Source organism: Pseudomonas sp. R5-89-07 (assembly GCF_003851685.1).
Classification (GTDB): domain Bacteria; phylum Pseudomonadota; class Gammaproteobacteria; order Pseudomonadales; family Pseudomonadaceae; genus Aquipseudomonas.
This window is the reverse complement of record NZ_CP027727.1, coordinates 1,542,586-1,600,256: the sequence shown is the minus strand read 5'-3', so window position 1 is coordinate 1,600,256 and position 57,671 is coordinate 1,542,586. Positions and strand designations below refer to the sequence as shown.

Below are 57,671 nucleotides of genomic sequence, written 5' to 3'. Positions count from 1 at the left end.
TGTTGTCTGGTACGGATTTACAAACCGGCGATGTATTCAGGCGGTGAATGCAGGTCACTGTTGCGCCCGGCCTTGGCCACCTGGCCGGGCAATGCATGGCCCAGCAGCGCGGGCAGGCGGCGGGACATGTGCAACAAGTGCGGCAGGTCGATACCGGTGTGAATGCCGACCTCTTCGCACAGGTTGACCAGGTCTTCCGTGCAGATATTGCCCGACGCACCCGGCGCGAACGGGCAGCCGCCCAGGCCACCGAGCGCCGCATCGAAACGCCGGGCGCCGGCTTCGTAGGCGGCCAGCACATTGCACAAGCCCAGGCCGCGGGTGTTATGGAAATGCAGGGTCAGATCGCCGGCCGGTATACGCGCCAGCACACGCTTGACCAAGCGTTCGACCTGCCGCGGGTTGGCCATGCCCGTGGTGTCCGCCAGGGTGATGCCCTGGATGCCCAGCTCACGATAAGCATCGACAATCTGCAGCACCCGGTCTTCATCGATCTTGCCTTCGAACGGGCAGCCAAAGGTGGTGGCGATGCTGGCGTTGAGGCGCACCGGGTGGTCGGCGGCAAACCGTGCGATATCGCCGAAGGCGGCCAGGGACGCCTCGCAGCGCATGCGCATGTTCGCCAGGTTGTGGGTCTGGCTGGCGGACATCACCAGGTTCAACTCATCGGCGCGGGACGCGATGGCCCGTTGGGCGCCCTTGAGATTGGGGATCAGCGCCACATAGATCACCCCAGGCGTGCGCTCGATGCCTTGAAAGACCTGCTCGCCGTCACGCAGGGCCGGTATGGCTTTGGGCGAGACGAACGACCCGGCTTCGATGCGTGAAAAACCGGCGCGGGAAAGCTGGTTGATCAGCGCGATCTTGTCAGCGGTGTCGACCCAGGTCGGCTCGATCTGCAGGCCGTCGCGCGGGGAGACTTCCTGCACGATCAACGGGTCGGAATAATCGGTGATCATTGCACAACTCCCGAGGTTTTCAGACGTTGGATATCGGCGCCGGTCAGGCCCAGGCCGACGAGAATATCATCGGTATGCTGGCCCAGCGCCGGGCCTTGCCAGTTCACCGCGCCGGGTGTTTCCGAGAGCTTGGGCACGATGCCGGGCATCTTCACCGACACACCGCCGGGTAGCTCGGCATCGAGCAGCATATCGCGTGCCTGGTAGTGCGGGTCGCTGACAATGTCCGCCACCGAATAGATACGCCCGGCCGGCACTTCGGCGGCCTCCAGGGCGCTGAGCACTTGCTCGATGGGCAGGCTGCTGGTCCAGTGGGTAATCGCTGCGTCCAGCAAACCACTCTTTGCCGCACGCCCATCGTTGTGGGCGAACTCAGGCGCCTCGGCCAGGTCGGCACGGCCGATGGTGGTCATCAGGCGTTTGTAGATCGGGTCGCTGTTGCCGGCGATCACCACATAGGCGCCGTCGGCGGTCAGGTAGGTATTGGACGGCGCGATACCGGGCAAGGCCCCGCCGCTGCGCTCACGTACATGGCCGAGCATGTCGTATTCGGGCACCAGGCTTTCCATCAGGTTGAACACGCTTTCAGCCAGGGACACGTCGACGATCTGCCCGTCACCCTGGCCAGTCTTGACCCGCAGCAGCGACATCAGCGCCCCGATCACCCCGTGCAGCGACGCGAGCGAATCCCCCAGGCTCACGCCGACCCGCGCCGGTGGCGAATCCGGGTTACCGGTGGTGTAGCGAATGCCGCCCATCGCCTCGCCAATCGCACCGAAACCCGGGCGGTCGCGATAGGGGCCGGTCTGGCCATAGCCGGAAATGCGCACCAGGGTCAGCTTGGGGTTGAGGGCGTGCAGCACGTCCCATCCCAGGCCAAGTTTTTCCAGGCCACCGGGGCGCAGGTTTTCGATCAGCACGTCGGCGTCGCCGAGCAATTGCTTGATCAGGCTCAAGCCTTCCGGCGACTTGAGGTCCAGGGCCAGGGACTTCTTGTTGCGCGACTGCAGGTACCACCACAGCGACGTGCCTTCGTGCAGCTTTCGCCATTTGCGAAGCGGATCGCCCTGCCCCATGGCTTCGATCTTGATCACCTCGGCACCAAACTCGGCCATCACTCGCGCCGCGAATGGCGCGGCAATCAGGGTGCCAATCTCGATCACCTTGATACCGCTCAGGGGAGCCGTCATCGGGTGTACCTCTTGTTCTTGGAATGTGCACCAAGGCTAGAGGACTCAAGCAGGAAAAATCCAACCGTCTGTTGGCAAGATGCGTTCGTTAAACGCGAACGCTCAAATGATCAAACAGTAACCGGCTGACTGGCGACAACTGCGCCTCATCGCGCACCACCAGGATCAGGCTGCGGTTCGACCAGGCATCCGTCAGCGGCACCGCATGCAAACCCAGCGCATGGCCGAACAGTTCATAGGCTTTCTGCGGCAGGATGCCGATACCCATGTTCGCCTGGACCATCCGGCACATCGCGTCGAACCCCGGCACATGGATACGCAGGCGCAGCATCTGGCCGGCCTCCCGTGCGGCGGCGTGGGTGCGCATATTGATCGAGCTGGCGGCGTGCAGGCCTACATAATCGCTGCCCAGGGTCTCACTGAAAGCCACGGCCTCACGTGACGCCAGCGGGTGATCCGCGGGCATCAGCACCACCAGTTTGTCATGGCGATAGGTCACGCTGGGCAAGCCTTTGGTGTCGGTATCACTGGAGCAGATGCCCAGGTCCGCCACGCCGTCCAGCACGCCTTGCACCACACCGTTGCTGGGGCGCTCCTCAAGGTCGGTTTTGACTTGCGGGTGCAACGCGCAAAAGTCGCGCAAGTCTTCGGGAAGGAACTGAATGATTGCCGAGAGGTTGGCCAGCATCCGCACATAGCCGCGCACGCCATGACTGTGTTCACCCAGTTCAAGGCCCATTTTCTCGACATTGAACAGCATCTGCCGCGCATGGTGCAGCAGGGTTTCGCCAGCCGCCGTCAGGTCCATGCCCTTGGCGCGGCGCACGAACAGGCTGACTCCGAGCACCTGTTCCAGCTCCATCAAGCGCTTGCTGGCCGCCGACACCGCAATCGCTTCACGCGCTGCTGCACGGGTCAGGGTGCCCTCTTCGAACACCGCGACGAACAGTTGCAGGGTGATCAGGTCAAGGCGGCGCACCAGACTCTTGTGCAGCATCAGCGACGCTCAGCCGCCAAGCGATTGATCTCGGCCTGCTCCACCACGGGCCGCGGCGCGCCATGGCTCACCGCCTGCAACATCGCACGGCCGACAGTCTCGGTGCTGACGACCCAGCTCGGTTTTATCCGACGCACAAACGAGAGCAACGGCCCGAGCACGCTGTAGAACGCTTGATACAGCGGCGTCTTCGAACGTACCCCGTGCAACGGCTGGATGACGCCCGGCCGGAACACATACACCGCCTTGAACGGCAAGCGCAGCAAGGCATTCTCGGTCTTGCCCTTGACCCGCGCCCACATCGACTTGCCCGTTTCCGAACTGTCCGTGCCCGCGCCGGACACATAAATGAACGTCATCTGCGGATTGAGCCGCGCCAGGGTGCTGGCGGCGACCAGCGTCAGGTCGTAGGTGAGATGGGTGTACCGGGTTTCATCCATTCCCGCCGACGAAACGCCCAGGCAGAAGAAGCACGCATCAAAGCCTTGCAGCAGGTTTTCCAGCGGTTGGAAATCCAGCATGTCGCCGTGCAGCACCTGGTGCAGCTTGCCGTGCTCCTGGGTCAACGCCGTGCGACCGACCGCGACCACTTCCTGCACATCGGGCGCCAACAGGCACTCGCGCAGCACGCCCTGACCGACCATGCCGGTGGCACCGAATAATAGAACTCTCATGGGGGACCTCAGCGGCAAGCCGCACGCATCATGCTCAGTTGAACGCAATCAGCGTGTAGCTTAACGCTTGCGGCTCAAAGCTGCCCCTGTCAAAACGCGCTGCGAAAAATCTCCTCGATCTGACGCTGATCCGCCCGCCGTGGGTTGGTCAGGCCACACGCGTCCTTCAGCGCATTGCTCGCCAGCAGGGGAATGTCCTGCAACTTGGCGCCGAGTTCGCGCAGGCCGGCGGGGATTTCCACGTCCTGGGACAGTGCACGAATCGCGACGATCGCGGCCTGCGCGCCTTCTTCCGGGGTAATCCCCTTGATATCGGCACCCAACGCGCGCGCCACGTCACTCAAGCGCTTAGCGCTGACACTGGCATTGAAACTCTGCACGTGGGGCAGCAACACCGCGTTGCACACGCCATGGGGCAGGTCGTACAAGCCACCCAGTTGATGCGCCATGGCATGCACGAAGCCCAGCGACGCGTTGTTGAACGCCATGCCGGCGAGAAATTGCGCATAGGCCATGTTTTCCCGCGCGGCGAGGTCGCTGCCGTCGCGTACGGCCAGGCGCAGATTGGCGCTGATCAGTTCGATGGCCTTGATGGCGCACGCGTCGGTGATCGGTGTGGCGGCGGTGGACACGTAGGCTTCGATGGCGTGCGTCAAGGCATCCATGCCGGTGGCGGCGGTAAGGCCCTTGGGCATTGCGACCATCAGGGCCGGGTCGTTGACCGACAGCAGCGGCGTGACGTTGCGGTCGACGATGGCCATTTTCACGTGGCGGGTTTCGTCGGTGATGATGCAGAAACGGGTCATCTCGCTGGCCGTGCCGGCGGTGGTGTTAATGGCCACCAGCGGCAGTTGCGGCTTGCTCGATTGGTCGACGCCCTCATAGTCGCCGATCCGCCCGCCATTGGTGGCGCACAGGGCAATCCCCTTGGCGCAGTCATGGGGCGAGCCGCCGCCCAGGGACAGCACAAAATCGCAGGCGCTGTGCTGCAGCAGCGCCAGGCCCTTCTCGACGTTGTCCACCGTGGGGTTGGGCCTGGCGCCATCGTAGACCACCGAATCGATGTCCTGCATCGCCAGCTTCTCGGCGATCAGGCTGGCCACGCCGGCTTTGCACAGGCCCTGGTCCGTCACGATCAACGCCTTGCGAAAGCCGTAGTTGCGGATGGCGATCATGGCTTCGTCCAGGCAATCGATGCCCATGATGTTGACGGCGGGAATAAAGAAAGTGCTGCTCATGGTCGATCCTCAGGGGCGTTATGGCCACAGAATCCACCGCTACCACTTGCCGCATCTTGATCAGGATCAACACCGGCTCGTGATAAAGTCACCGTCCAGCCGATTTCGAGTAGACCCGCCGCAATGAAGGATTTCCAGGATAGTGACGCCCACCTTGAAGACTGGAGCGCACTGCGCAGCGCCATCGACTTCAACGGGATTCTGATCGGCAATGGCGCAAGCCGCGCGATCTGGGAAGACTTTGCCTACGACTCGCTGTTCGAAAACGCCCGCACGGTGGAAGAAAAGCCACTGAGCCCATCCGAACTCAGCGTGTTCGATGCCCTGCAAACCCGCAGTTTCGAGCAGGCCCTGGGCGCACTGAAAACTACCAGCCGCGTCAACAAGGCCCTGGCCGTCAGCTCGGCGGCGCCGCGCAATCGCTACTACGCGATCAAGGAAGCGCTGATCAACACGATCCACGCCGTGCATATCCCCTGGCGCCTGGTGCAGCCCTCGACCCTGGCGACTATCAACACTGAACTGGCCCGCTACGCCACGGTGTTCACCAGCAACTACGACCTGCTCAACTACTGGGCGACCCTGCATGCGCCCGGTATCGACGACCTGTTCCGCAGCCCCGACGCCAGCTTCGACCTGCGCGATACCCGCAGCGACGCCACACGTATCCTGTACCTGCACGGCGGCCTGCACCTGGTGCGCAACCTCGACGGCAGCGCGCGCAAACTGCCGTCCACCGACAGCACCTTGCTCAGCAGCTTTGCGATCAACAACACGATCAAGACCCTGGACGATGTGCCGCTGTTCGTCAGTGAAGGCAAGGTGCAGGAGAAGCTCAAGAGCATCCGCAGTTCGGATTACCTGTCGTTCTGTTATGAACAGTTGCTCACCCACCAGGGCGCCCTGTGCATCTTCGGTCATGACCTGGGGCCGCAGGACAAGCACCTCGTGGACGCAATACGCCAGGCCAGCATTACCACCCTGGCGATTTCCGTGTCGGGGCGCAGTGACGGGTTTATTCGTCAGCAAAAGCGCCGGTATAGCGAGTTGTTCGACGGTAGCGGGATGGACCTGAAGTTCTTTGCAGCACGCACGCATGCACTCGGCGACCCGGCGCTGTCGGTACCGGTCGAGCGCTGATTGAAGCTGTGGGGGGGGGCTTCAGTTAAGCGAAAGTAGCCCACTGTAGGAGCGAGCTTGCTCGCGAAAAACGTCCAGGCAACGCGTTCATTCTGGATAAACGCGGTGGCCCTGAGTTCTTCGCGAGCAAGCTCGCTCCTACAAAAAGCCTTGACTGACTTGCTGCCTGCGTCATTCTTCTGCGCTGTGCACCACCACCAGCAACTGCGCCTGCGCATCCCCCACCGAGCGAATCCGGTGGGGCTTCTGCGCGTTGAAATGCAGCGCATCGCCACGCTCCAGGATCACTCGCTCGGTCATGAAGTCCACCTCCACCCGGCCTTCATGCACGAACAAGAACTCCTCGCCCAGATGCTCCTTGAAGGTCTTGTCCGTGAACTCTGCCGGCGGGTAGATGATGAACGGCAACAGGCTACGCTCGCTGACTTGATGGGCCAGCACCGCGTAACCCGGCGAGGTGTCGGGGCGTTCGTGGCGGCGTACCAGGCTGTAGCTGTCGAGGCTGACGCGGTCTTCGCTGAACAGTTCTTCAACGTTCACGTTCAGCGCCTTGGCCAGTTTCAGCGCAGCCGCGATCGACGGGGTATTGAGCCCACGTTCGACTTTCGACAGGTAGCTCTTGGTCATCCCGGATTTTTCCGCCAGGGCTTCCAGCGTCACGCCAAGTTTTTTTCTCAATAATTTCAAGCGGATAGACATGCGCTGCGATTAATCCCTGCAGAAAACGGAAAGCCATGCTTGCCAATGACACAAAGTGTCATATAGCATCTATTGTGTCATTTGCTCTCACCCAAAGGACACTCATATGGCCAAGACATTAGCACTTCCCAAAGACCAACTGGTCAAGCAAGCACTGATCCAGCTGCAAAACAGCCTGGCAGATAATACGTGGACCGACCGGCAAAAGCTGGCACTCACTTGCCGCATTCTCTTCGAACACGGGCACGACTCCGGCCTGGCCGGGCAGATCACCGCGCGCGGGCCGACGCCGGGCACCTACTACACCCAGCAACTGGGCCTGGGCTTCGATGAGATCACCGCCAGCAACCTGTTACTGGTCAACGAAGACCTTGAGGTACTCGAAGGCCATGGCATTCCCAACCCGGCCAATCGTTTCCACACCTGGGTGTACCGTGGGCGGCCGGATGTAAACTGCATCATCCATACGCACCCAACCCACATCGCCGCATTGTCGATGCTGGAAGTGCCGCTGCTGGTATCGCACATGGACCTCTGCCCACTGTACGAAGACTGCGCGTTCCTGCAAACCTGGCCGGGTGTGCCGGTGGGTAACGAAGAAGGCGAAATCATCACCAGCGCCCTGGGCGACAAACGCGCGATCCTGCTCTCGCACCACGGCCAATTGTCCACCGGGGCGAGCATCGAGGAAGCCTGCGTGATCGCGCAGTTGATCGAGCGCGCCGCCAAGCTGCAACTGCTGGCAATGGCGGCCGGCACGATCAAACCGATCCTGCCGGAGTTGGGGCGCGAAGCCCACGCCTGGATTTCCAAGCCCAAGCGCCACGGCGCCGCCTTCAATTACTACGCCCGGCAGAACCTGCGCCAACACGCCGATTGCCTGAACTGATCGCCTTTTTTCGAGCGGAGAACCCTTATGTCCAAGCCCACCCTTCACGGCATTATCGGCTACACCATCACCCCGTTCAGCGCCGACGGCCAGCGCGTTGACCTCGACGCCCTCGGGCGTTCCATCGACCGTCTGATCGACAGCGGCGTTCACGCCATCGCGCCCTTGGGCAGCACCGGCGAAGGGGCTTACCTGAGCGATGCCGAATGGGACGAGGTCAGCGCCTACAGCCTGCACAAGGTTGCCAGACGCGTACCGACCATCGTCAGCGTGTCCGACCTGACCACCGCCAAGGCCGTGCGCCGCGCCCGCTACGCCGAACACCATGGTGCCGATGTGGTGATGGTGCTGCCCGCCTCGTACTGGAAGCTCAGCGAGGCGGAAATCCTCGCTCACTACGCGGCGATTGGCGACAGCATCGGCGTGCCGATCATGCTCTACAACAACCCGGCCACCAGCGGTACCGACATGTCGGTCGAGCTGATCCTGCGCATTCTCAAAGAAGTCGAGAACGTGACCCTGGTCAAAGAAAGCACCGGGGACATCCAGCGCATGCATCAGTTGAAGCGTGAGAGCGATGTGCCGTTCTACAACGGCTGTAACCCGCTGGCCCTGGAGGCATTCGCGGCCGGTGCCAAAGGCTGGTGCACCGCAGCACCGAACTTGATCCCTCAACTCAACCTGGACCTGTATCAGGCCGTGCAGGCCAATGACTTGAACCAGGCGCGAGCGCTGTTTTATCGACAGTTGCCCTTGCTGCAATTCATCCTCAAGGGTGGGTTGCCGGCGACGATCAAGGCAGGTCTGCGCTTGACCGGGTTGGACGTGGGTCATCCACGCTTGCCGGTATTCCCGCTGGGCGAAGCCGAGACCGAGCAACTGAAGGCATTGCTGCGATAACACTGAGATCAAAAATGTAGGAGGGGGCTTGCCCCCGATTGCAGTTAGACAGCCGAAGAATCCATTGACTGATTCACCGCTATCGGGAGCAAGTCACCTCCCACATAACTAGAGACAAATGACAATAATTCTCGATATCATTCACGACCTTTTCCAAGCCGTGCTTCGTCAAGAAGGATATCCATGTCTCGTCCCAAGCCCGACCCGTTGTCGGCCGACGCCTGTCGCGGGTTTTATGCAAATATCCTGTATTTCCTGCGCAAACGCACGGGCAACGCCAGTGACGCGGCGGACATGACCCAGGATGTGTTTACCCAATGGCTGGACTACCGCGACCGGGCCAAGGTCGAGCAGCCTCGGGCGTTTCTGTTTCAGATGGCGCGCAACCTGTTGCGCGATCACTGGCGTAAGCAGAAGGTCCGCCAGAGCGCCCACCTCGATTCGGCCGAGGCGCACACCGAACCTGTCACCGACGAGCAAAACGAGCCGATGGCCGCCGCGCTGCGCAGCCAGCGCCTGGAACAGTTGAAAGAAGTCCTCGCCGAACTCTCGCCCCGCCGACGAGAAGCCCTTATGCTGCATCGCTTCGAAGGCTTGAGCCAGGCACAGATCGCCGCGCGCATGGGTATTTCGACGAGCATGGTGGAAAAGCACATCGCTTTCGCCCTGTTGCATTGCAAGCGACGTCTTCAACCTGAGCCCGGCACGGAGCAGCCACAATGAACCGCCTGAGCGACATCGATGCGCTGGATAGCGAAGCGAGCGACTCCATCGACGCCCAAGCCGCTAGCTGGTTTGCACGCAACCGCAACGACACGGGCCGTGCCGACCGCAAAGCCTTTGCCGCCTGGCAAGCCCACCCGGCCCACGCGCGCGCCTATGCCGAGTTCGAGCAATTGTGGGCTGATCTTGCCCAGTTGCAGCAACTGAACAAACCCGTGCCGCTGCCTCGGCGCACATCCGTGTGGCGCCCTGCCCTGGCGGTAGCGGCCGCTTTGCTCTGCGCGCTGCTTGCCCCCCATCTCGGTGCGCCCCGCGAGCTGTATCACAGCCAGGTTGCCGCCCATGCCAAGGGCATGCGTACCCTCAACCTGCCCGATGGCAGCACCTTGTATGTGAACGCCAATACCCGCATCCGCGTGGACTTCACCGCGCACCAGCGCATCCTTCACCTGGACAAGGGCCAGCTGTACATCGAGGTGGCCGCCGACAAGGAACGCCCGCTGTACGTGCAAGCCGGGCAGGCGAATGTGCGGGTGGTGGGCACCGGCTTCGATGTGCGCCGCAGCGAACAGCAGCTGGTGGTCAGCGTGGCCCATGGCCAAGTGGCGTTCGAGCCGGATGCAACCCATCCGGTGACGCTGCTCGACGCCAGGCAGCGCGCGATTTATCAGTACGCCAAAGGCACGTTGCAGCAACAAACCCTCAGCGCCGAAGAAGTCGCCGACTGGCGTGGCGGGCACTTGGCGTTTCGCAATCGCGAGCTGGCCAGCCTGATCGACGAGCTGAGCCTGTACCGCCCCCAGGCGCCGTTGCAGGTGAGCAAGGCCGTGGCGCAACTCAAGGTATCGGGCAACCTGGACGTGAATGACCCGGACGCCCTGCTCAACGCCCTGCCCGCGCTATTGCCGGTGAAAACCGTGACCTCGGCCGACGGCATCGTGCGAATAGAATCGAGCAAGTAATCTGCACATGAGAATATTTTGCATTTGCATATGTGGATTTCTCTGCCTGCGCCGTCTTCCTCCCGTCTGTGTTTGATACGCACACCTTTTTGGCTGTTTAGCCGCACCGGGGGATCTCATGTTTCGCGCGCCTTGCCCTGCTTCGCACCTGTTTGTTCGACCGACCCTGCTTGCAACCTGCCTGGCGTTCAGCGTCAGCGCCCAGGCCGAGTCGTTCAAGCTGCAATTGCCCGCCCAGTCATTGGCCACCTCCCTGAGCCAAGTGGCGCAGCAGGCGAAAATCCAGCTGCTGTTCGATGAAACGCTGCTCAAGAACGTGCAGGCGCCGGCGCTCAAGGGCGACTACAGCGCAGAAGTGGCGATTCGTACCTTGCTCAAGGACGGTGAGTTCACCCTGATCAAGGTCGGCAGCACTTATGTGGTGCGCGCGGACGCCGGCAAGACCACGCAAAGCAGCGCGATCCAGCTCGACACCTTGAGCGTGATCGGCACCGGCAACGAAGTGGACTCCAGTACCGTCAACCGCTCCACCCTGACCCAGGCCGACATCGACCGCTACCAGTCCAACAACATACCCAGCCTGCTGCAGACCCTGCCCGGCGTCAGCCAGGGCGGCTCGCTGAAACCCGGCGGCCAGACCATCAACATCCGTGGTTTCGGCGACGCCGAAGACGTGCCGATGACGGTCGATGGCGCCACCAAGAGCGGCTTTGAGCGCTACCAGCAGGGCACGGTGTTTATCGAGCCGGAGCTGATCAAGAGCATCGAGGTGGAGAAAGGACCCAACTCACCCTTCACCGGCAATGGCGGCTTTGGCGGAACGGTGAACATGACCACCAAGGATGCCCCGGACTTGCTCAAGGACGGTCGCAACAGCGGCGCCATGCTCAAGTACGGCTATTCGAGCAACGACCACGAACAGGTCTACAGCAGTGCCGTGTATGGCCGCACCGACGACGGTCGTTTCGACGCCCTGGCCTACCTGACCCAACGCGACGGCGGCGACATGAAGGTGGCCGGCAAATTACCCAACGAGAACAACCAGTACCCGATCAATCCCCAGCGCCTGCCCAACAGCGCCCAGGATGTGGACGGCAAGCTGTTCAAGATCAATGCGCACTTCACCGATGAGCACAATGTCGGCCTGTCCTATTCGCGTTCCCACAGCAACCGCTGGACGCCCTTTTCCGCCGCCAGCTACCCGACACCGCCGACGCAGGCCAACATCGACCGCTACGGTTACGAAGGTGCGCTCAAGCGCTTCCTGGCACACCGCGATACCGTCGACACCACCTGGTCGGGCAAGTATCAATACCAGCCGCTGGACAACCCGCTGGTGGACCTGACCGTCAAGTACTCCCAGTCCAACACCGAACAGACCGACGAGCGTGATGCCACCGCGTTTTTCCAGCTGGCCACCGGCGGTCGCAAGATGGACACCGCTTACACCGACAAGCACCTGGATATACGCAACGTCAGCCTGTTCGACACCGGGCCCTTGCAGCATGCGCTGACCGTCGGTGGGCAGGTCCGCAAGCACGTGCGCGAAACCGAGATGTTTATGCCCGGCAGCACCTACAATACGCCGCGCTATAACTACGGCCACTTTCAGCCAGGCTTCATGCCCCACGGCAAGGTCGACACCAACAGTTTCTTTATCCAGGACGCGGTGACCCTGGGCGACCTGACCCTCACCCCGTCGCTGCGCTACGACCATGTGCGTAACCGGGGCGAAGGCAATGATGCGCCGTACTACAACAACCCCGACCCTGCCGTTGGCCACGACTACAGCGACCGCACCTACACCGGCTGGTCGCCGCGCCTGGCGCTGTTCTGGACCGTGACGCCCAACGTCGGCCTGTTCGCCAACTGGAGCCAGACCTGGCGTGCGCCGGTGATCGACGAGCAATACGAAGTGCAAGGCCTCGGCAGCCGCACCGCCACCAGTGTCGACCTCGACCCGGAGCGCATCACCTCGATTACCCTGGGCAACATCACTCGCTTCGACAACCTCATCGCCCAGGATGACAACCTGCAACTGCGCACCACCTTGTTCCATAACAAGGTCGAAGACGAAATCTTCAAGGCCACCGGCGTGGGCTGCCAGAACCAGGCCATCAACGGCGGCACCATCGCCTCCGCCTGCCCGCCGGGAGCGCTGCCCAACTACCGCAATATCGGCGGCCTGACCATCAAGGGCATCGAGATCGAGTCGATCTACAACTCCACCTACCTGTTCGGTTCGGTGTCGTTCGCCTATGCCAAAGGCCAGCACGAAGGCGCCTACACCAACCCCTGGGGCCCGGACGTGCCGGCGCGGGATATTCCGCCGACCAAATGGGTGCTGGTGCTGGGTACTCACATCCCGGCCTGGGACGCCCAGGTGGGTTGGATGGGCCAATTCATCGGCGCCACCGACCGCCTGCCCAGCGACAAATATTCCGGCGGGCCGGGGTCGGGGGTTGGCGACCTGTTCTACGACCAGTACGGCAACAAGCGCTACAACACCCAGGGACTGTTCGCCAAATGGGCACCGCAGCAGGCGTACCTGAAAGGCACCGAGGTAAACTTCACCGTGGACAACCTGTTCAACAACAACTTCCGCCCGGCGTTGAGTGGCGACCGTGCCTACACCAAGGGGCGCGATGCGAAGATCAGCGTGACGCGGTTCTTCTGATTGCTACACCCGTCTCTCAGCGAAGTGGAGTCTAAATGTGGGAGGGGGCTTGCCCCCGATTGCAGTGTGTCAGCCAACAGACTCATTGGCTGATCCACCGCCATCGGGGGCAAGCCCCCTCCCACATTGGTCTCGTGCCTAGTTCAAGAAACCATCGGCGCGCAGCAGGGTTTCCAGGCAATGTTCGGTGATGTGGTAGAACGCCTTGAGTTCCTGGATCTTTGCCAGCAACTGCGTATTTTCCAAAGGCTCTGCGCGTTTGACCGCCAGGATCATCTTGTTCTTGTTGGTGTGCTCCAACGAGATGAACTCGAACACCTTGGTCTCATAGCCACAGGCTTCAAGAAACAGGGCACGCAGGCTGTCGGTGACCATTTCTGCCTGTTGGCCCAGGTGCAGGCCGTATTGCAGCATCGGCTTGAGCAACAGCGGGCTCTGGATCTGCAGGCGAATCTGTTTGTGGCAGCACGGCGAGCACATGATGATCGACGCGCCGGAACGGATGCCGGTGTGAATCGCATAATCGGTGGCGATGTCGCAGGCATGCAGGGCGATCATCACGTCCAGCTCGCTCGGCGCGACGCTGCGCACGTCGCCGCACTTGAACACCAGCCCAGGATGCTCCAGGCGCGCAGCGGCGGCGTTGCACAGGGTCACCATGTCATCGCGCAGCTCGACACCGGTCACTTCGCCCTCGGCCTTGAGCGTGTTGCGCAGGTAGTCGTGGATCGCAAACGTGAGATAGCCCTTGCCCGAGCCGAAATCGGCGACGCGCACCGGTTGGTCGAGCTTCAAAGGCGAGGACGTCAGCGCATGGCTGAACACTTCGATGAACTTGTTGATCTGTTTCCACTTGCGCGACATCGACGGAATCAGCGCCTGCTTGGCATCGGTCACACCCAGGTCGGCAAGGAACGGCCGGCTCAGGTCGAGGAAGCGATTTTTCTCGCGGTTATGTTCGGCTGACGGCGCCTCGCGCAACTGCTGCGGTTTGCTTTTGAACAGCGAACTTTTGTTTTTTTTGCTGTATTCCAGCTGGGCTTCGTCCGTCAGCGACAATAAGTGCGCGTTCTTGAACGAGGCCGGCAGCAGTTCGGCAACCGCCGCCACACCGTCCGCCTGGGGGAAATTCTTGGTGATGTCGCGGGTCTTGTAGCGGTAGACGAAGGACAGGCACGGCTGCTCCTTGACCGTCACCGGCTTGATGATCAGCCGCTGCAGTTCGGCCTCCGCGCCCACGTACTTGGCCAGCACCAGCTTGATAAAGGCGTTCTGCGCCAGGCTGGCGCTCAGCAGTTCGAGGAACTGGGCGTGATGATCCGGCGCAGGGCGGGCCGGTTGAGCGGTGACGGACATGAGCTAAAACGCCTCGGGTAAAGAATGCCGGGCATTTTAGGAGGGATGACCCGCCAGGGCACGGAGTTATTTGACCAATGGTCACTACAGTTCCAAATGTGGGAGGGGGCTTGCCCCCCCTCCCACATTTTTGTTCAGTGTTGGCTGTTCTATTCCAGTACGACCAGGCGGTTGGGCAGCTCGTTGCGAGCCTGCGTCACCGGCACATGCACCTTGAGCAATTCACCACACGCCTCGATGCAGGCAATGAAGCCGGCCAATGTCTGCCCCTGCTTCACCTGCTGGGTGAACGCCTTGACGATCCCATCCCAACTGCTGTCATCCAGGCGCTTGGAAATGCCCTCATCCACCAGGATTTCCACATAACGCTCCGCCTCGCTGACGAAAATCAGCACCCCGGTGCTGCCCAGCGTGTGGTGCAGGTTCTGCTCCAGGAACTGGCGACGTGCCAGGTTCGAGGCGCGCCAGTGGCGGACCGAACGCGGGATCAAGCGCGTGGTGACCTTGGGCAAACGGAACACCAGGCACAACACAATGAAGGTCGCCCACTGCGCCAGCAACAAGGTATACATGGTCAGGTAGCCCGACAGGTAATGCACCACACCGGGCACCACCAACGCGATCAGGCTGGCCCACAGCAACGGAATGTAGGCGTAGTCATCGGCACGCGCAGCCAGCACCGTGACCAGTTCGGCGTCGGTCTGTTGCTCGACCCGGGCAATCGCTTCGGCCACTTGGCGCTGCTCGTGTTCAGTCAGTAATGCCATGGTTGTAGATGCTCTTTTCTCGTTATTGTCATTACCAGCCGCCCGAAGCCCCGCCACCGCCGAAACCACCACCACCGCCGCGGAAACCTCCGCCACCGCCGCCCCCACCACCGCCCCGTCCGCTGCTGCTGAGGATTGCCAGCAGGATAGCGCCCACCGGCAGGCCCATGCGATTGCACAGCCACAACACACCGATCAACAGGATGAACAAACCGATGGAAAACCCGGGATTGTCCTTGGCGAAATTCGCATCCGCCACATGGGCCGGCACGGCCAAAGGTTCACCGCCCACCACCTGGATCATCGCCGCGACACCGTCACTGATGCCCTGGCTGAAATTGCCGGCCTTGAACTTGGGCGCGATCACCTGGTTGATGATCACCCAGGACTGCGCATCCGTCAGCACGCCTTCCAGGCCGTAACCGACTTCGATGCGCAACTTGCGCTCGTCACGGGCCACGATCAACAGCGCGCCGTTGTCCTTGCCCTTCTGGCCGATCCCCCACTGACGGCCCAATTGATAACCGTAGTCTTCAATCGGCACGCCCTGCAGGTCGGGCACGGTGACCACCACGATCTGGTCGCCGGAGGTCTGCTCCAGCGCCTGCAATTGCTGAGTCAGTTGCTCGCGCACCGCCGGGTCGATCATCTGGGCGTTGTCCACCACCCGCCCGGTCAGGGCCGGGAAGGTCAGGGCCGCCTGGGCAGAGCCCAGGCAGGCCAGCAGCCACAGCGCCAGGCCTATCCGTAATAAACGCATCGACACCTCAAGGCAGCGTTATTTGAACTTCACCTGCGGCGCCTTATCGGCGTCGGCGCTGGTGGCTTCAAACGTGGCGCGGATCGGCAGGTCGCTGTACATCACGCTGTGCCACAGGCGGCCCGGGAAGGTGCGGATTTCGGTGTTGTAGGCCTGCACGGTCTGGATGAAATCGCGACGGGCCACGGCGATACGGTTTTCGGTACCTTCCAGTTGCGACTGCAACGCCAGGAAGTTCTGGTTGGCCTTCAGGTCCGGATAGCGCTCGGACACCACCATCAAACGGCTGAGTGCACCGCTCAAGCCATCCTGGGCCTGCTGGAACTGCTTGAGCTTCTCGGGATTATCCAGGGTGCTGGCATCCACCTGGATCGAGGTGGCCTTGGCCCGCGCTTCAATCACGGCGGTCAGCGTGTCCTGTTCGTGGGCGGCATAGGCCTTCACGGTTTCCACCAGATTGGGGATCAGGTCGGCGCGGCGCTGGTACTGGTTCTGCACCTGGCCCCAGGCGGCCTTGGCCTGTTCGTCCAGGGTCGGGATGTTGTTGATGCCACAACCGCTCAGCACGCTGCTGATCAATAGCAATGCCGCGGCCTTGAAGCCCCAACGGTAAGTCTGTGCTGCTTGCATGGTGTTTCTCCTGCCCAATCTGGATGGAATTTGACGACTAACCCTATAAACCACGCGCTTGGGGCATAATCCGCCACCACTGGAATGCTTCGAGCCAATCAGCTACAAAGATGCCCAGCGCGAAAAAGAGTTCAGAGTGTGCTGCATTTATCTGAACAACACCCGAACAACAATAGTCGCTCCCCACATTTTGGCCGATCAGCCTGACCGCTGTGCAGTGAGCCGAAAAAGGATATTCATGAAGAAGCTGTGTTTGCTCGGCCTTGTTGCCACTCTGGCCAGCCACCCCGTATGGGCAGAAACAAAGCCTGCTGCGCTTAAAGACAAGGACGCCTTCGTCAGCGACCTGCTCAAGCAGATGACCCTCGATGAAAAGATCGGCCAGTTACGCCTGATCAGCATCGGCCCGGAAATGCCCCGCGAGCTGATCCGCAAGGAAATCGCCGCCGGCCGCATCGGTGGTACGTTCAACTCCATCACCCGCCCGGAAAACCGTCCGATGCAGGACGCGGCCATGCGCAGTCGGTTGAAGATCCCGATGTTCTTCGCCTACGACGTCATCCACGGCCATCGCACGATTTTCCCGATCAGCCTGGCCCTGGCTTCCAGCTGGGACATGGACGCCATCGGCCGCTCCGGGCGCATCGCCGCCCAGGAAGCCGCCGCCGACAGCCTCGACATCACCTTCGCGCCGATGGTCGACATCTCCCGTGACCCGCGCTGGGGCCGCACCTCCGAAGGCTTCGGCGAAGACACCTACCTGGTGTCGCGCATTGCCGAAGTGATGGTCAAGGCCTTCCAGGGCGCCAGCGCCGCGAACGCCGACAGCATCATGGCCAGCGTCAAGCACTTCGCCCTGTACGGCGCGGTGGAAGGTGGCCGCGACTACAACGTGGTCGACATGAGCCCGGTCAAGATGTACCAGGACTACTTGCCGCCCTACCACGCGGCGATCAAGGCCGGTTCCGGCGGTGTGATGGTAGCGCTCAACTCGATCAACGGCGTGCCCGCCACCGCCAACACCTGGCTGATGAACGACCTGCTGCGCAAGGACTGGGGCTTCAAGGGCTTGGCCGTGAGCGATCACGGCGCGATCTTCGAGCTGATCAAGCACGGCGTGGCCAAGGACGGGCGTGAAGCCGCCAAGCTGGCGATCAAGGCCGGCATCGACATGAGCATGAACGACACCCTGTACGGCAAGGAATTGCCAGGGCTGCTCAAGTCCGGCGAGATCGAACAGAGCGACATCGACAACGCCGTGCGCGAAGTGCTCGGCGCCAAGTACGACATGGGTCTGTTCAAGGACCCGTACCTGCGTATCGGCAAGGCCGAGGATGACCCGGCCGACACCTATGCCGACAGCCGCCTGCACCGCGCCGATGCCCGTGACATCGCGCGCCGCAGCCTGGTGCTGCTGAAGAACCAGAACCAGACGCTGCCGCTGAAAAAATCCGCGACCATTGCGCTGGTCGGCCCGCTGGCCAAGGCCCCGATCGACATGATGGGCAGTTGGGCCGCCGCCGGTAAGCCGGAGCAGTCGGTCACGTTGCTTGACGGCATGAACGCCGTGATCGGCGACAAGGGCAAGATCATCTACGCCCGCGGCGCCAATATCACCAATGACAAGGCGGTGGTCGACTACCTCAACTTCCTCAACTTCGACGCTCCGGAAGTAGTGGATGACAAGCGTGCGCCCCAGGTGCTGATCGACGAGGCGGTCAAGGCGGCCAAAAATGCCGATATCGTGGTGGCCGCCGTGGGCGAGTCCCGTGGCATGTCCCACGAGTCCTCCAGCCGCACCGACCTGAATATCCCGCAAAGCCAGCGCGACCTGATCAAGGCCCTCAAGGCCACCGGCAAACCGCTGGTACTGGTGCTGATGAATGGCCGGCCGCTGTCGATACTCGAGGAAAACCAACAGGCCGACGCCATCCTGGAAACCTGGTTCGCCGGCACCGAAGGCGGCAATGCGATTGCCGACGTACTGTTCGGCGACTACAACCCGTCGGGCAAGCTGCCGATCACCTTCCCGCGTTCGGTGGGGCAGATTCCCACCTATTACAACCACCTGAGCATCGGCCGGCCGTTCACGCCGGGCAAACCGGGCAACTACACCTCGCAGTACTTCGATGACACCACAGGTCCCCTGTTCCCGTTTGGCTATGGCCTGAGCTACACCACGTTCGGCTTGTCGGACATGGCGCTGTCGTCCACCACCCTGAACAAGACCGGCAAGCTCGACGCCAGCGTCACGGTGAAGAACACCGGCAAGGTCGACGGCGAAACCGTGGTGCAGCTGTACATCCAGGACGTGGCCGGCTCGATGATCCGCCCGGTGAAAGAGCTGAAGAACTTCCAGAAGGTCATGCTCAAGGCTGGAGAGGAGCGCACGTTGCACTTCACCATTACCGAGGAAGACCTGAAGTTCTATAACGCCCAGCTGAAATTCGCCGCAGAGCCGGGTGACTTCAATGTGCAGATCGGACTGGACTCGCAGGATGTGCAGCAGCAGAGCTTTGAATTGCTCTAAAGCTTGAACTCGGTCAAAAATGTGGGAGGGGGCTTGCCCCTCCCACATTTACCTCATTGTTCTTGTTAACCGCGCCGATCCAGCAGATTGACGACCAACCGATCAATCCACCCCCACACCCGCTGCTTCACCCGCCGCCACAATGGCCGCGCCTTCCAGGCTTGCAAACTGACCGCCTGGCTCTGCGCAAAATCACGCTCGAAACTGCCCGCCACCGCCCGCGTCAATTCAGGGTCCAACGCCTCCAGGTTGGCTTCCAGATTGAAGCGCAGATTCCAGTGGTCGAAGTTGCACGAACCAATGCTGACCCAGTCATCCACCAGCACCATCTTCAAATGCAGGAAGCACGGCTGGTACTCAAAGATCTGCACACCCGAACGCAGCAAACGCGGGTAATAACGGTGCCCGGCGTAGCGTACCGACGGGTGATCGGTGCGCGGGCCGGTGAGCAGCAAACGCACATCCACCCCGCGCCCCGCCGCACGGCGCAAGGCGCGGCGCACACTCCAGGTGGGCAGGAAGTACGGCGTGGCCAGCCAGATACGCGTCTTGCTGCTGTTCAGGGCACGGATCAGCGATTGCAAAATATCGCGGTGCTGACGGGCGTCGGCATAGGCGACGCGGCCAAGGCCAGGCCCGCTTGCAGGCACCTTGGGCAAGCGCGGCAGGCCGAAATGCGTGGCCGGTTTCCATTCCCGACGGGCCGCGTTGGCGTGCCATTGGCGGTCGAACAGTGCCTGCCAGTCGAGCACCAAAGGCCCGCTGATCCGCACCATCACTTCATGCCACTCGGCACTGTCCTGGCCTGGGGTCCAGAATTCATCGGTGACGCCGGTGCCGCCGACCACCGCGACTGCCTGGTCGATCAGCAGCAACTTGCGGTGGTCGCGGTACAGGTTGCGCATCCAGCGTCGCCAGCTCAGGCGATTATAGAAACGCAGCTCCACCCCCGCGTCGGTCAGGCGTTTGCGCAGCCCGAGGGTAAACGCCAGGCTGCCGTAATCGTCGAACAGGCAGCGCACCTGCACGCCGCGCTGCGCCGCGAGCACCAGCGCCTGCACCATCGCTTCGGCACAGGCGCCGGCTTCCACCAGGTACAACTCCAGGTCGACCTGCCGCTCGGCGCGGGCGATACCCACCAGCATCTGCGGGAAAAAATTCGGGCCGTCGATCAACAGCTCGAAACGGTTGGCGCTGCGCCACGGGAACACTGCGCCGCCCATATCAGCGCGCCGTGAAGATCAGTACCGCACCCACCGGCACCGACAAACTGATCGACTCAAGCCCTGCCGCTTTGCGCAGCGCCGCCACACCGGGCGACAGGTCGAAGTCCTGGGCGTGCACCACTACCGGCTCCAGGGTCACCACTTGAAAGCGTCGGTCGTCCAGGCGCGTGGCCAATAGCTCAGCGTTGTAGGTCTGGGTCTTACCGTGCAAGGTGATGCTCAGCGGCAGGCGCAATTCAATTTGCGCGCCGGGGGCCAGGTCATTGATCGGCTGCAGGTTGATCTGGGTGCTGATCAACGCTTCGGGAAACTGCTTGATCTTGAACAGTTCCTTGCGCATGCGCTCGTCACGCAGCGGGACGCCACTGTTGATCGACTCCAGCTCCACTTGCACCTGGGCCGCGCCGTTACTGTCGACCTTGCCGTGCAGCACGAGAAAGCGCTGCACTTCGGCGATTTCGGTGTTTTTGGTGGTAACGAACGACAGGCGTGAGGATTCGTTATCCAGGTACCAGTCGGCCTGGGCAGGCACGGCGGCACAGGTCAGCAAGGCGAAGACAAGGGGTTTGACGTTGAACATAAGGGCTCAGGGGCGAAAAATCTGCACGAACAGTAAGCGCAATGTCCCAACCGGCGCAAATCCAATGTGGGAGGGGGCTTGCCCCCGATAGCGGTGGGTCAGCAACTCATCCTGTGACTGACACGCTGCCATCGGGGGCAAGCCCCCTCCCACACGGGTGATGTGTGTTTCAGGGATTCAGACGACAGCCCTGGCGGTCGCCCAGCCACCGCGCCGTATGCGTGCGCCCCAACCCGCTCGCCGTCACTTCACTGCGCTCGGGATTATCATTGAAAGCGCTGGTCGGCACGTATTGCTTCACATAGCCACGGCAGTAATCGGCGGGTTGGTTTGCCACGTAGCGACACGAGCAATACTCCTTGGCCGTGTACGCCGCGATGATGTCGGGAAAGGCTTGCAGGTTGACGCGCTCGTGCCACACCCAGCCCAGCAACACGAGCAACAGCGCCAGCAAGACGCTGATAAACGGATGACGACGGATCATGAGCGCACCGCCGCCAGCACGCGCTTGAGCAGTTCGTTATGGCGATAGCTGCCGTCGCGGTCGTCGCCATAGCGCACGATGACCAGGTGTTCGCCCGGCAGCACGTACAGCGCCTGGCCCCAATGCCCCAGGGCGGCGAAGGTGTCGGGCGGTGCGTCGGGCCAGGGTTGGGGCGTGCCCTGGTTGAGCCACCATTGGCCGCCGGGCACGGCTTCATCCTGGCCCGCTTGGTAGTGGTCGAAGGGCCGGCGGTTGAACGCGACCCACTCCCTGGGCAGCAATTGGCGTTCGTTCCAGCGCCCATCCCGCGCCATCAGCAGCCCGACCCGCGCCAGGTCGCGGGCGGTGAGGTAGGCATAGGATGAGGCGACGAAGGTCTCATCGGCGTCGGTTTCCCAGGTCGCGTTACGAATGCCCAGCGGCTTGAACAACGCGTCCCACGGGTAGCTCATATAGGCCTTATGCCCGAGCATGCCTTTGAGCGCGGCGGACAGGATATTGCTGTCGCCGCTGGAATAGCGAAACGCCTGGCCGGGAGCATCGGCGGCCTCGGTTTTAGCCGCGAATTGCGCCATGTCGGCGCGGCCACGGGTGTAGAGCATCGCCACCACCGAGGATTTGAGCGGCGCGTACTCGTAGTCTTCCTGCCAGTCCAGGCCCGAGGCCCAGTGCAGCAGGTCGGCCATGCTCACCTTGGGGTGCTGTTTCATCGGTGGGTAAAAGCGCGCGGCGGGGTCGCTCAGTTTGAAGCGGTTTTCGCCGTAGGCCACGCCCAGCACGGTTGCCATCAGGCTTTTGCTAATCGACCAGGTCAGGTGCGGCGTGCTGGCGGTGGTGGGTGCGGCGTAGCGTTCGTAGATGATTTCGCCATCGCGGATCACCAGCAACGCGTCGGTGCGGATGCCTTGGCGGGTGTTGTCGTCACGGGGCGGGAAAGCGTAGGCATTCAGCGCGTCGACGGCAGGACCTTCGACCAATCGGCCCGTCACCCAATCCTGGCCCGGCCAGGTTTCGGCGCAAGCGCCAACGCTGAGAAACAGCAGAACAACGCACAGCAGGCCTCTGACCATGGGCACCAACTCAAGGGGCATTCAAGCCCGCGAGCGTAGTGCAGGCCGATGACAGATTTGCGACAACGGGCCTGTCATCCAACGGTCACCGTAACTTCATGGAGATGACACCGAGGCTACATAGCCTGACTTTGGACAACAAAGTCGACTGGCCGCACAACCTGGCCGGCACTCGGAGACTCGCTATGACTCAGCTCGCCCGCATCAGCGACACCGGCAATGAACGCCGTCTGCAAGCCGAACGCCTGGTTGGCGCCAAGGCCTTGCAGGAAGCCCAGGCCCTGCGGTTCAACGTGTTCAGCGGCGAATTCAACGCCAAGCTAAAAGGCGCGGAATTGGGTTTGGACATGGATGACTATGATGTTCACTGCAGCCACATTGGCGTGCGTGACTTGAACAGCGGTCGACTGGTGGCCACCACCCGTTTGCTCGATCACCAGGCCGCCAGCACCCTGGGCCGGTTCTACAGCGAAGAGGAATTCAGCCTGCATGGGCTGCTGCACTTGCAGGGCCCGATCCTGGAGATCGGCCGTACCTGCGTCGACCCGGCCTACCGCAACGGCGGCACCATCGCGGTGCTCTGGGGAGAGTTGGCCGAGGTGCTCAACCAGGGCGGCTACAGCTACCTGATGGGCTGCGCAAGCATCCCGATGCACGATGGCGGCATTCAGGCCCACGCAATCATGCAGCGCCTGCGCGAGCGCTACCTGTGCAATGAACATCTGCGCGCCGAACCGAAAAAACCGCTGCCGGCGCTGGACCTGCCCTCCAACGTCATCGCTGAAATGCCGCCGCTGCTCAAGGCGTACATGCGCCTGGGCGCGAAGATCTGCGGCGAACCGTGCTGGGATGAAGATTTCCAGGTGGCCGACGTGTTCATCCTGCTCAAGCGCGATGAGTTGTGCCCGCGTTACGCCCGCCACTTCAAGGCAGCAATGTGATGGGCCGCCTGCGCGTGTACGGGCGCATCGCCCGGGTGCTGCTGGTGGTGGTGTTGGGCTTGAGCATGGCCAGTGTGTTTGGCCTGTTCGAGCGCCTGGGAGTGGCCAATTCGATGGTGCGGCGCCAGCGCTGGTCGCGCTTTTTTATGGCGCGGCTGACCAATGCCCTGCCCTTTCGCGTGACGGTGCACGGTGAATTGCCGACGCAACCGATGCTGTGGGTGAGCAATCACGTGTCCTGGACCGATATCCCGCTGCTCGGTGCCGTGGCGCCGATGTCGTTTCTGTCCAAGGCCGAAGTGCGCACCTGGCCGGTGGCGGGCTGGTTGGCGGCGAAAGCCGGCAGCCTGTTCATTCGCCGTGGCTCGGGTGACAGCCAGTTGATCCGCAAACAGATGACCCGCCATCTGGAGCAACAGCACCCGCTGCTGATGTTCCCCGAGGGCACCACCACCGACGGGCGCAGCCTGCGTACCTTCCACGGGCGTTTGCTGGCCAGTGCGATCGATGCGGATGTGGCGCTGCAACCGGTGGCGATCCGTTACCTGCGCGATGGCCAGGTGGACCCGTTGGCGCCGTTTATAGGTGATGACGATTTGCTCTCGCACCTGATGCGACTGTTCGGCAATGACCAGGGCGACGTGGAGATTCACGTGCTCAAACCGATTGCCTGCGCTGGGCAGGAACGTGCGGCGCTGGCGTATCAGGCGCAGCAGGCGGTGCAGAAGACGCTGTTTGGGCCGGTCCCAGAAGCTGAACAGATAGAGGTTCGACCGGCATTCGCGGCTTGAAGCAGGCACGGTCAAAAATGTGGGAGGGGGCTTGCTCCCGATGGCGGTATGCCAGTCACTGCATAGGTTGACTGAGCCACTGCTATCGGGGGCAAGCCCCCTCCCACATTTAGTTTTGGGCGGTCAGTTGGAGGTGTGCAAATGCCTGTAGCTCTGGGTAGAACTCACTGAAGTCTTTGCTCAGCGGCTCATACAGCTCCCGCAATTCCTGCATCGCAAACCCCAGCTCCTCAGGCTGGGTCAGCCGCCGCGAGATCCCCCGCAACACCTGCCCCATCACCTCGAATTCACGGTACGAGCCCAGCCAATCATCCGCTGCCATCCAGGGTGCAATCTGCGCCAGACGCCCCGGCAACTGCGGCTCCGCGGCGAGCACGCGGTACACCTGCGCGGTGAAGTGCTCCAGAGGTTGGTCGGCATACAGCGCCCAATCCCGCGCCAGGCAGTGATCGAAAAACACATCCAGAACAATTCCCGCATAGCGCCTGCGTGTGAGGCCAAAGCGCGACAACGCCTGCCCCACCAGCGGGTGACTGTCGGTAAAGCGGTCGATGGAGCGATGCAGCTGAATCGCCGCTTCGATGGAGGGGCTGAACTGGCCCTGCAAGCGGCCTTTGACGAAGTCGCCATACAGGCTGCCCAGCAGTTGCGCAGGCAGTTGGCCGCCCAAGTGCAGATGTGCGAGATAATTCATGGCGCGCAGTCTACCACTGCCGACGACGTATCGTTATAACCCGATATACCCAATCCGCCTGACCTCAGAGCAAAATCATATTGGTATATCGGGATATAACGATTTAAGGTTCGCCTCATCGCGATATAACGTTTTACGACACCGAGCACCTGCCATGTCTATCGACCTCGACGAAATAATAAAAGCCCTGGCGCATCCAGTACGACGAGACATCCTCACCTGGCTGAAAGACCCGAAGGTGCAATTCCCCGAGCAACTGCACAACCACGAATACGGCATCTGCGCCGGGCAGATCGACCAGCGCTGCGGCTTGTCCCAGTCCACCGTGTCGGCGCACCTGGCCACATTGCAACGAGCAGGCCTGATCACCAGCCAGAAGGCCGGGCAGTGGCACTTTTTCCGGCGCAATGAGGAGGTGATCCAAGCCTTCCTCACCGCACTCTTCACCGAACTCAGCGCCCCCGGCGATGCCGAGCTGGCCCCCACGACCAACCGATCAACTTAAGACAAAGGTGCTTTCCCATGACGACTATTTTCGATCCCATCAAACTGGGCGACCTGGAACTGAAAAACCGCATCATCATGGCGCCGCTGACCCGCTGCCGTGCCGACGTCGGCCGCGTACCCAATGCGCTGATGGCCGAGTACTACGTGCAGCGCGCGTCCGCCGGGCTGATCCTCAGCGAAGCCACCTCCGTAACGCCCATGGGCGTGGGCTACCCGGACACGCCGGGCATCTGGTCCAACGACCAGGTTCGCGGCTGGGCCAACGTGACCAAGGCGATCCACGGCGCGGGCGGCAAGATTTTCTTGCAACTGTGGCACGTCGGTCGCATCTCCCATGAGTCGTACCTGAACGGCGAAACCCCGGTGGCGCCGAGCGCGATCCAGCCCAAAGGCCACGTCAGCCTGGTGCGCCCACTGGCCGACTACCCGACCCCGCGCGCCCTGGAAACCGCTGAAATCGCCGACATCGTCGACGCTTACCGCACCGGCGCCGAAAACGCCAAGGCCGCAGGTTTTGACGGCGTGGAAATCCATGGCGCCAACGGCTACCTGCTCGACCAGTTCCTGCAAAGCAGCACCAACCAGCGCACCGACCAGTACGGTGGCTCCCTGGAAAACCGTGCGCGCCTGCTGCTGGAAGTGACCGACGCCGCGATCGAAGTCTGGGGCGCCGGCCGCGTGGGCGTGCACCTGGCACCGCGTGCCGACGCTCACGACATGGGCGACGCCAACCTGGCGGAAACCTTCACCTACGTCGCCAGCGAACTGGGCAAGCGTGGCATCGCCTTTATCTGCGCCCGTGAAAAAGAAGGCGCGGACAGCCTCGGCCCACAATTGAAGAAAGCCTTCGGCGGCGTCTATATCGCCAACGAGCGCTTCACCAAAGACAGCGCCAATGCCTGGCTGGCCGCCGGCAAGGCCGATGCGGTGGCCTTCGGCATACCGTTCATTGCCAACCCGGACCTGCCGGCACGCTTGAAGGCCGATGCACCACTGAACGACGCGCACCCGGAAACTTTCTACGGTAAAGGGCCAGTGGGTTACATCGATTACCCAACGCTGCCGATCTAACTGACTGAAACACAGAACAATGTGGGAGGGGGCTTGCCCCCGATGGCGGCGCTTCAGTCAACACATCAGTGACTGACACACCACTATCGGGGGCAAGCCCCCTCCCACATTTTTGACCGCATGTTTCGTCTTGGAAACATCGCTTCACAGATCCGCAACAAAATCGCTACAAAATACTTAGGGCGCTACCTATCAACCGCCCGCCAGCGCGTATATAAAGTCACCCCTTCAATCAGGCAGAAGGACGATTGACTGTCCTTAGGCTTTACTGTTGACACAACTGGACGTAATTACGCATTTTGTCTCAATTGCGCAGGCTGGGGCTCAGGCGCAGCATGTCCAGCCCGGCGTCCACCCAGCGCTCGGCGTCCTGATGCAGTTGGAAACTGTCGGGCACCAATAGCCACTGGCCGATCAAGCCGTGGATGTAGGCATGAATACACACCGCTGCACGGGTGGTATCGAGATTTTCCGGCAATTGGCCGCGATGCACCGCATTGCGCAACGTCAGGCCGATGCGCAGGTTGCACTCCAGGCTGTGGGCCTGGCGTTGGCGGCGCATGTCGCACATTTCATCGGTGAACTCGCACTTATGGAACAGGATTTCGTTGATGCGCCGGGTTTTCGGGTCCAGGGCCACTTGATGATACAGATGAATCAGCAGCTTGCGCATACACCCCAACGGGTCGATTTCATCCTCGCTTTCACTCGCCCGGGCCAATTCGTCCAAGGGTTCGTGCAGCGTATCGAGCAGTGCCTGCAACAAGTCGGACTTGTTGCTGAAATGCCAGTAAATTGCACCGCGCGTGACGCCGGCCAGGGCGGCGATATCCGCCAGCGTGGTCCGCGCAACGCCACGGTCATAGAAGGCTTGCTCGGCGGCTTGGAGAATCTGGCTGCGCGTTTCCTGAGCTTCCTCTTTGGTGCGACGAACCATGGCAGTAAAACCTCAATCAGAACACTTGGGACTATCGTTAACGCAATGTTAATAGACGCGAACGATCATCTGAATAATTGTGGGACGACACCGTCATGGGCGCCGAACGTACTAAAATCGAGGCTTTGGGGGGTGCTTTGTGTACATTCCGCCCTGCCTGTCAAGAGTTTACAAACAACCATGAACGTAAGTATATTGCGTAGCAAGCTACTTATCTACTCGCAGCTTTGTTTTTACCCTTCCACACTTCTTGTGCGCACTCTGCGCGCCTGACCCGAGGATCTTCATGCAACTTAAGCCAGCTGTTACCGCTCTGGTCACTGCCGTCGCCCTGGCATCGCTGCTCAGCGGATGTAAAAAGGAAGAAGCGGCTCCGCCCGCTCAAACCCCTCAGGTCGGCGTGGTCACCATTCAACCGCAAGCCTTCACCCTGACCACCGAGCTGCCTGGCCGCACCACGGCCTACCGCATTGCGGAAGTACGCCCCCAGGTCAACGGCATCATTCTCAAGCGCCTGTTCAAGGAAGGCGCGGACGTGAAGGAAGGCCAGCAGCTTTATCAGATCGACCCGTCGGTCTATGAAGCGACCCTCAAAAGCGCACAAGCCAACCTGACCCAGACCAAATCCATCACCGACCGCTACAAGCAGCTGGTCGATGAACAGGCCGTCAGCCGTCAGGAATACGACACCGCCGTCGCCAACCGCATGACGGCCGAAGCCAACGTGCAAACCGCCCAGATCAACGTGCGCTACACCAAGGTGTACGCGCCGATCTCCGGGCGTATCGGCCGTTCTTCGGTCACCGAAGGCGCGCTGGTCAGCAACGGCCAGGCCGACTCCATGGCCGTGATCCAGCAACTGGACCCGATCTACGTCGACGTCACCCAGTCCTCGGCAGAAATGCTCAAACTGCGTCGCGACCTGGAAAGCGGTCAGTTGGAAAAAGCCGGCGCCAATGCCGCCAAGGTCAAGCTGACCCTGGAAGATGGCAGTGACTACGGCCAGGAAGGCAAGCTGGAGTTCTCCGAAGTGTCGGTTGACCAGACCACCGGTTCGGTCACCCTGCGCGCCGTGTTCCCCAACCCGGACCACACCCTGCTGCCGGGCATGTTCGTACACGCCCAACTGCAAGCTGGCGTGAACAGCAAAGCCATTCTGGCACCGCAGCAAGGTGTGACGCGCGACCTCAAAGGCACTCCGACGGCGCTTGTCGTCAATGCCGACAACAAGGTCGAGCAGCGTGAACTGGTGGCCAACCGTACCTACGGCGCCTACTGGCTGGTGGAAAAAGGCTTGAACGCCGGTGACCGCGTCATCACCGAAGGCTTGCAGTACGTCAAGCCGGGTGCCGAGGTCAAGGTCAAGGAAGCAGACAACGCCAAGCCTGCCGGTTCCGCCGCTCCTGCTGCCGCTGCTGGCAAAGGGGAGTAATCCATGTCGAAATTTTTTATCGACCGTCCCATTTTCGCCTGGGTAATCGCCCTGGTGATCATGCTGGTCGGGGCACTGTCGATCCTGAAGTTGCCCATCAACCAATACCCGGCCATCGCGCCAACCGCCATCGACATCCAGGTGACCTACCCGGGCGCGTCCGCACAAACCGTGCAAGACACCGTGGTGCAGGTCATCGAGCAACAGCTCAACGGTATCGACAACCTGCGTTACGTTTCCTCGGACAGTAACTCCGACGGCAGCATGACGATCACCGTGACGTTCAACCAGGGTACCAACCCGGACATCGCCCAGGTGCAGGTGCAGAACAAGCTGAACCTGGCGACGCCACTGCTGCCCCAGGAAGTACAGCAGCAGGGTATCCGCGTTACCAAGTCGGTGAAGAACTTCCTGATGGTGATCGGTCTGGTGTCGGAAGACGGCAGCATGACCAAGGACGACTTGTCGAACTACATCGTGTCCAACATCCAGGACCCGATCTCGCGTACCGCGGGTGTCGGTGACTTCCAGGTGTTCGGTTCGCAGTACGCCATGCGCATCTGGCTGGACCCGGCCAAGCTCAACAACTACCAGCTGACGCCGGTCGATGTGAGCACCGCGATCCAGGCGCAGAACGTCCAGGTGGCCACCGGTCAATTGGGCGGCTTGCCTGCCCTGCCCGGCACCCAGCTGAACGCCACGATCATCGGCAAGACCCGCCTGCAGACTGCCGAGCAGTTCGGCAACATCCTCATGAAGGTCAACACCGACGGCTCGCAAGTACGCTTGAAGGACGTCGCCCGCATCGAGCTGGGCGGCCAGACCTACAGCATCAGCGCGCAGTTCAACGGCAACCCGGCTTCCGGCATGGCGATCAAACTGGCCTCCGGCGCCAACGCCCTGGATACCGCCAAGGCCATTCGTGCCACCGTCGCCTCGCTGGAGCCATTCTTCCCGCCAGGCATGAAGGCGGTGGTGCCGTATGACACCACGCCAGTGGTCACCGAATCGATCTCCGGTGTTGTCCACACCCTGGTCGAAGCGATCGTGCTGGTGTTCCTGGTGATGTTCCTGTTCCTGCAGAACTTCCGCGCCACCATCATCACCACCATGACGGTGCCGGTGGTGTTGCTGGGTACCTTCGGGATCCTCGCGGCGTTCGGTTTCACCATTAACACCCTGACCATGTTCGGCATGATCCTGGCCATCGGCTTGCTGGTGGACGACGCCATCGTCGTGGTGGAAAACGTCGAGCGCGTCATGGCCGAGGAGCACCTGTCGCCGAAAGAGGCGACGGTCAAGTCCATGAGCCAGATCCAGGGCGCCCTGGTGGGTATTGCCCTGGTACTGTCGGCGGTACTGCTGCCGATGGCGTTCTTCGGCGGCTCCACCGGTGTGATCTACAAACAGTTCTCCATCACCATCGTTTCGGCCATGGCGTTGTCGGTACTGGTTGCGCTGATCTTCACCCCGGCCCTGTGCGCCACCATGCTCAAGCCGATCGACCCGGAAAAGCACGGTCAACCCAAGCGTGGTTTCTTCGGCTGGTTCAACCGCACCTTCGACCGTGGCGTACTGAGCTACGAGCGCGGCGTGGGCAACATGATCAAGCACAAGATCCCGGCGTTCCTGGTGTACCTGCTGATCTTCGCCGGCATGATCTGGCTGTTCATGCGCATCCCTGCCGCGTTCCTGCCCGATGAAGACCAGGGCGTGATCTTTGCCCAGGTGCAGACCCCGGTCGGCTCCACGGCCGAGCGCACGCAAAAAGTCATCGACGACATGCGCATCTTCCTGCTCAACGACAAGGAAGGCGAGCCAGGCGAAGGCAAAGGCGTGAAGTCGGTATTTACCGTGAACGGCTTCAACTTCGCCGGTCGTGGTCAAAGCTCGGGCCTGGCGTTCGTGATGCTCAAGCCGTGGGATGAGCGTGATGCGTCCACGTCGGTATTCGAAATTGCCAAGCGTGCCCAGGGCTACTTCATGCAGACCTTCCAGGACGCCATGGTATTCGCCATCGTGCCGCCGTCTGTACTGGAACTGGGTAACGCCACCGGTTTCGACGTGTTCCTGCAAGACCAGGGTGGTGTCGGCCATGACAAGCTGATGGCCGCGCGCAACCAGTTCCTGGGCATGGCGGCACAAAGCAAGATCCTGGCCGGCGTACGTCCTAACGGCGTGAACGATGAGCCGCAGTATGAGCTCACCGTCGACGACGAGAAGGCCAGCGCCCAGGGCATTACGCTGTCGAGCATCAACCAGACCCTGGCGATTGCCCTGGGTGGCAGCTACGTCAACGACTTCATTGACCGTGGTCGCGTGAAGAAGGTGTACGTGCAGGGCGAAGCCGCCAGCCGTATGTCGCCGGAAGACCTGAACAAGTGGTACGTGCGCAGCGACTCCGGGAAAATGGTGCCGTTGTCGGCCATCGCCTCGGGCAAGTGGATCTACGGTTCGCCGAAGCTCTCGCGTTATAACGGCGTGGCGGCGATGGAAATCCTCGGCACCCCGGCACCGGGTTACAGCACCGGTGATGCAATGGCTGAAGTCGAGCGTCTGGTCAAGCAACTGCCGGCCGGTATCGGCTATGCCTGGACAGGCCTGTCGTACGAGGAACGCTTGTCCGGCTCCCAGGCGCCGGCGCTGTATGCCCTGTCGCTGCTGGTGGTGTTCCTGTGCCTCGCGGCGCTGTACGAAAGCTGGTCGATCCCGATTGCAGTGGTACTGGTCGTGCCGCTGGGTGTGGTGGGGGCGTTGATCGCCACCAGCATGCGCGGGCTGTCCAACGACGTGTTCTTCCAGGTGGGCCTGCTGGTGACGGTGGGTCTGGCGGCGAAAAACGCCATCCTGATCGTGGAGTTCGCCAAAGAGCTCCACGAACAGGGCAAAGGCATCGTCGAGGCCGCGATCGAAGCGTCCCGCATGCGTCTGCGCCCGATCATCATGACCTCCATGGCGTTCATCCTCGGCGTACTGCCGCTGGCGATCTCCTCGGGCGCAGGTTCAGGCAGCCAGCACGCCATCGGTACCGGCGTTATCGGCGGTATGATCACGGCCACGGTGCTGGCGATCTTCTGGGTGCCATTGTTCTTTGCAACCGTGTCCGCCATTGGCGACCGTAAAAAGACTGAAACCAAGCAAACTCCTAAAGAGGCTGGCCAATGAGCAAGTCGCTACTTTCCTTAGCCGTCACCGCATTCGTGCTCAGTGGCTGCTCGCTGATCCCTGACTACCAGCGCCCCGAAGCGCCGGTAGCAGCGCAGTTCCCGCAGGGGCCGGCGTATTCGTCGGCCCAGGCGCCGGGCCAGGCCGCCGCCGAGCAAGGCTGGAAGCAGTTTTTCCATGACCCTGCCCTGCAACAGCTGATCCAGACTGCGCTGGTGAACAACCGTGACCTGCGCGTCGCGGCCCTGAACATCGACGCCTACGCGGCGCAGTACCAGATCCAGCGTGCCGACCTGTTCCCGGCGGTCTCGGCCACCGGCAGCGGCAGCCGTTCGCGTACTCCGGCGCGCCTGTCGCAGACCGGCGAATCGACCATCGCCAGCCAGTACTCGGCAGGCCTGGGGATCAGTTCCTATGAATTGGACCTGTTCGGCCGCGTACGCAGCCTGAGCGAAGAGGCGCTGCAGAAATACTTCGCCACCGAAGAAGCACGGCGCAGCACCCAGATCAGCCTGGTGGCCAACGTGGCGAATGCCTACCTGACCTGGCAGGCCGACAAGGAACTGCTCAGGCTGACCCAGGACACCCTCGGCGCATTCGAGCAGAGCTACAAGCTCACCTCGCGCAGCAACGAAGTCGGCGTGGCCTCGGCTCTCGACTTGAGCCAGGCGCGCACTTCAGTGGAAAACGCCCGCGTGCAGCTTGCCCGGTATACGCGCCAGGTGGCCCAGGACGAAAACAGCCTGACCCTGCTGCTGGGCACTGGCCTGCCGGCGAATATCGCCAGCAAGCCATTGTCCGACGACCTGCTCAGCGAAGTACCGGCCGGCTTGCCGTCGGACCTGCTGCAACGGCGTCCCGACATCGTCCAGGCCGAGTACAACCTCAAGGCCGCCAACGCCAACATCGGTGCGGCCCGTGCGGCATTCTTCCCAAGCATCAGCCTGACCGCCAGCGCCGGTACCGCCAGCCCGAACCTGGGCGGCCTGTTCAAGGGCGGCTCGGGCACCTGGTCGTTCGCGCCACAGATCAACATCCCGATCTTCAACGCCGGTAGCCTGCGCGCAAGCCTGGACTACTCGAAGATCCAGAAAGAGATCAACGTGGCCAACTACGAGAAGGCCATCCAGACCGGCTTCCAGGAAGTCTCCGACGGCCTCGCCGCGCGTGCGACCTACAAGCAGCAGCTGGATGCACAACGTGGTTTCGTCGCCGCCAACCAGGATTACTACCGCCTGGCCGAGCGTCGCTACCGCATCGGTGTGGACAGCAACCTGACCTTCCTCGACGCCCAGCGCCAACTGTTCAGTGCCCAGCAATCGCTGATCACCGACCGCCTGGCGCAGCTGACCAGCGAGGTCAACCTGTACAAGGCCCTCGGCGGTGGCTGGAACGAGCAGACCGGTAAGAACGAGCCGGTGAAAGAAGACGCGCCGCCGCTCAAGTTGTTCTGATAGCGTCGCTGTAATCAAACCGCCTCCCTTACCGGAGGCGGTTTTTTTATACCCGGTTTTTATTCGACAACTTGCGTTCGATCATCGCCCACAACCCGCTCCCCCCTACTTTCACCGCCCCTGCACCACCGCGCACCATGGCCGCCACCTGCATAACCCCAATAACAACAGGTCCGACACCATGAGCACTTTCCACCCGCGCCGGCTTTTGCTGGCAACCGCTGTCGCCAGTCTTGCCCTGCCTGTCGCCGCCGAAGAACACGGCTTTCTCGAAGACGCCAGCGCCAACCTCAACCTGCGCAATTTTTTCTTCAATCGCAACTACACCAACCCGACCAAAACCCAGGGCGGCGCGCAGGAGTGGACGCAAAGTTTCATCTTCGACGCCAAGTCCGGGTTCACTCAGGGCACGATTGGTTTTGGTGTGGACGTGCTGGGCTTGTACTCGCTCAAGCTCGATGGCGGGCGCGGCACCGGTGGCACTCAGTTATTGCCGCTGGACCACGACGGCCGGCCAGCCGATGAATTCGGGCGCCTGGGCGTGGCGTTCAAGGCACGCTTTTCCAAGACTGAAGTGAAAGTCGGCGAATGGATGCCGGTGCTGCCGATCCTGCGCGCGGACGATGGCCGCTCACTGCCGCAAACCCTGCGTGGCGGGCAGATCACCTCCAAGGAAATCGATGGCCTGACCCTGTACGGCGGCCAGTTCCGTGCCAACAGCCCCCGGGACGACAGCAGCATGCGCGACATGTCGATGACCGGCAAAACCGCGTTCACGTCCGACCGCTTCAATTTCCAGGGCGCCGAATACGCCTTCAACGACAAGCGCACCCAAGTCGGGGTATGGAATGCCCAGCTCAAGGACATCTACCGCCAGCAATTTCTCAACCTGATCCACAGCCAGCCCGTGGGCGACTGGACCCTGGGCGCCAACCTTGGGTTCTTCTATGGCAAGGACGACGGCAGCGCCCGCGCCGGCAGCCTGGACAACAAGACCTGGTCTGGCCTGCTATCGGCCCGCCACGGTGGCAACACCTTCTACGTCGGCTTGCAAAAACTGACCGGCGACAACGCCTGGATGCGGGTCAACGGCACCAGTGGCGGCACCCTGGCCAACGACAGCTATAACTCCAGCTACGACAACGCCCAGGAGAAATCCTGGCAAGTGCGCCACGACTACAACTTCGTTGCCCTTGGCGTGCCGGGCCTGACCCTGATGAACCGCTATATCAGTGGCAGCAATGTGCACACCGGCGCGGTGACCGACGGCAAGGAATGGGGGCGCGAAAGCGAATTGGGCTACACCGTGCAAAGCGGCAGCCTGAAAAACCTGACCCTGCGCTGGCGCAACTCCAGCATGCGGCGTGACTACAGCAACAATGAGTTCGATGAAAACCGGTTGATCGTCAGCTACCCGATAAGTCTGCTGTAAACCGGCATCGCAGTTACTGTATCGTGCGCGCCTGCCGCTGCTGATCGACCCAGCAGCGGTCTTTTATTCGGGCCTGCGCACAGCATGAAAACCTTCGCTACAGCACTCGCCGTGTTTGCCCTGGCCCTGAGCCTGGGCGGCTGTATCGGCTCGCCCATCGCCCTGACGCCGCAGACCGAGCAGCGCCTGCAAACCCAGGCGCCGATCCGTTTTCTGCTGACCTTCGATGACGGCCCAAGCGCCTCGGGATACAACAACCCGAGCCGTTCGGTGGTGGCCGACCTGGCCAATAACCCGGTGCTGCCGGGGATCAAGGCGGTGTTTTTCCTGCAGACCGAAGCCGCCCGTTCAGGGGGCAGCGCGCGCGGGCGCAAGACCATGGAGCGCGAGTACGCCGCCGGCCATGTCCTGGCCTTCCACACCGCGACGGCATTTCATACCAATCATCGCTGGCTCAATGACGCCGAGCTGGAACGCACCCTCACCGAAGGCGCCGCGCACATTGCCGGCATTACCGGCACACCGCCACTGCTGGTGCGACCACCGTTCTGGAACTACGACCGCCGCACCTTCGCCGCCTATCAGCGCCACGGCATGCAGGTATTGCTGACCGACCTGAGTGCTAATGACGGCAAAATCTGGGGCTTCAACGCCAGCCCCCGCCGCCGCGCCAACCTGTACCGGCAGCTGTCCATGGTGCGTGAGCGCATCGCGCTGGGTGAGTTGCCGTCGGTAGACGGCGTGATACCCGTGGTGGTGACCTTCCACGACATCAACCGCTACACCGCACGGCATATGCAGGAATACCTGCAGATCCTGATGGACAGCGCACGCATCAACGGCCTGAAGACCGCTGCCGAGCCGTTCTACACCGACCGTGCAGCGCTGCAACGCGCGGCCCTGGCGCGGACGGTCAAGGATGTAAACGAACCGGTGCACCTGCCGGGGGTGTGGAATTGGGTGTGGGATGCCGATTCCAACTGATCTCAACAGACTGCAGAGATCAAAAATGTGGGAGGGGGCAAGCCCCCTCCCACATTTGTCTGTATTCCAGAGTCAGGTCTTGCGGGACTCGACGCCCAGCTCATCCCACACCGACTCGGCCAGGTGGAACGTTGCATTCGCTGCCGGTATGCCGCAGTAGATCGCGCTTTGCATCAGCACTTCCTTGATTTCGGCGCGGGTCACGCCGTTGCTGGCGGCGGCGCGCAAATGCAGCTTCAGCTCGTCGGTGCGGTTCATGCCGATCAGCATGGCGATGGTGATCAGGCTGCGGGTGTGCCGTGGCAAGCCAGGGCGGGTCCAGATGTCGCCCCAGGCATGGCGGGTGATCATTTCCTGGAACTCACTGTTGAATTCGGTCAGCGCGTTGAGGCTGCGCTCGACATGGGCGTCCCCCAGCACTTCGCGGCGCACCTGCAAACCTTCGGCATAACGTTGTTTCTCGTCCACGAAAAAGCTCCTCAACGGCCCAGCAGAAATTCAATCACGCGGTCGCTGAAGGCAGCGCCGGCCTGGACATTGGACAGGTGCGCCGCATAGAACTCGGCGTATTCGGCCCCCTGTACGTGGTTCTGGATAAAGTGGCTGCCGGCGGGCGGTGTCACCGCGTCTTCAGTGCCGGCAATCGCCAGGGTCGGGGCCTTGATCGACGCCAGCTGTTCACGGAAATCCGCATCACGCACCGCCGCGCAGTTGGCGGCATAACCCTCGGGCGAGGTGGCCGCGAGCATGTCGGTGATCTGCTTGGCCTGGTGAGGGTGGGCGGCGGCAAAATCGGCGGTGAACCAGCGCGCAATCGAGGCATCGCGCAGCGCGACCATCGCCGCCGCGCCATCGCGCAACACCATTTCAATACGTGGGTTCCACACATCCAGCGTGCCGATCTTGGCGGCGGTGTTGCACACCACCAGGCGATTAAGCCGCTTCCCTGCGTTGATGCCCAGCCACTGGCCGATCAGCCCGCCCATGGACAGCCCGCAAAAATGCGCGCGTTGAATATCCAGCGCATCCAGCAGCGCGAGTACATCGTGGCCCAGTTGTTCGATGCTGTAAGGCCCCTCGGTCACCAGCGACCGGCCATGGCCGCGGGTATCGAAGCGCAGTACCCGAAAGTGTTCGGTGAATGCCGGGATCTGGATGTCCCACATATGCAGGTCGGTGCCCAGGGAGTTGGACAGCACCAGTACCGGTGCATCGGCGGGCCCATCGAGTTGGTAATGCAGTTCGCCCTCGGCGAGTTGTACGAAAGCCACAGCGGTCTCCTTACGCGGTCAATGCAAAGTGTTCGGTCACGGCGCGACTGACCCAGGTACGGGCCTGGCCGAGATAGTTGGCCGGATCGAGCAAGCGATCCAGTTCGGCCGATGACAACTCGGCGGTGATCTGCGGCTCATCCGCCAGCACGGCACGTAAATGCCGCTGCTGGGCGACGGCGCGTTTGCAGCATTGCTCCAGCAGGTGATGCGCCGTCTCACGGCCCAGACGTTGGGCCAGCACGATGCTCACGGCTTCGGCCAGCACCAGGCCTTGGGTCAGGTCGAGGTTGCGGGCCATACGCTCGGCGTCCACCTCCAAGCCTTCGCTGACCAACAGCGCCTGCTTCAGCGCGCCGGACACCAGTCGGCAGATCTCGGGCAAGGTTTCCCATTCGGCATGCCACAGCCCCAGGCTGCGTTCGTGCTCCTGGGGCATGGCGCTGAACAGCGTCGCCACCAGGCCGGGAACGCGGGTCGCGGCGCTGATCAGCACGGCGGCGCCCACCGGGTTGCGCTTGTGGGGCATGGTCGACGAACCGCCCTTGCCCGGCGCCGAGGGCTCGAACACTTCCGCCGCTTCGGTTTGCATCAACAGGCTGACGTCACGGCCCAGCTTGCCGAGGCTGCCGGCGATCAGGCCAAGCACGCTGGCCAACTCCACCAGGCGATCTCGTTGCGTGTGCCAGGGCTGATCAGGCAGGGCCAGTTGCAACTCCGCGGCCAAGGCCTGCGCCACCGGCATGGCCTGCTCGCCGAGCGCGGCCAGGGTGCCCGACGCGCCGCCAAACTGCAGCACCAGCAAACGCGGTTTCAACTCCGCCAGCCGCTGACGACTGCGCGTCACCGCGCCCAGCCAGCCGGCGATTTTCATGCCCAGGGTGACGGGCGTGGCATGTTGCAGCCAGGTGCGGCCAGCCATAGGCGTCGACGCATGCCGCTGCGCCTGGGCGGCCAGCACATCACCCAGGCGCGCCAGGTCCGTTTCGATCAACGCCAGCGCGTCGCGCAGTTGCAAGACCAGTCCGGTGTCCATCACATCCTGGCTGGTGGCGCCCAGGTGCACATAGCGCTCGGCCCCTGCATCTTCAGCGGCAATCAACTTGCCCAGCGCCTTGACCAACGGAATGGCAGAGTTGCCCGCAGTGGCAATCGCCACGCTGAGCGCATCCACGTCATACAGCGAGGCCAGGCAAGCCTGGGCAATCGGGGCCACGGCGGCCTGCGGGATCAATCCGACCTGGGCCTCGGCCCGGGCCAGCGCGGCCTCGAAATCCAGCATGCCCTGCAAGCGGCCCTGGTCGCAGAACACTTCGGCCATGCTGTCAGCGGTGAAGTAAGCGTCGAACAGTTGGTTGCTCGTGCGCAGCGTCATAACTCATCCCTTACAAATCATGGTGCAAGTAAGCGGCCTGCTTGGGCAGGCGCAAGCTGAACAGGAACGCCACGGCCATCATCGCGGTGACATACCAGTAGAACGTGTTCTCCATACCGATGGACTTCAGGCTCAACGCGACGACTTCGGCCGAACCACCGAACACCGCGTTGGCCACGGCATACGCCAGGCCTACTCCTAAGGCCCGCACCTGAGGTGGGAACATCTCCGCTTTGACCAGGCCGCTGATGGAGGTGTAGAAGCTGACGATCGCCAGGGCCAGGGTGATCAAGACAAAGGCCAGGAACGGGCTGGTGACGGTTTTCAGGGTCAGCAGGATCGGCACCGTGAACAGCGTGCCGAGGCCGGCGAACCAGAGCATGGAATTGCGCCGGCCGATCTTGTCGGCCAGCATGCCGAACAGCGGCTGCATGCACATGTAGAGAAACAGCGCGCCGGTCATGATGTAGCTGGACGTCTTGGCGTGCATCCCCACGGTGTTCACCAGGTACTTCTGCATGTAGGTGGTGAAGGTGTAGAAAATCAGTGAGCCGCCGGCGGTATAGCCCAGCACGGTAATGAAGGCTTTGCCGTGATCACGGAACAGCGCGACGATGCTGCCGGCGTCCTTGTCTTCGCGCATTTCCTTGCTGGTGGTTTCCTTGAGGGTGCGGCGCAGCAGCAGGGAGATCACCGCCGCAATGGCGCCGATCACGAACGGAATCCGCCAGCCCCAGGCGCGCAATTCTTCTTCGGTGAGGATCTGTTGCAGGATCACCACCACCAACACCGCCAGCAGTTGCCCGCCGATCAGGGTCACGTACTGGAACGAGGCGAAGAAGCCGCGCTGGCCCTTGAGCGCCACTTCGCTCATGTAGGTGGCGGTGGTGCCGTATTCGCCACCCACCGACAAGCCCTGGAACAGCCGCGCCACCAACAGCAGCGCCGGCGCCCAGGCACCGATGTCTTTGTAAGTGGGCAAAAAGGCGATGACCAGGGAACCGGCGCACATCATCAGCACCGAGATCATCATTGAATTCTTGCGGCCATGCTTGTCGGCCACCCGACCAAACAGCCAGCCGCCGATGGGGCGCATCAGGAACCCGGCAGCGAACACCCCAGCGGTGTTGAGCAGCTGCACGGTGGGGTCATCCGATGGAAAAAACGCCGGGGCAAAATAGATGGCGCAGAAGGCATAGACGTAGAAGTCGAACCATTCGACCAGGTTGCCGGAGGAAGCACCGACAATCGCAAAAATCCGTTTGCTGCGTTCTTCTCCGGTGTAGTGACTCGTTGTTGTTGTCATGTTTTTTCACTCAGTGGGAACGGTTATAGCCTAGACATACTTTGCAACAACCATGTTCCGCAAGCAGACTTTTGGATCGGGGTTGCCTGGAAGGGCCCTATCGGGGGCAAGCCCCCTCCCACACTTGATAGGCGGCGCGATCAAAATGTGGGAGGGGGCTTGCCCCCGATGAGGCCCTGACAAGCGACTCAGTAATCGAAGAACACCGTTTCCTTATCTGTCCCTTGCAAAATCACATTCCACTGATACACACCCGCCGCATCCGGCTTCGCAATCAAGGTGTCGCGACGCTCCGCCGGCACACAGCCCAGCAATGCGTCATCGCCATTCAACGCTTCACCGTCAAAATAAATCCGCGTCAGCAGGTGCTTGACCAGCCCGCGCGCAAACACCAGCACCACCAGATGCGGCGCCTGGGTCGTGCCCCCAAGCCCCGGCACGCTGCCCGGCTTGATCGTGGTAAAGCGAAAACGCCCTTCAGCATCCACCGGCACGCGGCCAAAGCCTTCGAAGTTTGGGTCTACCGCCTTGTCCTGCTCGTCTTCCGGGTGGTCGTACTTGCCGGCGGCGTTCGCCTGCCACACCTCGAGCATGGCGTCGTTGACCACATCACCGTTGCCGTCCAGCACTTGCCCAGTGATCGCCACGCGTTCGCCGAGGGTGGCGGCGACGGTCAGGTCTTCGCGGTTCAGCCAGGTCAGGCCGATGTGGTAATACGGCCCGACGGTGTGGGACGTGGTTGCGTAAAGGCTCATCTCATTTCTCCATCGGCGTGGCGTCGCGGCCGCGCAGGACGATGTCCCAGCGGTAGCCGAGGGCATAGGAAGGAATGGTTTTTTCCAGGTCGAAGCTGGCGATCAGGCGTTGCTTGGCGCTGGTGTCCGGCACGCAGTTGTAGATCGGGTCGTATTCGAGCAGCGGGTCGCCGGGGAAGTACATTTGCGTGACCAGCCGCGTCAGCACACTCGGGCCGAACAGCGAAAAGTGGATATGCGCCGGGCGCCAGGCGTTGTGGTGATTGCCCCACGGGTAGGCGCCGGGCTTGATGGTCTGAAACTGGTACCAGCCCTCGGCGTCGGTGACGGTGCGCCCGGTACCGGTGAAGTTCGGGTCCAGCGGCGCGTCATGCAGGTCGCGCTTGTGGTTGTAGCGACCGGCGGCGTTGGCCTGCCAGATCTCCACCAGGATGCCGGGCACCGGCAGGCCGTTTTCGTCCAGTACGCGCCCGTGAATGATGATGCGTTCGCCCTGGGGCTCGCCTTCATGCTGGGCGGTGAGGTCGTTGTCCTTGGCGTTGATCCGCTCGGCTCCGATGGTCGGGCCGGTGATTTCCGACAAGGAATGGGGCAGGAACACCAACGGCTGGGACGGCGAGCGCAAGTTCGTCGACTGGTAGGCCGGGTGCAGGTAATCAGGTTGAGTGCCCGCTTGCGGGCGCCGGTAACCGGGCTTGTCACTCATGAAACAATCCTCTTTTTATCAGATGCGTTCAATGGCCAAGGCCAGGCCTTGGCCAACGCCTACACACATGGTCGCCAGGCCTTTGCGCCCGCCGGTTTTTTCCAGCTGATGCAGGGCGGTCAGTACCAGCCGCGCACCGCTCATGCCCAGCGGATGGCCCAGGGCGATGGCGCCACCGTTGGGGTTGACCTGGGGCGCATCGTCGGCCAGGCCCAGCTCGCGCAGCACCGCCAGGCCTTGGCTGGCGAACGCTTCGTTGAGTTCGATCACGTCAAAATCAGTAACTGCCAGGCCTAAGCGCTCCACCAGCTTGCGCACCGCCGGCACCGGGCCGATCCCCATCACACGCGGCGCGACACCGGCACTGGCCATGCCCAATACCCGCGCGCGGGCGGTGAGGCCGTGTTGCTTCACGGCTTCGCCAGAGGCAAGGATCAGCGCAGCAGCACCGTCGTTGACCCCCGAGGCATTGCCGGCGGTAACGGTCTTGTCCGGACCGTTCACCGGTTTTAGATTGGCCAGTGCTTCCAGGGTGGTGTCCCGGGGATGCTCGTCCTGCTCCACCAGGATCTCGCCTTTTTTATGCGCGACCCGCACCGGCACGATTTCTTCGGCGAAGAAGCCGGAGGCCTGGGCAGCAGCGGTGCGTTGCTGGCTGCGCAGGGCAAACGCGTCTTGGTCGGCGCGGGAGATGGCGTAGTCGTCGGCGACGTTATCGGCGGTCTGCGGCATCGCGTCCACGCCATACTGGGCTTTCATCAACGGGTTGATAAAGCGCCAGCCAATGGTGGTGTCTTCGAGCTTCATGTTGCGCGAAAACGCGGCATCGGCCTTGCCCATCACGAACGGCGCACGGGACATCGACTCGACGCCACCGGCAATCGCCAACTCCATTTCGCCGCTGGCAATCGCGCGAAAGGCCGTGCCGATAGCATCCATACCCGAAGCGCACAGGCGGTTGAGGGTCACGCCGGGAACGCTTTCCGGCAGGCCCGCCAGCAGCAGCGCCATGCGCGCCACGTTGCGGTTGTCTTCGCCGGCCTGGTTGGCGCAGCCAAGGAACACTTCATCAACCGCGTTCCAATCCACCGTCGGGTTGCGCTCCATCAGTGCCTTGATCGGCAACGCGGCGAGGTCATCGGCGCGCACCGTGGACAGGCCACCGCCGAAACGGCCGATGGGCGTTCGAATGGCATCACAGATAAACACATCGCGCATCAGGCTTCTCCGGGTGCTTGGCCGTGGGCGGCTGCGGTGCGTGCCTCAAGGTCACGCAGGGCGTTGAGCTCAACCTCGGTCGGTTCGGCGGTGATCTCGACCTGGTCGGCAAAGCGGATTGCCCAACCGGTCGCCGCTATTACCTGCTCACGGGTCACGCCGGGGTGCAACGCGGTGACCACGAACTCATGGGTGCCCTCCTCCGGCTCCATGATGCACAGGTCGGTGATGATGCCGACGGGACCGGCGCCCGGCAGACCCAGGCGCTTACGCGAATCGCCGCCTTCGCCGTGGCCGACCGAGGTGATGAAATCCAGCTTGTCGACAAACGAACGGGACGACTGTTTAAGGATGATCAACACGCTCTTGGCGGACCCTGCGATCTCCGGCGCGCCGCCGGCACCCGGCAAACGTACCTTGGGCTGGTGATAGTCGCCGACCACGGTGGTGTTGATGTTGCCGAAGCGGTCCACTTGCGCCGCGCCGAGAAAGCCGACGTCGATGCGTCCACCTTGCAGCCAGTAACGGAAGATCTCGCCGGTGGGCACCACGGTATCGGCGGTTTCCGCCAACTCACCGTCACCAATGGACAGCGGCAGCACCGATGGCTTGGCGCCAATCGGGCCGGACTCGTAGATCAGCACCACGTCAGGCGACGAGGTCAGGCGCGCCAGGTTGGCCGCCTTGGACGGCAGGCCGATGCCGACGAAGCACACCGAGCCATTCTTGAGGCGGCGCGCGGCGGCGACGGTCATCATTTCATTGGTGGAGTAAGCCATTACTTGGCCTCCTGCGCGGCGGCCAGCTTGGCCTGGAATTCACGGAAGTCGGCGGTGCCATGGATGTATTCGTCGATCCAGGCGGTAAACGTCTCACGGTCGCGGGCGATTGGGTCCCACGCCTGGTAGAAACGGTTGTCACGTTCGTTATAGCCATGGGCGTAGGACGGGTGCGCACCACCGGGCACATGGCACACTGCAGTCAAGGCCCAGGTCGGCAGCACACAACTGTTCATGGGCGCCTTCAGGTCATCGACGATTTCCTCGACGGTGACGATGCAGCGCTGAGCCGCCAGGGCCGCCTCCTTCTGCACCCCGAGAATGCCCCAGAGCAGCACGTTGCCCTTGCGGTCGGCCTTCTGCGCATGGATCACCGTGACATCCGGGCGTACCGACGGTACGGCTGCCAACACCTCACCCGTGAACGGGCAGGTGACGGTCTTGATCAGCGGGTTGACCTTGGGCAAGTCGGAACCGGCGTAGGCACGCAGCACCGCAAACGGCAGGCCAGAGGCGCCGGCGACGTAGGCATTGGCCAGGTCGGCATGGCTGTGTTCTTCGATCTCCAGCGGCTGCGGCCAGTGTTTTTCCACGGCGTCGCGCAGGCGATGCAAGGAGCCCACGCCAGGGTTGCCGCCCCAGGAGAAAATCAACTTGCGCGCACAGCCGGCACCGATCAACTGGTCGTAGATCAGGTCAGGCGTCATGCGCACCAGCGTCAGGTCTTTCTTGCCCTGACGAATGATTTCATGACCTGCGGCCGTAGGGATCAGGTGAGTAAAGCCTTCGAGGGCGACGGTATCGCCGTCGTTCACGAAGCGCTTGACCGCATCACGCAGGGTGAGAATTTCCGCCATGGGGTTGAGCTCCCGATGTTGATCGAAAAGGCGCGGAGGTGGCGCCGAAGTGCTTGAAGGTTAAGCTGGGGAAATGGGCCGAACAATCCGATAATCGACTCAGCGTTCGATTATCGAACGGATTGTTGCGTACCTAACCTTCTAAGCGAATACAATTCAAATGTGGGAGGGGGCTTGCCCCGATGGCGGTATATCAGTCACAAATTACTCAACTGACCCACCGCTATCGGGGGCAAGCCCCCTCTCACATTTTTGGCCGTGCAGAGGTCAGGTGGCGTCGGCGTGGCTGACCATGCCTTTGATCACCACAGCAGCGGTGGCGAGTGCGGCTGGAATCACCAGCGCTGTCAGCACTTGTTCAAAGTTCCAGCCCAGGCCCAGCAAGGTAGCGCCCATCCACGCCCCTAGAATGGCGCCGAAACGACCAATGCCGAGCATCCATGAAACGCCGGTGGCGCGGCCCTGGGTTGGGTAGAAACGCGCCGCCAGGGAAGGCATTGCCGATTGCGCCCCGTTGACGCACATCCCGGCAATCAGCACCAGGGTCGCCAATACAGTGATGTTGCCCAGGCTCTGCCCAACCGCGTAGGCAAACACCCCGGCCAGCAGATAGAAGCTGCCGATGACCTTGTGCGGGTTGAACCGGTCCATCGCCCAGCCCACGCCCACGGCGCTCAATACGCCGCCAAACTGGAACAAGGCACCGATAAACGCGGCCTGTTCCATGCTGGCGCCGCTGTCGCGCATCAGGGTCGGCAGCCAGCTGGTGAGCAGATACACAATCACCAGACCCATGAAGTAAGTGAGCCACAGCAGCAGCGTGCCGGCGCTGTAGGTGCCGGAGAAAATCACCGCAAATACGTTGCGCGCCTTGACGGTCTTTTGCTCGGGCACGCTGAAGGCAGCGGCCTGGGCAACAATGCTTGGCTCGATCGGTGACAGGGTTTTGCGCACCTTGTCAGTGCCACGGTTGCGCACCACCAGGTAACGCGCCGATTCCGGCAGCCACACCAGCAGCACGACGGCCAGGATCAACGGCAGGATGCCACCGATCAGCAACAGGCTGTGCCAGCCGAAGGCCGGGATCAACTTGGCCGAGATAAACCCGCCGCCAGCCATGCCCAGGTTGAAGCCGCAGAACATGCTGGTCACCAGCAACGACTTGTGCCGCTCGGGGGTGTATTCGGAAAGCAGCGTGGTGGCGTTGGGCATGCCGGCGCCCAGGCCCAGGCCCGTCAGGAAACGCAACACGAGTAGTTGGTCGACATTGCTGCTGTACGCCGACGCCAGGCTGAAGCCACCAAACACCAGCACCGCGCCCACCAGCACGCCTTTGCGCCCGAAGCGGTCGGCCAGCGGGCCGGAACCCAGCGCGCCGAACACCATGCCGATCAACGCGGCGCTCATCACCGGGCCGAGGCTGGCGCGGTCAATGCCCCAGTCCTGGGACAGCGCGGGTGCGATAAAGCCCATGGCGGCGGTGTCGAGGCCGTCGAGGAAGACAATCAGGAAACACAGGATCACCACGCGCCATTGATAACGTGACAAGGGCTGGGCATTGATGAAGGACTGAACGTCCAGAGTGGTACCGACAGATGGTTGATTCATTATTTTTATTCCACACCGATGGCGGGCGGTCGACCGGGGGGTCGCCATTATTATTGGAGCGCGCCTTGCAGCGCTGCCGCACAGTAATAAGCCAGGGGAAACAGCGTCAATTGATCAAGCCGGGATCTGTGCGGTCACCGAACACTTAGGCAAACAGTTGCGTACTCAGCTCGCGACTGGCGCTGAGCATGCTCGGCAGGAAACGCTGCTCCAACTCGCTACGACTGACCCGCCCGGCATGGGTGCTGACATTGAGTGCGGCCAGTACCTGGCCGGACGCGTCGTACACCGGTACGGCGATTGAACGCAGGCCCTGCTCCAATTCCTGGTCGACGATGCACCAGCCCTGCTGACGCACTTGCTGCAGGCATTCGAACAAGGCTTCGGGAGTGGTCAAGGTGCGACTGGTCTTGGTTTGCAGGTCGGCGTGATCGAGGTAATCCTGCAGCGAGGCATCGTCGAGGGCGGCCAGCAGGATGCGGCCCATGGAGGTGCAGTACGCCGGCAGGCGCCCACCCACGGAAAGGTCCACGGAAATCAGGCGCTGAGTGGTGGCGGAACGGGCGATATACAAAATGTCGTCGCCTTCGAGGGTCGCCATATTGCAGGCTTCGTGCAGCTGTTCGCTCATGCGGTCCAGGTAGGGCTGGGCCGACACAGCCAGGGGTGTGGACGATAAATAGGCATGGCCAAGCGTCAGCACTTTGGGCAGCAGCGAGTAGGTTCGCCCGTCCGTGGTGGCGTAACCGAGCTTGATCAACGTGTGCACGCAACGGCGCACAGCGGCGCGGGGAATCTCGGTGCGATGGCTGATCTGGGCGATGGTCAGGTGACGCTTGCGCTCCTGGAACGCTTGCACCACGGCCAGGCCACGGGCCAGTGAGGTCATGAAGTCCGGATCACCGGTGAATGCCTGGATGCGCTTGGCCGGTGAAGCCACGATCGGCGGCGCCACTGACGCGAAGGAATTGCGCAATTGATCGTTCATTTCAGGGATCCTTTTTCTTGTTTTCAACCACAGAAGGGTTGGCTGCCATTACAAGCTGCACGGGGAAACATATACAAGGCAGAGGCGGCGACATTGGGCGATTATCGGACGATCATGCGATTATCGCAATTTTCCACCGCCAGGCCTGCCTCAGCGCCCGCCGAGAGAAAAGCTCGCTGCGTATGGATGGATGTTTTCAGTCGATACCCAGGAAGTGATGTAACAAAACTCGAACATGAAGTTGAAGCTTTTTAACTTTATGCCGATAGCGTTATTCAAATGCGTCGCTATAATGCAGCCTGTGCAGAGGTCAGCCCAATTACCTATTGGGATCAGAGCTCGCCCAGCACCGCAAACCGCGTGCAGGGTCGATTTAAAGTATCGGATTGAAAAAGCGATCTCAGGTCCCTACTTCAAAGTTGGGTCATGTTTGCCGCTAAGTTGTACAACCCGGGGCTGCCTTTTTTGGCATGACGTTGCACCGTGATTAAACTCAACTCAATTAGGTAAAACTGTGACGAAAGATGAACTGCGCGCGGAACTTGAGCGCCAGGAGCAACGTTACAAGGACGTTTACGGCGGGGAAGTCACCACCTACGCCGCCCAGCCTGAGCCGGAACGTAAGCCATGGCGCAAGCGCGCCAGTCTGCTGGACCAGGCCTTCGCCCAGGAAATTCAGAAGATCGAGCAGGAACTCAAAGCAGAAGAGCCCTGAGTGTTCTTGAAGCCAGCCTCCTGGGTTTTGCTGTCGGCGCCGGCCTACCACCGGCGCAGTTCAGCGCAGCCAAGCGGCCACTGGTCGGCGCCTACGACTACCAACGAAATTTCATACAAATGTTTCACACATGACTTTTTTGTGACGAAACCACGTCCTTTTGCGCCCTGACCATAGAAATCAAAGACTTGCCAAAGCCCCGAAAACCTTGGGATGCGCCTGTTTCAAGCGATTTTTTTCCAGGTAGATTCTTACCGATGAGCAGCTAATGCATCGATTACTGAGGTTTTCTGGCATAATCGCGCCCCCTTACGACCGGGTCAGAAAACCTTCATGATCGATTTATTCAGCGGACTGGATGCCTGGGTTCTAGTGAGCCTGTTGCTCGCCCTCGCCTTTGTCCTCGCCTTCGAGTTCATCAATGGCTTTCATGACACCGCTAACGCGGTGGCCACAGTCATCTATACCAAAGCCATGCCGCCGCACCTGGCCGTGTTCTTCTCCGGGGTGTTCAACTTCCTCGGCGTGTTGCTCGGTGGTGTGGGTGTCGCCTACGCCATCGTGCACTTGCTGCCGGTGGAGTTGCTGATCAATGTGAACACCGGCCATGGTCTGGCGATGGTCTTCTCGTTGTTGGCGGCGGCAATCACCTGGAACCTGGGCACCTGGTACTTCGGTATTCCCGCCTCCAGCTCCCACACCCTGATCGGCTCGATCCTCGGTGTGGGCCTGGCCAACGCCCTGATCAACGATATTCCGTTGGCTGACGGTGTGAACTGGCAGAAAGCGATCGATATCGGTGCATCCCTGGTGTTCTCGCCGATGGCCGGTTTCCTGGTCGCAGCCCTGGTGCTGATCGGCCTGAAGTGGTGGCGTCCGCTGTCGAAGATGCACAAGACTCCGGACCAGCGCCGCAAGCTTGACGACAAGAAGCACCCGCCGTTCTGGAACCGCCTGGTCCTGGTGATTTCCGCGATGGCCGTGAGCTTCGTGCACGGCTCCAACGATGGCCAGAAAGGCATCGGCCTGATCATGCTCGTGCTGATTGGTATCGTGCCGGCGCAGTTCGTTCTCGACCTGGGCAGCACCACCTACCAGATCGAACGTACTCGCGATGCCACCGTGCATTTGAGCCAGTTCTACCAGCGCAACAACGCCACCCTCGGCGAGTTCCTGGCACTGGGCAAAAGCGTGAAGGACAACCTGCCGGGCAAGTTCCAGTGCAACCCGCAGCAGACCGAGCCGACCATCAACGCGCTCGTTGAAACGCTCAAAGGCGTTTCCGACTACCACTCGTTGAGTGCCGACCATCGCATTGAAGTGCGTCGCTACCTGCTCTGCCTGGACGATACCGCGAAGAAAGTCGGCAAGCTGCCTGGCTTGGATGCGCGTGAGAAGTCCGACCTCGACAAACTGCGCAAAGACCTGACCGCCACGACCGAGTACGCGCCGTTCTGGGTGATTCTCGCGGTTGCACTGGCCCTGGGCCTGGGTACCATGGTGGGCTGGAAACGCGTGGTACTGACCATTGGTGAAAAGATCGGCAAGCAAGGCATGACCTATGCCCAAGGCATGTCGGCACAAATCACCACCGCCACCATGATCGGCTTTGCCAATATCTTCGCCCTGCCGGTGTCCACCACCCACGTGTTGTCTTCTGGCGTGGCCGGTACCATGGTCGCGAATAAAAGCGGCCTGCAAGGTGGCACGGTCAAGACCATCCTGATGGCTTGGGTGTTGACCCTGCCGGCAACCGTAGCCCTCTCGGCCGGGTTGTTCTGGCTGGCGTCCAAGGCCCTGGGCAGCTGATAGCTGCCAGTCACGAAAAAGGTGCGGTCCGCGAGGACCGCACCTTTTTTTTGCCTGGAGCCGCCGGACATGAAACAGGTACTGGTTAAATCGCAGCCAAAAAAAAAGGCGACCGAAGTCGCCCAAAATGCCTTGCGTGCCCATGTAACCCGGAAAAACCTAGGGTTTTTTACGCTTGTTTGCGTCTTTCCAGATAAAAATCCCAAACCCTACAAAAAACAGCACCATGAGGCTGACGGTCAGCACTCCGGCAAATACCACATTATCGATAAACATGACCGGCCTCCTGCACGTGCCCTGTTGCGATAGGGCTAAGTTAACGGAGAAGGCGGATGGGAAAATTGACGGGGATCAATGTCGCCCGCGACGGGGCGTAAAGAAGGGCAATAACTGACCTGCATCAATTGAAGCAAGTGGCTTCAACGTTTTTTCGGTTTGTTCTTGGTTTTCTTCTTGGGCTTACCCAGGGGCATCGCCTGCTCAAAGGCCTGGCGCACTTCATTCAGGCGTTTGTCATTGAGGTCATGCACACGCTTGGCGCGTTCGGCATTCAGGTCGATCAGCTTGTCGTCATCACTCATGGCTTGGTTTACGTTCTGGCGGGAATGCCCCAATAATGCGGCCTGCTGCGCTCAACGGCAAATCAGCGAGCTGACAAATCGCACGATCAGACCTCGATGTCCACCCACAAGCCCTGGCGCGGCGCGTCTTCAATCAACGGCGCCACGGGGACGGTGTTGTCGGCGTTGAGCAGATCACCCGGTATAGGCAGGTGCTGCTCAGGATCGTCCTCGGCTTCACGCCGACGTCTTTGCTGCTCCTGCTGGCGGCGCTGCTCTTCGCGCAACAGAAAGGTCGATTGCTCGGCATCGCCTTTTTTCAAGTCGATGGTGCTCTCGTTGGAGCCCTGTTGAACCGGCACCACGGGCGGGATATCCGGCTTCTGGCGCACCGGATCAAGTTGCGATGTGACCGGCACAACGCTCACGGGCAACATAGGTGGAAGCATAATCTTAAGTCTCCTGGTCAACAGGCTGTCGGCGCCCCACCGGGCGACTTGAACACTCGCTCGCCAAGCTGTGACCCAGTCGACACTTGTGAGTGCCCGCCACCCGTCGATTCGGCGTGTGGGCCCGCGCGCAAACGCAGTAGTTTTTGTCAGAGTCCTTGGGCGTGAGGCCTTGTTCCGTTAAGATAGTCGGCTTTTTCACGGCGGGAGTCAGGCAGCATGGCGCAGCAGTATCAACCGGGGCAACGCTGGATTAGTGACAGCGAAGCAGAGCTGGGGTTAGGCACCGTTCTGGCACAGGACGGCCGCTTGTTGACCGTGCTCTATCCGGCCACTGGCGACACTCGCCAGTATGCGCTACGGAATGCGCCCCTCACCCGCGTGAGGTTTTCGCCGGGCGACAGCATCACCCATTTCGACGGCTGGAAGATGACCGTTCAGGAAGTCGACGACGTCGACGGCCTGCTGGTCTACCACGGCCTCAACGGGCAGAACGAGCAGGTCACCCTGCCGGAAACCCAACTGTCCAACTTCATCCAGTTCCGCCTCGCCAGCGACCGCCTGTTCGCCGGGCAGATCGACCCGTTGGCCTGGTTCTCGCTGCGCTACCACACCCTGGAACACACCAGCCGTCAACTGCAATCCTCGCTGTGGGGCCTGGGCGGCGTGCGTGCGCAACCGATTGCCCACCAACTGCACATCGCCCGTGAAGTCGCTGACCGTATTGCGCCGCGGGTCTTGTTGGCCGACGAAGTGGGCCTGGGCAAGACCATCGAGGCCGGCCTGGTGATCCATCGCCAGTTGCTGTCGGGCCGTGCCAGCCGCGTGCTGATCCTGGTTCCGGAAAACCTGCAGCACCAGTGGCTGGTGGAAATGCGCCGCCGCTTCAACCTGCAGGTTGCGCTGTTCGACGAAGAGCGCTTTATCGAAAGCGATGCCACCAACCCGTTCGAAGACACTCAGCTGGCGCTGGTCGCCCTGGAATGGCTGGTGGACGACGAAAAGGCCCAGGACGCGCTGTTCGCCGCCGGTTGGGACCTGCTGGTGGTCGACGAAGCGCACCATCTGGTGTGGCACGAAGAAAAGGCCAGCGCCGAGTACTCGCTGGTCGAGCAACTTGCCGAAGTGATTCCCGGCGTGCTGCTACTCACCGCCACGCCGGAGCAGCTGGGCCAGGACAGCCACTTTGCGCGCCTGCGCCTGCTCGATCCGAACCGCTTCCACGACCTGCACGCCTTCCGCGCCGAGAGCGAGAACTACCGCCCGGTGGCCGAAGCCGTGCAGGAGCTTCTGGACAAGGGTCGCTTGTCGCCCGCCGCGCACAAGACCATCCAGGGTTTCCTCGGCAACGAAGGCGAAGCCTTGCTCACCGCCGTCAACGATGGCGACAGCGAAGCCAGCGCCCGCCTGGTGCGGGAACTGCTCGACCGCCACGGCACCGGCCGCGTGCTGTTTCGCAACACCCGCGCCGCCGTGCAGGGCTTCCCCGAGCGTAAACTGCACGCCTACCCGCTGCCGAACCCGGACGAATACCTTGAGTTGCCCCTGGGCGAGCATGCCGAGCTGTACCCGGAAGTCAGCTTCCAGTCGCAGCCGGACATCGAGGAAGACAACCGCTGGTGGCGCTTCGACCCGCGCGTGGAGTGGCTGATCGACCAGTTGAAAATGCTCAAGCGCACCAAGGTCCTGGTGATCTGCGCCCACGCCGAAACCGCCATGGACCTGGAAGACGCGCTGCGCGTGCGCTCCGGCATTCCGGCCACGGTATTCCACGAGGGCATGAACATCCTCGAGCGTGACCGCGCCGCCGCCTACTTTGCCGATGAAGAGTTTGGCGCCCAGGTGCTGATCTGCTCCGAGATCGGCAGCGAAGGCCGCAACTTCCAGTTCTCCCACCACCTGGTGCTGTTCGACCTGCCGTCCCACCCCGACCTGCTGGAACAGCGCATCGGCCGTCTGGACCGGATCGGCCAGAAACACGTGATCGAACTGCACGTGCCGTACCTGGAAACCAGCCCGCAAGAGCGCCTGTTCCAGTGGTACCACGAAGCGCTGAACGCCTTCCTCAACACCTGCCCGACCGGCAACGCCTTGCAGCATCAGTTCGGCCCGCGTCTGCTGCCGCTGCTGGAAAACGCCGACGACGGCGAATGGCAGGCCCTGATCGACGAAGCCCGCGCCGAGCGCGAACGCCTGGAACAAGAGCTGCACACCGGTCGCGACCGCTTGCTGGAACTCAACTCCGGCGGCGCTGGTGAAGGCGATGCGCTGGTCGAGGACATCCTCGAGCAAGACGACCAGTTCGCCCTGCCGATCTATATGGAAACCCTGTTCGACGCCTTTGGCATCGACAGCGAAGACCATTCGGAAAACGCGCTGATCCTCAAGCCCAGCGAAAAGATGCTCGACGCCAGCTTCCCCCTGGGCGACGACGAAGGTGTGACCATCACCTACGACCGCAACCAGGCGCTGTCGCGTGAAGACATGCAGTTCATCACCTGGGAACACCCGATGGTGCAAGGCGGCATGGACCTGGTGCTGTCCGGCTCCATGGGCAACACCGCTGTGGCGCTGATCAAGAACAAGGCGCTCAAGCCGGGCACCGTATTGCTGGAACTGCTGTATGTCAGCGAAGTGGTTGCCCCGCGTTCGCTGCAACTGGGTCGCTACCTGCCGCCGGCCGCCCTGCGCTGCCTGCTGGATGCAAATGGCAATGACCTGTCCGGCCGCGTGTCGTTCGTGACCTTGAACGACCAGTTGGAAAGCGTGCCACGGGCCAGCGCCAACAAGTTCGTGCAGGCCCAGCGCGATCAATTGACGCCACGTATCAACGCTGGCGAAGAGAAAATCGCCCCGCGTCACGCCGAGCGCGTAGCCGAAGCCAAGCGTCGCCTGGCCGCAGACACCGATGAAGAGCTGGCGCGCTTGACCGCGCTGCAAGCGGTCAACCCGACCGTACGCGACAGCGAGTTGGTCGCCCTGCGCAACCAGCGCGAGCAAGGCCTGGCCATGCTCGACAAGGCGGCGTTGCGATTGGAAGCGATTCGGGTGCTGGTCGCGGGTTGATGCTGCGCTGAATGAGAGAGGCCCGCGCAATGCGGGCCTTTTTTTGTTCACTGGAAAAGGGCTGTGGCTGTGATGGCCTCATCGGGGGCAAGCCCCCTCCCACACTTGAACGTATTCACAGTCCAAATGTGGGAGGGGGCTTGCCCGCGATGGAGTCAGCGCCGTTTCAAGCCGTCGCTGCCGCAGCCGACACCTCGACAACCACCAATCCCTCTTTCATCCGCTTGGCATCACGCACAAAACTGCGCGACGCCTGGAACAGAAACAGCATGGTCAGGAACAACGCCACCGGAATCAGGTACATGGCGTCGTGCAAACCCACGGCTTTATACGCCTCGGTCATCTGCTGCGCCCCCGCCGCGTACATCGCCGCATGGGCAAAATGGTCAGACAGCCCGCCCACTACAATCGGCCCCATCCCTCCGCCCAGCAGATACAAGCCGGCAAAGAACAGCGCCATCGCCGTGGCCCGCAGGCGCGGTTCAACCACATCCTGGATCGCCGTGTACACGCAGGTATAGAAGTTATAGGCAAACAGCCAGCCCACGCTGAACAGCGCGACGAACACGCCGATCTCGATACGCCCGGCATGCAATGCCCAGGCGGTGGTAACCGTGGAGATGATCAGGCTGCACGCGGCGAACAGCAGCCGGCCATTGGCAACGCGCTGGTGGATCTTATCGGCAATCCAGCCACCCAGGGTCAGGCCCACCAGGCCGGTCACGCCGACGATGACACCGGTGGCCACCGCCGCATCCTGCAAAGGCATCAGGAAGTAACGCTGCAACATCGGCACCAGAAACGAGTTGCACGCATAGGTGGCGAAGTTGAAGCACAGCCCCGCCAGCACCAGCCACAGGAAGGTCGGCACCGCCAGTACGCGGCGGATCGGGCGGTCGACGCGTTCCTGCGGCACTTGCACGGTTTCCGCCGCGCCGCGTTTGGGTTCCTTGATGTAGAACATGAACACCGCAAGGATCAGCCCCGGTACGGCAGCGATAAAGAACGGTGCACGCCAGCTGTCGAACGCCTTGACCATCCAGCCGATGGTAAAGAATGCCAGCAACAGGCCCAGCGGCAGGCCGAGCATGAAGATCCCCATGGCGCGCGCCCGGCGGTGAGCGGGAAACAGATCGCCAATCAATGAATTGGCGGCGGGGGCATAGCTGGCTTCCCCGATACCAATGCCCATGCGCACCAACAGGAAGCTCCAGAAACTGCCGGCCAGGCCATTGAGCGCTGTGAGCCCGCTCCAGGCGAACAAGCCCCAGCCCATCAATTTGCTGCGCGAACCCGTGTCGGCCAAACGCCCCAGCGGCAGCCCGGCGATGGCATACACGATGGTGAAGGAGGTACCGATGATGCCGAGCTGAAAGTCGCTCAAGTGCCATTCCATGCGGATCGGCTCGATGATGATCGCGGGAATGGTACGGTCGAAGAAATTGAACAGATTGGCGAGGAACAGCAGGAACAGAATGCGCCAGGCATTCGCCGCTTGGGTCGAGTTCTGCATGGGTCCGTCTCTTTTATTGTTATGAGAGCTGCGATGCCCACTGCATCCTGCTCAGGTACCTGCAACATAGTCAGGCTGGCAGCGCTTGTCTGTAATGATTCGTAAAGCTGATAGGGCGTGATTTCACCCGGCATTACGGGACTTCCCCTACAAAAATATATGCGCGCGCCCCCTTCCCAACGGCCATGGCCCAGATAGAATGGCGAGCCTTCCCGCAGTCCCCCTCTTACCTATTCTTAATCGATGACGCCCATGTCCGAAGCCAGTCCGTGTCTGAATTGCGGTGCCTGCTGTTCATACTTTCGTGTGTCTTTTTTTTGGGGCGAGTGCGCCTCATCGGGCGGTACAGTGCCCGATGACCTGGTGGTGCAGATCAACCCCACCCGCGTGGCGATGATCGGCACCGACCAGAAGCCCGCACGGTGTTGCAGCCTCGAGGGCGAAGTGGGCAAAGGCACACGCTGTTCGATTTATGAACAGCGCTCAAGCCCATGCCGCGAGTTCGAAGCATCCTGGAGCCAGGGCGTGCAAAACGTCGATTGCGACGCCGCCCGCGCCGCCTTCGGCCTGGCGCCCCTCGCAGAGCCGGCTTTTGAACTGGATTTACCCATCAGCGCTTAGCACCAAACGCTATGGGTGACATGCCAAAACATTTGAAATCAAATTGCCATTACCCATGGCAAATCTCGCATGGGTTCTATACTCGACCTCATAGGTCATCGCCTCAGGCAGTGACGCGACTCTATGACGGGACATGCTATGGAATGGCTGGGGCTGCACTTTTTCACCGACCTTCCAGACAACGGGCACTTATTACTCAATTGCAGTCATAACCCCTTTCTGGTGCTGCTGGCGTACCTGGTCGCCTGCGCGGCGGGCTTCGGCACATTGGATATGGCCGAACGCGTCGGTCATGTCGAAGACCCCACCGCCCGCCGCCACTGGCGCTGGTTGGGCGCCGGTTGCCTGGCGGGCGGTATCTGGTCGACCCACTTCATCAGCATGCTGGCTTTCCAAGCCCCTATCGCCATTCACTACGAATTGCTCATGACCTTCGCCTCGCTGGTCATTGCCCTGATCGCTTCGCTGTTCGCCATGCAAACCCTCAGTCATGCGCAACTGCGGTTTCACCAGTACCTGCTGGCCTCGGTGTGGATGGGGCTGGGTATCGCGCTGATGCACTACGTCGGCATGTCGGCCATGCGCTCCCAGGCCCAGGTGTATTTCGACACCAGCCTGTTCATGGCGTCGGTCGCTATTGCCATCGGCGCCAGCCTGGCAGCGTTGTTGCTGTCGAGCTACCTGCGCAACGGCGCCGGCGTGTTTCATCAATTGCTCAAATACGCCGCCAGCCTGGTGCTGGGCGCCGGCATCCTGAGCATGCACTTCACCGGCATGGCGGCCATGCAAATGCTGATACCAAACGGCGTGGATCTGTCGTTGCCGACCGATCACAACCCGCTTCAACTGGGCCTGTCGGTGGCGGTGATTACCCTGCTGGTCATCGGCAGCAGCGTCAGCGCAGCCCTGGCCGACAAGAAGCTGCAGCACAAGGAACGCGACCTGCGCCGGGTCAATGCGCTGCTCAGCGAACTGGACCAGGCGCGTGCCTCGTTGCAACAGGTGGCCCATTACGATGCGCTGACCAGCTTGCTCAACCGGCGGGGCTTCAACCAGATCTTCGCGGAAAAAGTTGCGGAAAAAACCGCAACCGGCGGCATGATGGCGGTGATCTTCCTCGACATTGACCATTTCAAGCGTATCAACGACAGCCTGGGGCATGATGCCGGTGATCAATTACTCAGCGTGCTGGCCAGCCATATCAAAAGCTCGGTACGCAGCCATGCCGACGTGGTCGCGCGCTTTGGCGGGGATGAGTTCTGCATTTTGATCAATATCCATCATCGCGACGAAGCGCGACACATGGCCCAGCGCATCATGCAAAAAATGAAAGAACCCATCGAGTTGGCAGGCCGGCGGATGGTGATGACCACCAGCATCGGTATCAGCCTGTTTCCCGACGACGGCCAGACCTGCGAAGAACTGCTGAAAACCGCCGACCTGGCGCTTTACCAATCCAAGGACGCTGGGCGCAACAGTCTGCACTTCTTCAGCTCCAACCTGAAAACCCGCGCCTTCCTTGAGCTGCAACTGGAAGAAGAACTGCGCGGCGCCCTGCGCACACGCAACCAACTGGTGCTGTTCTATCAGCCAATCTTTGACATGAAGCTGGGCAAGGTCACGCGTCTGGAGGCCCTGGTGCGCTGGCAGCATCCACAGCACGGGCTGCTGGCTCCGGATCGGTTTATCGCGATTGCCGAGAATAACGGCTTGATTGCCGAACTGGACCACTGGGTACTGCGCCAGGCCTGTCATGATTTAAGCCTGCTGTCTGATCGCGGCTACACCGAGTTGAGCATGGCCGTGAACTGCTCGGCCCTCAACCTGGCGCGGGACGAGCTGGCGGATGAAATCGAGGCCGCCCTGCGCTTTGCCGGCATCGCCGCCCACCGTCTGGAGCTGGAAGTCACCGAAAATGCCCTGATGGGCAATATCAGCAGCACCCTGGCGCTGTTGCGCCAAATTCGAGCCTTGGGCGTATCGCTGGCAATCGACGACTTCGGCACCGGTTATTCATCCCTGGCCTACCTCAAGCGCTTGCCGCTCAACACCTTGAAAATCGACCGTTCGTTTATCCAGGACATTCCCAAGTCCATCGCCGATACCGAAATCGTCCAGGCGATCATCGGCATGGCCCACACGCTGCACTTGCAGGTCGTCATCGAAGGCGTGGAAAACCAGGCGCAATTCGAGCTGCTGCAAAAGCATGGCTGTGA

Annotated in this window: 52 protein-coding genes (1 of these 52 running past the window's edge); 21 read left to right on the top strand and 31 right to left on the bottom strand. The window is 61.7% G+C overall.

Annotation, left to right across the window (positions count from 1 at the left end):
• Positions 1-17: 17 nt before the first annotated feature.
• The 5 genes from C4J94_RS07280 to yiaY all read right to left on the bottom strand — a co-directional run bounded on the left by C4J94_RS07280 (position 18) and on the right by yiaY (position 5,058).
• Positions 18-959 (bottom strand): hydroxymethylglutaryl-CoA lyase, encoded by a 942-nt coding sequence (locus C4J94_RS07280; protein WP_124385550.1) that lies wholly within the window; start codon positions 957-959, stop codon positions 18-20.
• A complete protein-coding gene (locus C4J94_RS07275) occupies positions 956-2,149 on the bottom strand; it encodes a CaiB/BaiF CoA-transferase family protein (protein WP_124385549.1) in 1,194 nt (397 codons plus the stop codon). Before C4J94_RS07275 ends, C4J94_RS07280 begins: the two co-directional genes overlap by 4 nt.
• Positions 2,150-2,237: 88 nt before the next feature.
• A complete protein-coding gene (locus C4J94_RS07270; protein ID WP_124385548.1) occupies positions 2,238-3,146 on the bottom strand; it encodes a LysR family transcriptional regulator in 909 nt (302 codons plus the stop codon).
• A complete protein-coding gene (locus tag C4J94_RS07265) occupies positions 3,146-3,820 on the bottom strand; it encodes an NAD(P)H-binding protein (protein WP_124385547.1) in 675 nt (224 codons plus the stop codon). The genes C4J94_RS07270 and C4J94_RS07265 overlap by 1 nt, the downstream gene beginning before the upstream one ends.
• A gap of 89 nt (positions 3,821-3,909) precedes the next feature.
• Positions 3,910-5,058: an L-threonine dehydrogenase gene (yiaY, locus tag C4J94_RS07260; protein WP_124385546.1), complete on the bottom strand. Its 1,149-nt coding sequence runs from the start codon at positions 5,056-5,058 to the stop codon at positions 3,910-3,912.
• 123 nt (positions 5,059-5,181) lie between these two features.
• Between yiaY and C4J94_RS07255 the strand changes: the two genes are divergently transcribed.
• Entirely contained in the window at positions 5,182-6,198 is a 1,017-nt protein-coding gene (locus C4J94_RS07255) for a DUF4917 family protein (protein ID WP_124385545.1), read from the top strand.
• A 171-nt stretch (positions 6,199-6,369) separates the two neighbouring features.
• On the opposite strand, the gene C4J94_RS07250 is transcribed toward C4J94_RS07255, so the two are convergent.
• Positions 6,370-6,897: a helix-turn-helix domain-containing protein gene (locus tag C4J94_RS07250; RefSeq protein ID WP_124385544.1), complete on the bottom strand. Its 528-nt coding sequence runs from the start codon at positions 6,895-6,897 to the stop codon at positions 6,370-6,372.
• A gap of 106 nt (positions 6,898-7,003) precedes the next feature.
• Between C4J94_RS07250 and C4J94_RS07245 the strand changes: the two genes are divergently transcribed.
• The 5 genes from C4J94_RS07245 (at position 7,004) to C4J94_RS07225 (ending at position 13,048) form a co-directional block, all read left to right on the top strand.
• A complete protein-coding gene (locus tag C4J94_RS07245; protein WP_124385543.1) occupies positions 7,004-7,786 on the top strand; it encodes an aldolase in 783 nt (260 codons plus the stop codon).
• Positions 7,787-7,813: 27 nt separating this feature from the next.
• On the top strand, positions 7,814-8,686 hold the full coding sequence (locus C4J94_RS07240) for a dihydrodipicolinate synthase family protein (RefSeq protein WP_124385542.1): 873 nt from the start codon (positions 7,814-7,816) through the stop codon (positions 8,684-8,686).
• Between the two features lie 183 nt (positions 8,687-8,869).
• A complete protein-coding gene (locus C4J94_RS07235) occupies positions 8,870-9,409 on the top strand; it encodes an RNA polymerase sigma factor (protein ID WP_124385541.1) in 540 nt (179 codons plus the stop codon).
• The gene (locus tag C4J94_RS07230) at positions 9,406-10,371 is read left to right on the top strand and encodes a FecR domain-containing protein (protein ID WP_124385540.1); all 966 of its coding nucleotides are present in this window, start codon (positions 9,406-9,408) and stop codon (positions 10,369-10,371) included. Before C4J94_RS07235 ends, C4J94_RS07230 begins: the two co-directional genes overlap by 4 nt.
• Positions 10,372-10,489: 118 nt before the next feature.
• On the top strand, positions 10,490-13,048 hold the full coding sequence (locus tag C4J94_RS07225) for a TonB-dependent receptor (protein WP_124385539.1): 2,559 nt from the start codon (positions 10,490-10,492) through the stop codon (positions 13,046-13,048).
• A gap of 138 nt (positions 13,049-13,186) precedes the next feature.
• Here C4J94_RS07225 and C4J94_RS07220 read toward each other — a convergent pair whose 3' ends face one another.
• From C4J94_RS07220 to C4J94_RS07205, 4 genes are all read right to left on the bottom strand, one after another.
• The gene (locus tag C4J94_RS07220; protein ID WP_124385538.1) at positions 13,187-14,404 is read right to left on the bottom strand and encodes an SAM-dependent methyltransferase; all 1,218 of its coding nucleotides are present in this window, start codon (positions 14,402-14,404) and stop codon (positions 13,187-13,189) included.
• 149 nt (positions 14,405-14,553) lie between these two features.
• Complete coding sequence (locus C4J94_RS07215; RefSeq protein WP_124385537.1) at positions 14,554-15,171, bottom strand: TPM domain-containing protein; 618 nt, start codon at positions 15,169-15,171, stop codon at positions 14,554-14,556.
• Between the two features lie 31 nt (positions 15,172-15,202).
• Positions 15,203-15,931 (bottom strand): YgcG family protein, encoded by a 729-nt coding sequence (locus C4J94_RS27995; protein WP_124385536.1) that lies wholly within the window; start codon positions 15,929-15,931, stop codon positions 15,203-15,205.
• A gap of 18 nt (positions 15,932-15,949) precedes the next feature.
• Positions 15,950-16,561: a LemA family protein gene (locus C4J94_RS07205; protein ID WP_124385535.1), complete on the bottom strand. Its 612-nt coding sequence runs from the start codon at positions 16,559-16,561 to the stop codon at positions 15,950-15,952.
• A gap of 238 nt (positions 16,562-16,799) precedes the next feature.
• On the opposite strand from C4J94_RS07205, the gene bglX reads away from it, so the two are divergent.
• Entirely contained in the window at positions 16,800-19,091 is a 2,292-nt protein-coding gene (gene bglX / locus C4J94_RS07200) for a beta-glucosidase BglX (protein ID WP_124385534.1), read from the top strand.
• Positions 19,092-19,156: 65 nt separating this feature from the next.
• On the opposite strand, the gene C4J94_RS07195 is transcribed toward bglX, so the two are convergent.
• The 4 genes from C4J94_RS07195 to C4J94_RS07180 form a co-directional block, all read right to left on the bottom strand.
• Positions 19,157-20,314 carry a phosphatidylserine/phosphatidylglycerophosphate/cardiolipin synthase family protein gene (locus C4J94_RS07195; RefSeq protein WP_124385533.1) on the bottom strand — a complete coding sequence of 386 codons (1,158 nt, stop codon included), beginning with the start codon at positions 20,312-20,314 and terminating at the stop codon, positions 19,157-19,159.
• 1 nt (position 20,315) lies between these two features.
• A complete protein-coding gene (locus tag C4J94_RS07190; RefSeq protein WP_124385532.1) occupies positions 20,316-20,897 on the bottom strand; it encodes a YceI family protein in 582 nt (193 codons plus the stop codon).
• 169 nt (positions 20,898-21,066) lie between these two features.
• Positions 21,067-21,381, bottom strand: coding sequence for an amidase (locus tag C4J94_RS07185; protein ID WP_124385531.1), 315 nt, complete (start codon positions 21,379-21,381; stop codon positions 21,067-21,069).
• Positions 21,378-22,451: a serine hydrolase gene (locus tag C4J94_RS07180; protein ID WP_124385530.1), complete on the bottom strand. Its 1,074-nt coding sequence runs from the start codon at positions 22,449-22,451 to the stop codon at positions 21,378-21,380. The genes C4J94_RS07185 and C4J94_RS07180 overlap by 4 nt, the downstream gene beginning before the upstream one ends.
• Positions 22,452-22,636: 185 nt before the next feature.
• Here C4J94_RS07180 and olsB point away from each other — a divergent pair, with 185 nt between their 5' ends.
• Both olsB and C4J94_RS07170 read left to right on the top strand, forming a co-directional pair.
• On the top strand, positions 22,637-23,392 hold the full coding sequence (gene olsB, locus C4J94_RS07175; protein WP_124385529.1) for an L-ornithine N(alpha)-acyltransferase: 756 nt from the start codon (positions 22,637-22,639) through the stop codon (positions 23,390-23,392).
• A complete protein-coding gene (locus C4J94_RS07170) occupies positions 23,392-24,183 on the top strand; it encodes a lysophospholipid acyltransferase family protein (protein ID WP_124385528.1) in 792 nt (263 codons plus the stop codon). The genes olsB and C4J94_RS07170 overlap by 1 nt, the downstream gene beginning before the upstream one ends.
• A gap of 109 nt (positions 24,184-24,292) precedes the next feature.
• Here the strand turns inward: C4J94_RS07170 and C4J94_RS07165 are convergent, their stop codons facing one another.
• Positions 24,293-24,877 carry an ACP phosphodiesterase gene (locus C4J94_RS07165; protein ID WP_124385527.1) on the bottom strand — a complete coding sequence of 195 codons (585 nt, stop codon included), beginning with the start codon at positions 24,875-24,877 and terminating at the stop codon, positions 24,293-24,295.
• Between the two features lie 154 nt (positions 24,878-25,031).
• On the opposite strand from C4J94_RS07165, the gene C4J94_RS07160 reads away from it, so the two are divergent.
• Together C4J94_RS07160 and C4J94_RS07155 are read left to right on the top strand one after the other, a co-directional pair.
• The gene (locus tag C4J94_RS07160; protein WP_124385526.1) at positions 25,032-25,382 is read left to right on the top strand and encodes a helix-turn-helix transcriptional regulator; all 351 of its coding nucleotides are present in this window, start codon (positions 25,032-25,034) and stop codon (positions 25,380-25,382) included.
• Between the two features lie 17 nt (positions 25,383-25,399).
• Positions 25,400-26,455, top strand: a complete 1,056-nt coding sequence (locus tag C4J94_RS07155; RefSeq protein ID WP_124385525.1) for an alkene reductase — start codon at positions 25,400-25,402, stop codon at positions 26,453-26,455.
• Between the two features lie 304 nt (positions 26,456-26,759).
• On the opposite strand, the gene C4J94_RS07150 is transcribed toward C4J94_RS07155, so the two are convergent.
• A complete protein-coding gene (locus tag C4J94_RS07150) occupies positions 26,760-27,392 on the bottom strand; it encodes a TetR family transcriptional regulator (RefSeq protein ID WP_124385524.1) in 633 nt (210 codons plus the stop codon).
• 286 nt (positions 27,393-27,678) lie between these two features.
• Between C4J94_RS07150 and C4J94_RS07145 the strand changes: the two genes are divergently transcribed.
• The 5 genes from C4J94_RS07145 to C4J94_RS07125 all read left to right on the top strand — a co-directional run bounded on the left by C4J94_RS07145 (position 27,679) and on the right by C4J94_RS07125 (position 35,859).
• Positions 27,679-28,824 carry an efflux RND transporter periplasmic adaptor subunit gene (locus tag C4J94_RS07145; protein WP_124385523.1) on the top strand — a complete coding sequence of 382 codons (1,146 nt, stop codon included), beginning with the start codon at positions 27,679-27,681 and terminating at the stop codon, positions 28,822-28,824.
• 3 nt (positions 28,825-28,827) lie between these two features.
• Positions 28,828-31,989 carry an efflux RND transporter permease subunit gene (locus C4J94_RS07140; RefSeq protein ID WP_124385522.1) on the top strand — a complete coding sequence of 1,054 codons (3,162 nt, stop codon included), beginning with the start codon at positions 28,828-28,830 and terminating at the stop codon, positions 31,987-31,989.
• On the top strand, positions 31,986-33,443 hold the full coding sequence (adeC, locus tag C4J94_RS07135) for an AdeC/AdeK/OprM family multidrug efflux complex outer membrane factor (RefSeq protein WP_124385521.1): 1,458 nt from the start codon (positions 31,986-31,988) through the stop codon (positions 33,441-33,443). Before C4J94_RS07140 ends, adeC begins: the two co-directional genes overlap by 4 nt.
• A gap of 181 nt (positions 33,444-33,624) precedes the next feature.
• The gene (locus C4J94_RS07130; protein ID WP_124385520.1) at positions 33,625-34,875 is read left to right on the top strand and encodes an OprD family porin; all 1,251 of its coding nucleotides are present in this window, start codon (positions 33,625-33,627) and stop codon (positions 34,873-34,875) included.
• Between the two features lie 84 nt (positions 34,876-34,959).
• A complete protein-coding gene (locus C4J94_RS07125; protein WP_124385519.1) occupies positions 34,960-35,859 on the top strand; it encodes a polysaccharide deacetylase family protein in 900 nt (299 codons plus the stop codon).
• A gap of 72 nt (positions 35,860-35,931) precedes the next feature.
• Here C4J94_RS07125 and pcaC read toward each other — a convergent pair whose 3' ends face one another.
• From pcaC to pcaR, 11 genes are all read right to left on the bottom strand, one after another.
• On the bottom strand, positions 35,932-36,327 hold the full coding sequence (gene pcaC / locus C4J94_RS07120) for a 4-carboxymuconolactone decarboxylase (RefSeq protein ID WP_124385518.1): 396 nt from the start codon (positions 36,325-36,327) through the stop codon (positions 35,932-35,934).
• Between the two features lie 11 nt (positions 36,328-36,338).
• Positions 36,339-37,130, bottom strand: a complete 792-nt coding sequence (gene pcaD / locus C4J94_RS07115; protein ID WP_124385517.1) for a 3-oxoadipate enol-lactonase — start codon at positions 37,128-37,130, stop codon at positions 36,339-36,341.
• Positions 37,131-37,140: 10 nt separating this feature from the next.
• Positions 37,141-38,505, bottom strand: coding sequence for a 3-carboxy-cis,cis-muconate cycloisomerase (locus C4J94_RS07110; RefSeq protein WP_124385516.1), 1,365 nt, complete (start codon positions 38,503-38,505; stop codon positions 37,141-37,143).
• Positions 38,506-38,515: 10 nt separating this feature from the next.
• Entirely contained in the window at positions 38,516-39,811 is a 1,296-nt protein-coding gene (locus C4J94_RS07105) for an MFS family transporter (RefSeq protein ID WP_124385515.1), read from the bottom strand.
• A 188-nt stretch (positions 39,812-39,999) separates the two neighbouring features.
• Positions 40,000-40,566, bottom strand: a complete 567-nt coding sequence (gene pcaG / locus C4J94_RS07100) for a protocatechuate 3,4-dioxygenase subunit alpha (RefSeq protein WP_124385514.1) — start codon at positions 40,564-40,566, stop codon at positions 40,000-40,002.
• Between the two features lies 1 nt (position 40,567).
• Positions 40,568-41,272 carry a protocatechuate 3,4-dioxygenase subunit beta gene (gene pcaH / locus C4J94_RS07095; RefSeq protein WP_124385513.1) on the bottom strand — a complete coding sequence of 235 codons (705 nt, stop codon included), beginning with the start codon at positions 41,270-41,272 and terminating at the stop codon, positions 40,568-40,570.
• 18 nt (positions 41,273-41,290) lie between these two features.
• Positions 41,291-42,493, bottom strand: coding sequence for a 3-oxoadipyl-CoA thiolase (pcaF, locus tag C4J94_RS07090; protein ID WP_177413477.1), 1,203 nt, complete (start codon positions 42,491-42,493; stop codon positions 41,291-41,293).
• Positions 42,490-43,269 carry a CoA-transferase subunit beta gene (locus tag C4J94_RS07085; protein ID WP_124385511.1) on the bottom strand — a complete coding sequence of 260 codons (780 nt, stop codon included), beginning with the start codon at positions 43,267-43,269 and terminating at the stop codon, positions 42,490-42,492. The genes pcaF and C4J94_RS07085 overlap by 4 nt, the downstream gene beginning before the upstream one ends.
• Entirely contained in the window at positions 43,269-44,126 is an 858-nt protein-coding gene (locus tag C4J94_RS07080; RefSeq protein WP_124385510.1) for a CoA transferase subunit A, read from the bottom strand. The genes C4J94_RS07085 and C4J94_RS07080 overlap by 1 nt, the downstream gene beginning before the upstream one ends.
• A gap of 267 nt (positions 44,127-44,393) precedes the next feature.
• Positions 44,394-45,734 (bottom strand): MFS transporter, encoded by a 1,341-nt coding sequence (locus C4J94_RS07075; RefSeq protein WP_124385509.1) that lies wholly within the window; start codon positions 45,732-45,734, stop codon positions 44,394-44,396.
• A gap of 145 nt (positions 45,735-45,879) precedes the next feature.
• Positions 45,880-46,722, bottom strand: a complete 843-nt coding sequence (pcaR, locus tag C4J94_RS07070; protein WP_124385508.1) for a pca regulon transcriptional regulator PcaR — start codon at positions 46,720-46,722, stop codon at positions 45,880-45,882.
• A gap of 514 nt (positions 46,723-47,236) precedes the next feature.
• Between pcaR and C4J94_RS07065 the strand changes: the two genes are divergently transcribed.
• A complete protein-coding gene (locus tag C4J94_RS07065; protein ID WP_003172389.1) occupies positions 47,237-47,437 on the top strand; it encodes a hypothetical protein in 201 nt (66 codons plus the stop codon).
• Positions 47,438-47,770: 333 nt separating this feature from the next.
• Positions 47,771-49,246 carry an inorganic phosphate transporter gene (locus tag C4J94_RS07060; protein WP_124385507.1) on the top strand — a complete coding sequence of 492 codons (1,476 nt, stop codon included), beginning with the start codon at positions 47,771-47,773 and terminating at the stop codon, positions 49,244-49,246.
• A gap of 159 nt (positions 49,247-49,405) precedes the next feature.
• On the opposite strand, the gene ccoM is transcribed toward C4J94_RS07060, so the two are convergent.
• The 3 genes from ccoM to C4J94_RS07055 all read right to left on the bottom strand — a co-directional run bounded on the left by ccoM (position 49,406) and on the right by C4J94_RS07055 (position 50,255).
• Positions 49,406-49,522: a cytochrome c oxidase subunit CcoM gene (gene ccoM, locus C4J94_RS27990; protein WP_003172387.1), complete on the bottom strand. Its 117-nt coding sequence runs from the start codon at positions 49,520-49,522 to the stop codon at positions 49,406-49,408.
• 143 nt (positions 49,523-49,665) lie between these two features.
• Positions 49,666-49,827, bottom strand: coding sequence for a hypothetical protein (locus C4J94_RS27565; protein ID WP_164485559.1), 162 nt, complete (start codon positions 49,825-49,827; stop codon positions 49,666-49,668).
• A gap of 86 nt (positions 49,828-49,913) precedes the next feature.
• On the bottom strand, positions 49,914-50,255 hold the full coding sequence (locus C4J94_RS07055; RefSeq protein WP_124385506.1) for an aspartate-semialdehyde dehydrogenase: 342 nt from the start codon (positions 50,253-50,255) through the stop codon (positions 49,914-49,916).
• Positions 50,256-50,474: 219 nt separating this feature from the next.
• Between C4J94_RS07055 and rapA the strand changes: the two genes are divergently transcribed.
• Positions 50,475-53,321 (top strand): RNA polymerase-associated protein RapA, encoded by a 2,847-nt coding sequence (rapA, locus tag C4J94_RS07050; protein ID WP_124385505.1) that lies wholly within the window; start codon positions 50,475-50,477, stop codon positions 53,319-53,321.
• 166 nt (positions 53,322-53,487) lie between these two features.
• On the opposite strand, the gene C4J94_RS07045 is transcribed toward rapA, so the two are convergent.
• Positions 53,488-54,834, bottom strand: coding sequence for an MFS transporter (locus tag C4J94_RS07045; protein ID WP_124385504.1), 1,347 nt, complete (start codon positions 54,832-54,834; stop codon positions 53,488-53,490).
• A 252-nt stretch (positions 54,835-55,086) separates the two neighbouring features.
• Between C4J94_RS07045 and C4J94_RS07040 the strand changes: the two genes are divergently transcribed.
• A complete protein-coding gene (locus tag C4J94_RS07040; RefSeq protein WP_124385503.1) occupies positions 55,087-55,455 on the top strand; it encodes a YkgJ family cysteine cluster protein in 369 nt (122 codons plus the stop codon).
• Between the two features lie 138 nt (positions 55,456-55,593).
• Positions 55,594-57,671, top strand: partial view of a bifunctional diguanylate cyclase/phosphodiesterase gene (locus tag C4J94_RS07035; protein WP_124388932.1) — the 5' portion only. 187 nt of this gene lie beyond the right edge of the window; 2,078 of the gene's 2,265 nt are visible here — the first part of the coding sequence; its start codon is at positions 55,594-55,596; its stop codon lies off the right edge, out of view.

Coding starts and splice junctions, on each gene's coding strand:
- C4J94_RS07075 (WP_124385509.1), bottom strand. CDS start 45,734: ATGAATCAACCATCTGTCGGTACCACTCTGGACGTTCAGTCCTTCATC.
- C4J94_RS07220 (WP_124385538.1), bottom strand. CDS start 14,404: ATGTCCGTCACCGCTCAACCGGCCCGCCCTGCGCCGGATCATCACGCC.
- C4J94_RS07230 (WP_124385540.1), top strand. CDS start 9,406: ATGAACCGCCTGAGCGACATCGATGCGCTGGATAGCGAAGCGAGCGAC.
- C4J94_RS07130 (WP_124385520.1), top strand. CDS start 33,625: ATGAGCACTTTCCACCCGCGCCGGCTTTTGCTGGCAACCGCTGTCGCC.
- yiaY (WP_124385546.1), bottom strand. CDS start 5,058: ATGAGCAGCACTTTCTTTATTCCCGCCGTCAACATCATGGGCATCGAT.
- C4J94_RS07245 (WP_124385543.1), top strand. CDS start 7,004: ATGGCCAAGACATTAGCACTTCCCAAAGACCAACTGGTCAAGCAAGCA.
- rapA (WP_124385505.1), top strand. CDS start 50,475: ATGGCGCAGCAGTATCAACCGGGGCAACGCTGGATTAGTGACAGCGAA.
- C4J94_RS07170 (WP_124385528.1), top strand. CDS start 23,392: ATGGGCCGCCTGCGCGTGTACGGGCGCATCGCCCGGGTGCTGCTGGTG.
- C4J94_RS07205 (WP_124385535.1), bottom strand. CDS start 16,561: ATGCAAGCAGCACAGACTTACCGTTGGGGCTTCAAGGCCGCGGCATTG.
- C4J94_RS07255 (WP_124385545.1), top strand. CDS start 5,182: ATGAAGGATTTCCAGGATAGTGACGCCCACCTTGAAGACTGGAGCGCA.
- C4J94_RS07040 (WP_124385503.1), top strand. CDS start 55,087: ATGTCCGAAGCCAGTCCGTGTCTGAATTGCGGTGCCTGCTGTTCATAC.
- C4J94_RS07080 (WP_124385510.1), bottom strand. CDS start 44,126: ATGGCGGAAATTCTCACCCTGCGTGATGCGGTCAAGCGCTTCGTGAAC.
- C4J94_RS07055 (WP_124385506.1), bottom strand. CDS start 50,255: ATGCTTCCACCTATGTTGCCCGTGAGCGTTGTGCCGGTCACATCGCAA.
- C4J94_RS07085 (WP_124385511.1), bottom strand. CDS start 43,269: ATGGCTTACTCCACCAATGAAATGATGACCGTCGCCGCCGCGCGCCGC.
- C4J94_RS07235 (WP_124385541.1), top strand. CDS start 8,870: ATGTCTCGTCCCAAGCCCGACCCGTTGTCGGCCGACGCCTGTCGCGGG.
- pcaG (WP_124385514.1), bottom strand. CDS start 40,566: ATGAGCCTTTACGCAACCACGTCCCACACCGTCGGGCCGTATTACCAC.
- C4J94_RS07110 (WP_124385516.1), bottom strand. CDS start 38,505: ATGACGCTGCGCACGAGCAACCAACTGTTCGACGCTTACTTCACCGCT.
- C4J94_RS07125 (WP_124385519.1), top strand. CDS start 34,960: ATGAAAACCTTCGCTACAGCACTCGCCGTGTTTGCCCTGGCCCTGAGC.
- C4J94_RS07160 (WP_124385526.1), top strand. CDS start 25,032: ATGTCTATCGACCTCGACGAAATAATAAAAGCCCTGGCGCATCCAGTA.
- C4J94_RS07225 (WP_124385539.1), top strand. CDS start 10,490: ATGTTTCGCGCGCCTTGCCCTGCTTCGCACCTGTTTGTTCGACCGACC.
- C4J94_RS07045 (WP_124385504.1), bottom strand. CDS start 54,834: ATGCAGAACTCGACCCAAGCGGCGAATGCCTGGCGCATTCTGTTCCTG.
- C4J94_RS07265 (WP_124385547.1), bottom strand. CDS start 3,820: ATGAGAGTTCTATTATTCGGTGCCACCGGCATGGTCGGTCAGGGCGTG.
- C4J94_RS07280 (WP_124385550.1), bottom strand. CDS start 959: ATGATCACCGATTATTCCGACCCGTTGATCGTGCAGGAAGTCTCCCCG.
- C4J94_RS07145 (WP_124385523.1), top strand. CDS start 27,679: ATGCAACTTAAGCCAGCTGTTACCGCTCTGGTCACTGCCGTCGCCCTG.
- C4J94_RS07185 (WP_124385531.1), bottom strand. CDS start 21,381: ATGATCCGTCGTCATCCGTTTATCAGCGTCTTGCTGGCGCTGTTGCTC.
- pcaR (WP_124385508.1), bottom strand. CDS start 46,722: ATGAACGATCAATTGCGCAATTCCTTCGCGTCAGTGGCGCCGCCGATC.
- pcaH (WP_124385513.1), bottom strand. CDS start 41,272: ATGAGTGACAAGCCCGGTTACCGGCGCCCGCAAGCGGGCACTCAACCT.
- C4J94_RS07180 (WP_124385530.1), bottom strand. CDS start 22,451: ATGGTCAGAGGCCTGCTGTGCGTTGTTCTGCTGTTTCTCAGCGTTGGC.
- C4J94_RS27995 (WP_124385536.1), bottom strand. CDS start 15,931: ATGCGTTTATTACGGATAGGCCTGGCGCTGTGGCTGCTGGCCTGCCTG.
- C4J94_RS07150 (WP_124385524.1), bottom strand. CDS start 27,392: ATGGTTCGTCGCACCAAAGAGGAAGCTCAGGAAACGCGCAGCCAGATT.
- C4J94_RS27565 (WP_164485559.1), bottom strand. CDS start 49,827: ATGAGTGATGACGACAAGCTGATCGACCTGAATGCCGAACGCGCCAAG.
- C4J94_RS07215 (WP_124385537.1), bottom strand. CDS start 15,171: ATGGCATTACTGACTGAACACGAGCAGCGCCAAGTGGCCGAAGCGATT.
- C4J94_RS07190 (WP_124385532.1), bottom strand. CDS start 20,897: ATGTTCAACGTCAAACCCCTTGTCTTCGCCTTGCTGACCTGTGCCGCC.
- ccoM (WP_003172387.1), bottom strand. CDS start 49,522: ATGTTTATCGATAATGTGGTATTTGCCGGAGTGCTGACCGTCAGCCTC.
- olsB (WP_124385529.1), top strand. CDS start 22,637: ATGACTCAGCTCGCCCGCATCAGCGACACCGGCAATGAACGCCGTCTG.
- C4J94_RS07155 (WP_124385525.1), top strand. CDS start 25,400: ATGACGACTATTTTCGATCCCATCAAACTGGGCGACCTGGAACTGAAA.
- C4J94_RS07240 (WP_124385542.1), top strand. CDS start 7,814: ATGTCCAAGCCCACCCTTCACGGCATTATCGGCTACACCATCACCCCG.
- C4J94_RS07195 (WP_124385533.1), bottom strand. CDS start 20,314: ATGGGCGGCGCAGTGTTCCCGTGGCGCAGCGCCAACCGTTTCGAGCTG.
- C4J94_RS07275 (WP_124385549.1), bottom strand. CDS start 2,149: ATGACGGCTCCCCTGAGCGGTATCAAGGTGATCGAGATTGGCACCCTG.
- C4J94_RS07140 (WP_124385522.1), top strand. CDS start 28,828: ATGTCGAAATTTTTTATCGACCGTCCCATTTTCGCCTGGGTAATCGCC.
- C4J94_RS07165 (WP_124385527.1), bottom strand. CDS start 24,877: ATGAATTATCTCGCACATCTGCACTTGGGCGGCCAACTGCCTGCGCAA.
- bglX (WP_124385534.1), top strand. CDS start 16,800: ATGAAGAAGCTGTGTTTGCTCGGCCTTGTTGCCACTCTGGCCAGCCAC.
- C4J94_RS07060 (WP_124385507.1), top strand. CDS start 47,771: ATGATCGATTTATTCAGCGGACTGGATGCCTGGGTTCTAGTGAGCCTG.
- adeC (WP_124385521.1), top strand. CDS start 31,986: ATGAGCAAGTCGCTACTTTCCTTAGCCGTCACCGCATTCGTGCTCAGT.
- C4J94_RS07105 (WP_124385515.1), bottom strand. CDS start 39,811: ATGACAACAACAACGAGTCACTACACCGGAGAAGAACGCAGCAAACGG.
- C4J94_RS07270 (WP_124385548.1), bottom strand. CDS start 3,146: ATGCTGCACAAGAGTCTGGTGCGCCGCCTTGACCTGATCACCCTGCAA.
- C4J94_RS07250 (WP_124385544.1), bottom strand. CDS start 6,897: ATGTCTATCCGCTTGAAATTATTGAGAAAAAAACTTGGCGTGACGCTG.